This window comes from Streptomyces erythrochromogenes, from assembly GCF_036170895.1.
Classification (GTDB): domain Bacteria; phylum Actinomycetota; class Actinomycetes; order Streptomycetales; family Streptomycetaceae; genus Streptomyces; species Streptomyces erythrochromogenes.
In genome coordinates this window covers 3,639,025-3,694,284 of record NZ_CP108036.1, presented here as the reverse complement: position 1 = coordinate 3,694,284, position 55,260 = coordinate 3,639,025, and the positions used below count along the sequence as shown (strand labels likewise).

Sequence of the window (55,260 nt, the reverse complement as noted above, 5' to 3'; positions counted from 1 at the left end):
GGTCGAGCAGCCGCCGCGCCAGGTCGTCCAGGTCGAGGTCCCCGCCGCCGTGGGACGCGGCGTCGCGCGCGCCCTCCGGCCGGCGGGCCGCGGCGGCGGGGCCGGCCGGGCCGGGACCGGTCCGGCCGGTCCGACCCGTGTCGCGCTGTACGGGGGGTGGCGGGCCGGTGCCCGGCGGGGGTACGGGGACGGCCGGGCCCGGGACGGCGGCGGGGGCCGACGCCCTGGGCCGTACGACGGGTACGGATCCGGCGGCCGCGGCGGCGGGGGCCGGCTGGACCACGAGCGGTGGCGTGTACGGGCCGGTCACGGGCAGGGGAGCCGCCGCCGTGGCGGGGGCCGCGGCCGACGCGGGCGCCGGGCGCACGGCGCGTGCGGGGCGCGGGGCGGCGGTACGGGGGGCCGGGGCCACGGCACGCTGGATCGGCTGCGGGGCGGCGGCGGACGGGGCCGACGGGGCCGACGGCGCGGACCAGCGCGCCGGGACCACGGGCCGACCGGCCGGGCGGGGGGCGGCGGGCGCGCTGCCCATGCCCGCCACATCACGGGTGCCGAGGGCCAGGGGCCGTGCCGGCAGCAGCTGGAGGGACCGGGGCGCGTCCGGCGCGGCCGTCGCTCCGACCGCTCCGACGGCTCCGACGGCGCGGGCGGCGACGAGCGGGACCGGGCCCGACCGCGGCGGGGCGGTGGCGGTGGCGGTGGCCCGCTGGACCGGCGGGGCGCCGGTACGGCGGTGGGCGCCGCCCGCGCCGCCCAGCAGGGGTGCGTGGACGGAGGGCGCCTGCGGTCGCGCGGCGGCGGCCCGGGGCACGTCGGCGCTCGCCGGCAGCGAGGACAGGGGCGCCCCCAGCCCTGAGCGCACGCGCGGCACGGACCGCTCCGCGGGTCCTGCCCGGTACTGCCCGGCGGGGGAGGTCGCGGGGCCGCTCGCCGCGGGCTCTGCTTGTCGCTGCACGGTGGGCATGGCGGGGCCCGGGGCCGTCGGCGCGGGCCTGGACGGCGTCGCGGTGGCCGGGAGTTCGGTGAGCGGGGCGCCGAGCGGGGCGCGAGTGCGCATGGGCTTCTCGGCCGTCGGGCCGTTCGCCGCAGGTTCTGCCTGTCGCTGCACGGTGGGCATCGCCGGGCCCGGGGCCGCCGGTGCCGGTCCGCTCGCCGCATGTTCCGTGCGCCGTTGCACGGTGGGCAGGGCCGGGGTGGATTCCGGCGCTGCGGGGCTCGACGGCGTTGCCGTGGCCGGGAGTTCGGTGAGCGGGGCGCCGAGCGGGGCGCGGGTGCGCATGGGCTTCTCGGCCGTCGGGCCGTTCGCTGCGGGTTCTGTCTGTCGCTGCACGGTGGGCATGGCGGGGCCCGAGGTGGTCGGCGTGGGGTTCGGCGGCGCCGGGGTGGGCGGGAGTCCGGTGAGCGGGACGCCGAGGGGCGCGCGGGTGCGTACCGGCTTCTCCGGATCGGGTGCCGGGCCGTTCGCCGCGGGCTCGGCCTGTCGCTGCACGGTCGGCATGGCGGCCGCCGGTGCCGGGCCGCTCGCCGCGGGCTCCGCCTGGCGCTGCACCGAGGCCGTGGGCGGGAGCTCGGGAAGGGGTGCGCCGAGCGGGGCGCGGGTGCGCATGGGCTTCTCGGCCGTCGGGCCGTTCGCTGCGGGTTCTGTCTGTCGCTGCACGGTGGGCATGGCGGGGCCCGAGGTGGCCGGTGCGGGGTTCGGCGGCGCCGGGGTGGGCGGGAGTTCGGTGAGCGGGGCGCCGAGCGGTGCGCGGGTGCGTACCGGCTCCTCGGCCGCCGGACCGGTGGCAGTCGGTTCTGCCTGGCGCTGCACCATCGGCATGGCAGGTGCGGCAGGGGGGACGGGGGCTGTCGAGGGCGTGGCCGCGGGCGGCAGCTCGGTGGGCGGGGTGCCGAGCGGGGCGCGGGTCTGCGCACGCTGCACCGGTGTGTCCGGGCCGGACGCGGGCGCGACGGGGGGTCGGACAGCGGCCACGCGGCGTCGGGGTGTGGCAGGGACCCGGGCGGCGGTGAGCGGGCGCCCGACCGGGCGCGGCCGGACCACGGCGGTGTGGGCGGTGTCGGGAGCCCCCTCGGCCGTACGAGCGGGCCGGGCGTCCGCGGCGCGCTGGACGGGCGCGCCGGACACGCCTTCGGCGGCGGATGGTCCGGGGACCACCGCGATCCGGCGGACCACCGGGAACTGCGCGGGCGTCGCCGAACGGCCGGGCTCGGCGGCCCGCTGCACGGCAGGCGCGGACGCCCCGAGCACGGCTGCGGAGTGCGTGGACGTCAGGCCCCGCGTACCGGCCGCAGCCGAGGACCCGCCCGACGTCGCGGCGCCGGAGGCCGTGGTCCGGGGCTGTGCGCGATCGGTGCCGCGGGACGGTGCCGCGGTGCCCGCCGCGGATGCGGACGCGGACGTGGGTTCCGGAGCCGTCGCGGGCGGCGGGGACGTGCCCGCGTTGCCGCGGGTCACGGCGCGCGAGACGACCGGGCCCGGGGTGCCGGTGGGCGCGCCGCGGTTCTCGGCCGACGTGGACCCGGACCCGGACCCGGACCCGGACGCGGGCCGGCTCGGCGCGGTGGTGCCGGGGCGGGTGCGGCGCTGGATCTGGGGGGTTTCGCGTGCGGGCGGTCCCGCCTGACCGGGCTGCCGGTCCGCACCGGGCTCGGTGGGCTCGGCGGGTAGTGCCCGCAGCAGCAGCGGGCCGCCGCCGCTGTGGGTGGGGTGGGCGGTGGCGGGGCGGGCGACCCCGCGGACGAGTCCCGCGGGGGCGGACGGCAGCAGGCCGTGGGCGAGCCCCGTGTCGAACGACGGGTTGCGCCACGCGGCCAGGCCTGCACGGAAGGCGAGACCGTCGCTGACGCCCGTGACCGACCGCGAGACGGTCAGCAGGGGCGGCGCGGTCATGCGCCAGCCGCCGTCCCAGTCGCCCGGCACGGCGGATCCGGAGGTCCCGGAGGGCCCGGCAGACCCGGCGTCCCGCGCGGCGGCGCCGTCCTGGGCCGCGGCCGCCCCAGCGGCAGCGGCGTCCGGCACGGCGGTGCGCCGGCGCAGCCTGTCCCGCCATGCCATCTGCTCAACCGCCTTCGTTCACACGGGTGTTGATACGAGCTATCTCGGTGACCCAGTCCTGGCGCTCGCCGTGGGTCAGGTCGAGGATCTCGTCGCGCCGCCAGTGGAAGTGGTAGGCGATGTACGCGATCTCCTCCCGGAGCCGGGGGAGCGCGTACGTCACGATTCCCCCAGGCGCCCACCGGAGAGGTCGACCTCGAAGCCGCCGTCGCAGTGCGGGCAGGTGACCGCCGCGCGGGTGTGGCCCTCGCTGTTGACGCGCCGGTAGAAGTCCTGGAGGAACGCGACGTCGGTCGCGTACATCCGCTCGACGACCCCGGCGTGCACGTCGGTGATGGTGCCGAGCCGGGTGATCACCTGGCTCAGCAGCACCACGCTCAGGTACGCCGGGTTCTCCTTGACCCGCAGGTCGATCTGCGGGCGGAGCTCGTCGCGCGCGGTGGCCAGGCGCATCGAGCCGTGCCGGTGCACCGTGCCCGCCTCGTCCACGTAGCCGCGCGGGAGCTCGAACTCGAACTCCGTGCGCAGCCCGTGGTCCTCACGGGGGGCCGGAGCGGCGGCGGCCGGGGGTGCCGCCGCCTGCTCCGGGGCCTGGGCGGGCGCCGTGACCTGGAGGATCTCCTCCAGGCTGCCCGCGGTCACCGTGCGACGCCTCATTCGACGATGATCTCCTCGAACACGATGGTCACGGACTCGGTGGCCGCGGCGGACTCGCCGGCCTTGAGGGAGGGGCCCTCCCACTTGGAGGCCCAGCCCTGCATCAGCTGGATGCGGCGGATGGTCGCGCCCGTGGAGTCCTTGATCTCGATCGTGAGGTTCTGCCGAGCGGTGTCGACGGCGCCGTTGTTCAGCGTCTCCTTGATCCACTTGGTGAACTCGCTGCTCTTGTCGAGTCCCCGGGTGATCGTGACCTCGCCCGCCTGGCGCGCGCCGGGCTGCTTGCGGATGATCTGCTTGCCCTCCGCGCTGACCTGGCGGACCTCGACGACCTCTTCCTCGACGGTCAGGCCGCTGATCTCCTGGATCGATTCGACCAGGTAGCCGCCGAGCTGCACGCCGAAGATATGGGTGGAAAGAGCATCGCCCTCTGCCATGACTGTCCTTCACCTTTCCTTGCTGCCGGTGATGCTGGTGCCGCCGACCGGCAGGGTCACTCGTCGACGAGGCTGGTGCTGTCGGAGAACTGGGCCAGCCGGAACACCACGAACTCGGCCGGCTTGACGGGCGACACGCCGATCTCACAGACCACGCGGCCCTGGTCGATCGACTCCTGCGGGTTGTTGTCCCGGTCGCACTTCACGTAGAACGCCTCCGCCGCCGTGCGGCCGAACAGCGCGCCGCGGCGCCACTCCTCGGTCAGGAACGCGGTGACGTTGCGCCGGATGCTGGACCAGAGCCTGTCGTCGTTCGGCTCGAAGACCACCCACTGGGTGCCCAGGAGGATGGACTCCTCCAGGTAGTTGAAGAGGCGGCGCACGTTCAGGTAGCGCCAGGCCGGGTCGGAGGAGAGGGTGCGCGCACCCCAGATCCGGATGCCGCGGCCGGGGAAGGCCCGTACGCAGTTCACGCCGATCGGGTTGAGCAGGTCCTGCTCGCCCTTGCTCAGGCGCAGTTCCAGGTCCACCGCGCCGCGGATGACCTCGTTGGCGGGGGCCTTGTGCACGCCGCGCTCGGCGTCGCTGCGCGCCCACACGCCGGCGATGTGGCCGCTCGGCGGGACGGTCGTGTTGCGGCCCGAGGCGGGGTCGAAGACCTTGACCCACGGGTAGTAGAGGGTGGCGTAGCGGGAGTCGTAGCCCGCCTCGTCGTTGCGCCAGGTGCGGACCTGCTGCGCGGACAGTGCGGGCGGGGTGTCCAGTACGGCCACCCGGTCGCCCATCTGCTCGCAGTGGGAGATCACCGCGAGCTGTACGGTGCGCACACCCTCGGCGTCGATGTCGCCGCGCTGGTAGGCGCTCATCAGGTCCGGCACCGCGACCATGGTGATCTCGTCGATGGTCTCCAGGCCGGCGAAGCCGGTGCGGGCGCCCGCGTCGCCGACGTACTCGGCCGGGTCGAGCCGGGACACGGTGCCCTGGCCGGTCGCGGCGGCCGTGGCGCCCGGGGCGTCGGGCAGGGCCACGGTCTGGCCGGCGGGCCGGGTCTGGGTGGCGGACCGCTGCTCGGTGACCTCGATCAGCTTCGAGGCGCGCGCCTGGGTGACGAGGTAGCCCTTGACGTTCTTGCGGGCGGAGACCTCGTACGTCTCGGCGATCTGCTCGCCCTGGCGGACCAGGAGCTTGAAGCGGTCCTCCGGCGGGTTGTCCCCGTCGGCGTCGGCGATCTCCACGGACACGCCGGTGATGCCGGGGCGGGCCGTGATCAGGAAGCCGCCGAGTTCGACGGGCTCCGCGGCGCGGGGCCGGGGGACCGCTCCCGCGGCGGCCGGCGCGGAGGCGTCAGGGGCCGGCCCGCCGATGCGGACGACGTACGCGGCGCCGCCGCCGTTGGCGAAGTAGCCGTAGACGGCATGGGGCAGGTAGGTGCCCTCGGTGAAGCCGCCGAAGTGCTGGGAGTACTGGTCCCAGTTGGTGACCAGCGTCGGTTCGTGGAAGGGCCCGCTCTGGGCGAACCCGACGAACGCGGCGACGGCGGTGCCGACCCCTTCGATCGGGCGAGCACCGGACTGCACCTCCTCCACGTACACGCCCGGGGTGAGGTACGTCGGCATGCTCGCTCCTTCGTCACGTCTTGCAATCAGGTCTGGGTCACAGCCTTCCGCGCGCAAGCCGTCGCAGGCAGGGGAATTCGATCCTGGTCAGGGGCAAGTCCGCTGCCCTCTCGGGCACCCCCGCCCGGCCGTCCAGGCAGCGGGACCGCCCGGCCCGCCCTCCTGGTCACACGTCCGTGACCTGTCCCAGGTACGGTCCGAACTCGCCCTCCAGGACCAGGCGTCCGAGCTTGCGGTACTCCTGGGCGACGGCGGTCATCACCTGGCGCATGGTCAGCGGCTCACCGGACGCGGCCGCGAAGTAGGCGGCCGTCACCGCGCAGGCCCGGATGGAGCCCCCGGCCAGTTCGAACCGGTCGGCGCAGAAGCCGAGATCGACGTCGTCGGCCCGGGGCAGCCGGTCGCCCAGGCAGCGTTCCCACAGGGCGAGGCGCTGGGCGGCGTCGGGCACCGGGAAGTCCGCGATCACGTCGAGGCGGCGGGTGAACGCCTCGTCGAGGTTGGCCCGCAGGTTGGTGGTCAGGATGGCGATGCCGTCGAAGGACTCCATGCGCTGGAGCAGGTAGGCCGACTCCATGTTGGCGTGCTTGTCGTGGGAGTCCTTCACGTCCGAGCGCTTCCCGAAGATCGCGTCGGCCTCGTCGAAGAGCAGCACGGCGTTGACGGCCGACGCCTCGGTGAAGATCCGTTCCAGGTTCTTCTCGGTCTCGCCGACGTACTTGTCGACGACCGTGGACAGGTCCACCACGTACAGGTCCATGCCCAGGTCGGCGGCGACCACCTCGGCGGACATGGTCTTGCCGGTGCCGGAGGAGCCCGCGAACAGTGCGATCACCCCGCGTCCGCGTCCGCCGCCGGGCCGCATGCCCCACTGCCCGAGCACCTGGTCGCGGTGGCGCGCGCGCACCGCGAGGTCGCGCAGCCGGCGGTGGGTGGGGGCGGGCAGCACCAGGTCGTCCCAGCCCACGGCCGGCTCCACGCGGCGGGCGAGGCGGGCCAGGCCCGCGCCGTTCTGTGCCCGTACGGCGGTCCGCAGGTCGTCGGGGGAGACGGGACGGCCGTCGAGGGCGGCGGTGCGCGACGCGGTGTCGGCGGCGCGCCGCAGCTGCCCGGCGTCGAGACGGTGCGCGGACACGGACCGGGCGAGCGCTTCCGCCCCGCCCGCCGCACCCTCGCCGCCTGCCTCGTCCGTACCGCCGTGCTCGGCGGCGGCCCGCTCCAGCGCGTGCCGCCAGCGCACGGCCTGCCGGTCGGGGGAGGGCGCCGCCACCGTCAGGGAGACGGGGGTGGCGGCCGCCCAGGCGGGCTCCCAGCCGCTGGTGCCGTGCGTGAACAGGGGGATGCCCCGCAGCACCGTGCACAGGGTGCGCAGTACGTGGGCCCGCTCGTCGGGCTTGTCGGGCAGTGCCTCCAGCGGCCCGAGCAGCACGCCGCCGCCCAGCAGCCGGGCTTCGCGGGCCGCGGCGCGGGCGAGCGCGGGCAGGGCGTGGGCGCGGTGGGTCAGCGCCGCCGGGTCCAGGACCAGGGGGCGCAGCCCGCGGGCGCGCAGTGCGGCCGCGGCCAGGCCCTCGGGGTCGCCGCCACGGGTGCGCAGGTGGACGTGGCCGGTGCCGCTCCCGGCCGCGGCGGCGGCCCGGTGCAGCTCGCCGGGGTCGACGGCCGGGTCGTCGGTGGCCTCGCCGAGCACCTCGGCCAGGAGCGGATCGGGCGCGGCGGCGCCGAGCAGGTGGGCGGTGACCCGGTCCGGGACGGCCAGTACCCGGGACAGGGGCGGCCGTTCGGGCTCGGTGACCTCCAGCAGGCCGCCCGCGACGAGCGGTGCGCCGGGGGAGAGCCGGAAGCGCGCGGCGGCGGACCGGCCGCGGCCGCACAGTTCGAGGGCGAGCCCCACCGTGGGCCGGCGGCGCGTCAGGTCGTCGTTGAGGTAGCCGTAGAGCCGCTCGAACCGGGCGTCCAGGTCCGGGGCCAGGGCGACCAGGAGCAGGTCCACGTCGAGGGGGTCCAGCCCGAAGCGCGTGGCGAGGACGCCGAGCGGCGAGCCGGGCGGCGGCGGGCCGGCCGGGGCGAGGGCGGGCAGGCCGGGGCCGTGCTCCTCGCCCTCGTCCAGGATCCGGGCGACCGCCTCGGGGGTGAGGTACTGGCCCCGGTAGGGGTCGTCCGGGTCGGGGTCGACGGCGCGGCGGAGCTCCACGGCCAGCCGGACCCGTTCCTCGACGAGCCGGAGCCGTGCCCACAGGTACGGGACCTCGTCCCCGCGGGCAGGGTCCAGGTCCAGGTCCCGGTCCCGGTCCAGGTCCCGGTCCGGGTCCTGCTCCCGGGCCTGCTCCCGGTCCGGTGCCGGGGGCCGGAGGGTGTGCGTCACGGCTGGCGTTCTCCTCGTCGGCGGCGGGCGGGAGCCTTGGGCCGTTCCCGGGAGCCGCCGAAGCCTTCCGGCCCCGGCGCGCCCAGTTCGACGTAGCGCAGCCGGCGCGGGCTCCCGTCGCCGTCCGGTCCGGCCTGCGGTACGGAGTTCACGACGAGGCCCTGCGTGACCGGCGGCGCCGTGACCTTGCTGATGCCGGCCAGCGGGGCCTTCACGCGCAGCCCGAGGGACGGCTTCAGTTCGCCGCCGAGCGCCGACCACACGTCGGAGGCGGCCGGCGCGTCCATGCCGGTGCCGCCCCCGTCCACGTCCACGAGCAGGCCGAGGTCGGCGAGCGTCCCGGTGAGCAGGCGCGGGGGCAGCGTGTCGGTGGCCACGAGGCAGGAGAGCACCTGGGACAGCAGCCGGTGCTCGTCCTGCGGCCGGCTCGCCCAGGCCGTGACCAGGTACGTCAGCTCGAACCAGCGCGGCGGGGTGCGGCGCGCGACGACGAACCCGTCCGCGTCGTACACCTCGCCCGCGCCGCTGCCGCGCCGGGTCGGGTCCTCCCGGATGTCGTACAGGAACACGCAGACGGTGGGAGCGCTGCGTCGGGCGGCCCAGTCGCGGGTCGGCGCGTCGAAGACGACCTCGACGCCCGACGCCTCCAGACCGGATTCCGCGAGCAGCCGCCGCAGCCCCTCGTCGACCTCGTGGATCACCGGCGGCTCACCTCGTCGGGCGGCTGCACCGTGCCGTTGACCACGAGGAAGTCGGTCTGTACGGGGGAGAAGCCGGGACCGCTCGCGGTGATGACGCGCGGGCCGGTCTGGTCCTTGGCGAGGATCAGCAGCTGGCCGATGAACGTGCCGTCGGCCTGGGGGACGGTCGGTGCCGCCGCGGCCGTGATCCCCGGCTTCCAGGCGAACCGCACCGGCACGCCGGGCGGGAAGTCCTCGCCGCGTACCGAGGTGACGAAGCCGGGCCTGCCGATCGGCGGGACGGCGACGATGCGCGGCTGGAGGATGCGCAGCTGCTGCTGGGCGGTGTTGTCGCCGGGGTCGGCGTCCGTGCCGGTCGTGGTGAGGTTCGCGGTGACCTGGCCGGTGAGCGCCTTGTCGGGGCTGAGGACGACCCGCAGGACGCTGCGGGCGCCCGGTGCCAGGTCGGGCAGCGTGCACGTCCCGTTCCGGTCGCAGCCCGGCGGCGGCCCGTCGTGGGGTACGCCCTCGGGCAGCGCGATGCGCAGCCGCAGGCCGGTGGCCAGGGCACTGCGGCCGTTGGCGACGGTGAAGGTGACGACGACGCGTCCGCCGACGTAGCCGGGGTTCGGCTGCGCGGTGATGCTCACCCCGGGGCCGGCCTTGGGCGCGGGCGGCTGCGGTGCGGGAGTGGGCGTCGTGGGCGGGTTCGTCGGCGGGGTCGTGGGCGGGGCCGGCGTCGGGGTGGGCGGAGTCGGCGTCGGCTTCGGGGGTACGGGGGCCTCGCGCACCGGCACCACGGTCCGGCCGGCGTTGTCGCTGGGGCGGGGGTCGAGGACGGTGCCGGTGACCGACCACTCCACGGGCTGGTCGCCGGGGGTGACACCGGTGAGGGTGACGGTCACCGGGACGGTGGTGCCGGGCGGCACGATGCCCAGGGTGCAGGTCAGCGCGGCGGCGTCGCAGGTGGCGCCGGGCGTGCCGGGTGCGGTGAGCGCGGTGACGCTCACGCCGAGCGGGGGCGCGACGGTCAGCCGGGTGCCGGGGGAGGCCGCCGGACCCTGGTTGACGACGTCCACCCGGACGGTGGCCGATCCGCCGACGGTGAGCGGCGCGCTCTTGTCGGGCGCCCGCACCGCGAGGTCCACCGACTGCTGCACGCCGGGTTCCTTCTGACGGCCCGGCAGGCCGGTGACGAGCAGGTTGTGGGCGCCGGTCGCGACGTCGACCAGCTTCAGCTTCTCCGGGCTGTTGGCGGCCCGGGAGCCGCGGCCGGTGAGCACCAGGGACTTGCCGTCGGCGGTCCAGGCGGCGTCGCGGGGCTGGTAGGGGCCGTTGCCGGTGGTCTCGGGCAGTTCGCGGCCGCAGGCCCCCGGCCTGTCGCGGGCGGCGTCGGGCAGCAGGACCCGGCAGGTGCCGCCCGCCGCAGAGGCGAGCAGGATGCCGCTGCGCTCGTCGACGCGGCCGCCGCCGTTCTTGCGGTTGAAGGCGACGGTGGTGCCGTCCGGGGAGAACGCCGGGCTGTCGTCGATGACTTCGCAGGCACCGAAGCAGATCGTGGCGCTCAGGTCGCGCTGCCGGTCGAGGTGGTCCACGGGCACGGTCCAGATGTGCTTGTTGCCGCCGTTGCCGTTGATCACCAGGTTGCGGGTGAAGGCGAGCGTCGTGCCGTCGGAGGACCACGTGGGCTGGGCGTCGCCGCCCTTGGGCTGGTCCGCGGGCGGGACGATCTCGCCGCGGATCGCGCCGGTCGCGGCGTCCGCGATCAGGATGCGCCCGGGGCCGGCGGCCTGGCCGACGCCGCCGGGCGACGTACGGGTGAAGGCGAGGTACCTGCCGTCGGGGGAGAACGTCGGGTCGGTGTCCCAGTCCTTGGGGCCGCGGCCGGCGAGCGGCAGGGCCGCGGCATTGGTGCCGTCGGCGTCCGCCATCCAGATCCGCTGGATCCGGCTGCCGGGCTTGCCCTCGAAGCGGGTCACCACGATCCTGCGCCCGTCGGGCGTGTAGTTCTGCCGCTCCGTCCACGGGTCGAAGTCGGGGCCGGGCTGGAACAGCGGGTCCTTGGCCGGGTCGGTGTTGGTGTCGGCCGCCGGGTCCTCGTTCAGGATCGTCAGATTGAGGTCACGGGGGTCGGAGCCGTCCATCCGCGCGTCCTGCAGGGTCACGACGTGCGGGCCGCCCGCCGAGATCCGCTCGACGACGGCGCCGCCGCCGTTGAGGGGGCCGAGCCAGGTGGGCGAGCCGACCTCGCGGTCCTCGCTGTACACGAGCTTCGGGGTGCCCGCCGAGTGTGCGGGCACCTGGAAGACGTGGTCCCAGTCGCCCTTGCAGTCACAGGTGCGGTCGGGGCTGAGGAAGAGCAGGCCGTTCCCGTCGGGCAGCCACGCTGCCCCCCGGGTCCGCCAGCCGGCCTGGGCGCCGGCCAGCAGCTGCCCGTCCGTGCGCCCGTTCGTCCACCGCAGGCGGGGCCCGGAGGCCCCGGTGGCGGTGTAGGCGATCACGTCGCGGTTCGTCGCGTCGTCGACCGGGTTCCACACGGGCTCGGTGGCCGAGCCGCCTGCCGGGTCGGTGAGCCGGGTGGCGGCGCCGCCGCGCAGGGGGCGTACGTAGACCTGCGCTCCGGCGGCCCGGTCGCCGTCGGAGGAGTACGCCAGGCGTCCGCCCTCCGCGGAGACGGTCGGGTGCTCCTCGTTCGCGGGGGTGTCGGTCAGCCGGGTCAGGCCGGTGCCGTCGGTGCGCACGAGCCACAGGTCGCGCTGGACGCCGCCGGCCGCGGCGCGGTGCGCCGAGTCGAAGACGACCGACCGCCCGTCCGGGGTCAGCCGGGGGTTGCCCGCGTCCATGCCGCTGGTCAGCCGGCGTACCGAGCCGTCCGCGGACCGCAGGTAGACCTGCGGGGTCTTCTCGTCGCGGCGGCTCGCGAAGACGAGCTGGTCGCCGAGCGCCGACGGCTGGACGTCCAGGTGGGCCGGTCCGTCGCCGAACAGCGGGGTGCTGGCGTCGGTCTTGTCGCCCGCCACCCGCCCCAGGCTCCGGTGGCGCGTACCGGCGTACGCGACCCGGCTGCTCCCGGCGTCGGCCGCGAGGGGCTGCGCCCCGGCGTCGCCCGGTCCGGCGGCCGCCGTCACCGCGAGCAAGGGCGCCAGCAGCAGCATCGACGCGCCGGCCCTCCCCCAGCGGTGTCGGCGACGGCCGGACCCCTCCGTGCCCCTCACGGCCCACCTCACAGTCCGGTCCCGCATCCTGCCTGTCACCCCGCCACCCTGCCGGTCCGGCCGCGCGGACCGGGAGGGCCGCGGGGCCGCACCCGGGGGAAGCGTCTCTTGCGCTTTCGGGCAGTGGCGGGCGGTCGCACCGCCCGCGACCGCCCGCCGCCGGCCCGCGCGTGCGGTCAGATCAGCCCGTTGCGCAGGGCGTATCCGACCGCGTGCGTCCGATTGCGCAGCTGCAGGCGCGTGATGACCTCGTGCAGGACGTTCTTGACGGTCCGTTCGGAGTACGAGGTCTTGCGTGCGATCTCCGCGGTGTCCAGGCCCTCCGACACCAGGCGCAGCATGTCCGCCTCGCGCGAGGTCAGGGTGGACAGGGACACCGAGCGCGGGTCGAGCGCGGAGCGCTGCAGGCTGCCCATGTGGTCGAGGAGCTTCGCGAGGAGGTCGCCGGGCAGCACGCCCTCGCCGTTCGCTATCGCCAGGACCAGCCGCAGGAGGCGGTCCTGGTCGGCCTCGGCGCGCCGCAGCACCGCGCTGACCCCGCATTCGATGGCCCGCTGCAGTGCGTCCCCCGACTCGAAGGTGCCGACCACGAGCCCGGTGCGGGTGTCGGGGTTGTGCCGCAGCCGGTACAGCAGGGCGGCCGTCTCGTCGTCGACGCTGTCCACGGTCACCAGCGACACCTGCGCGGCGTCGGCGTCCGCGTCGGGGACGAGCTCGATCTCGGGGCGTTGGCGCAGCTGGTGGACGACCCCGACGCGCAGGATCGGGTCGGAGGCGTACACGGCCACGGTCACCCGGCGGCCGGTTCTGCGGGAAGGGGCCGGGGTGAGGGGCTGGGGTATGCCGGTGCCGGGCGTGAGGACGGGGCTGTTGTTGTCAGCGCAGCGCATGTGTCGTACCTGTTCCGTGATGCGTATGTGGGGTAGCGGAATTGGCCGGCCTGAACGGATCTCGACGCTGAGATCCAACCGACGCCCGTACATGAGGAGTTGAGAAAGTCTGTGGGGGCATCCGGACTGCCCGGGGCCTTGCCCCCGCGTCCGTGGTGGCGGCCGGGGCGTCGCCGTAGCGTCGTGGCGTGACATCCCCAGCTGCATCTCCCAGCCCTGGCGCGCCCGTCCTCGACATCGAGCCGGTGTCGGTGATGCCGGGCGGTATCGCCACCACGAGCCTGACCGTTCGCAACGACAGCGACATCGTCGAGGCGTACCGCCTGGAAGTCGTCGGCGACTGCGCTGCCTGGACCACGGTGGAACCCGAGCGGGTCTCGCTGTATCCGGGAACCTCGGAAACGGTGACGATCCGTCTGGCGCCGCCCCGCTCGCCCCAGGTGCGGGCCGGGGACGTACCGCTCGCCGTGCGCGTGCTGCCCACCGAGCAGCCCGAGGCGGTGCGGGTCCCCGAGACCACCGTGCACGTGGAGCAGTTCCGGGAACTGCGCGCAGAGAGCGCTCCCAAACGCCGCCGCGGATGGCTTCGGGGTCGCTACCGCATCGCCGTGCGCAACGAGGGCAACGCCCCGGTGAAGGTGGGCTTCACGCCCGCGCAGCCGGGCGAGGAGCTGAAGTTCGACTTCGCCCCGCCCACGCTGAAGCTGGAGCCGGGCGAGTCCGCCGAGGTGGTGCTGAAGGTCCGCACCGGCAGCCCGGTGTGGTTCGGATCCCCCGTGACCTGGCCGTTCACCGTGGAGGTGGCCGAGACCGCGGAAGGCGGGGACGGCGAAGAAGCCGCGGCGCGTCCCGAGCAGGAGGCCGTACGGGCGCCGCTGGAAGTGGAGTTCGTCCAGATCCCGATCTTCCCGACGTGGCTGCTCGCGGTGCTGGCCGCACTGCTCGCGCTGCTGCTCGCCTGGTTCATGCTGGTGCGCCCGGCCGTGCGCAGCACCGCCAAGGAGGCCGCTGCCGAGGCCGCCAAGAACCCGGCGCCCGCCGCGGACGCGGCGGGGCAGACCCCGGTGACCGGCGGCGGCAAGCAGCCGGGCGGCGCGGGTGCGGGCCCGGGCGCGGCCAAGGGAAACCAGCCCGGGGCGGGCGGCGGCGGTTCGGGTACCGGAGCCGGCGGCGGTGGCGGGGGCGGGCTGCAGAGCTCGGCCACCATCGACCTGCAGACCGGCGGCGGCCAGAGCAAGACCGGCTCCTACACGGTGCCCGCGGGCAAGGTGTTCGGGATCACGGACCTCGTGGTCGCCAACTTCCAGGGCGACGAGGGCGTGGTGACGATCAGCTTCGGCGATCGGAAGATCACGACGATCGCGCTGGAGACGTTCCGAAACCAGGACTACCACTGGGTCACCCCCATCAGCATCACCGAGAGCCAGACTGTGACTGTCCAGGTGACCTGTGCAAAGCCGGGCACGCCGGCCACCGGCCGTCAGGCGCAGGAGTGCCACGAAGTCCTCAACGTGAGTGGTGTGCTGAGCGACTTCAGGTGACCCGAGCGGCACGGACATCGTCCGTCAGGCTCGCCCCCGAACAAAGCGGACCCGCATCGGTCCGTCCGGAAAGTGCTTACCGGACGGACTGGTGACGGGTCGTCGGCATTCCCGCCTTCCGGTGCGGTTACGCCGTTCCACGGCTATTGCGTGCCTACTGGGCGGTAGCAAGACAGCTGAAAAAATATGGCTGTATTTCGACTCTCGCTTCCCTTTCCCCACCCCGACGGAACCCTGCGCGCCCCGTGTGAACCACGGTCCATGGCACGGGACCGAACCGGATCAAATTCTGCCGACCGTGGCAACCTGTCGGCCAGCGCAAGGTTCGGGCTGTGACGCGTCGTGGGCAGCCCCGAGGTACAGGCCCGGACGTTGCGTCCGGGCCGCACGCGGCGTTTCCTCGAGGAAGTCGTCAAGTCGGAGGCCGCGAGTGAGTTCCTGCCGGACGGCCGCACACCGTCCCTGTCGAACGTGTGACCTTTTTCCCGACATCGATCACCACGGGCACCGCTGAGCTCCCGGACGGATGTCCGGGAGCTCAGTTGCAACGATGGACCGAAGGGACGGTCATGCCTGCGACGGGCTAGTCCTGCCGGGTTGCCGTACCGCGCCGGGTCCTCTTCATGGCGAAGAAGGCCGAGCCTGCGACGAATGCGAGCGCGGCCGCAGTGGCGGCCATGATGCCGGTCCCGCTGCTTGAGCCGGTCGCGGCGAGGTTTGCCGACGCTTCCTTCGGCTGCGCGCCGGTGGCGGCGCTCACGTGGGCGAAGTTGACGCTCTTGGCGGTGTGACCGGGACCGAACTGGCCGAGAGCATCATCGAGGCCGCCGGGCAGGAAGCCGGCCCACGGGGGCTTGCCCTGGTCGTCGTGACCGTGGCCGGGCCTTCCGTGATCGTGGTCGTCGTGACCCTGGCCGGGCGGCCTTCCGTGGTCGTGGTCGTCGTGCGCGTGCTCACCCTCGTCGTCGTGACCGTGGTGGTGATCACCCGAGTCGCCCTTTTCACCCTTGTCGCCGCGCGGCCCCTTGGGTCCGGCGGGTCCGGCGGGTCCGGCAGGTCCGGCAGGTCCGGCGGGTCCGGCGGGTCCGGCGGGTCCGGCAGGTCCGGCAGGTCCCACGGGGCCTACAGGTCCGGCGGAACCGACGGGGCCGGGTGCGCCGGTGGGGCCGGGTGCACCTGTGGGGCCGGGGGCGCCGGGGCTGCCGTCGGGGCCGGGTGCGCCGGTGGGGCCGGGTGCACCTGTGGGGCCGGGGGCGCCGGGGCTGCCGTCGGGGCCGGGTGCGCCGGTGGGGCCGGGTGCACCTGTGGGGCCGGGGGCGCCGGGGCTGCCGTCGGGGCCGGGTGCACCTGTGGGGCCGGGTGCGCCCGTCGGGCCGGGGGCACCGGTCGGGCCGGGAGAGCCGGTCGGTCCGGGCTCACCCGTCGGGCCAGGGGCACCGGTCGGGCCGGGAGAGCCGGTCGGTCCGGGCTCACCCGTCGGGCCGGGGGCACCGGTCGGGCCGGGAGAGCCGGTCGGTCCGGGAGGCCCGGTCGGTCCGGGAGGCCCAGGCGGGCCGACGGCACAGGCCGCCCTTGTGATGGTGTTGGTGTCCAGCGTGACCGCGCCATTGCGCGCCAGGGCGCGGCCTTCGAGCACGGCGCCGGTGTTCAGCGTGATGGACGTCAGGGCAAGGATGTTGCCCTTGAACTGGGTGTTCGTGTCGAGCGTGGCGGAGCTGCCCACCTGCCAGAACACGTTGCAGGCATTTGCTCCGTTGATCAGGGCCACGACGCTCGCCGGAGCCGTGATCAGGGTCGAGGGGATCTGGAAGATGAAGACGGCCTCGGGGTTGTTCTGGCCGTCGAGCGTGACCGTTCCGGTGAGGTTCAGTGTCGACGAGGCCGTGTAGACGCCGGGCGCCAGCGTTTGTCCACCGATGTCGGCCGGAGTGGCGGTGCCGGGTCCCCGGCTCGCCGCGTCGTTGTACGCGATGACGAGGTCGGACTTCGCCTGAGCGGCGGCGGCGTCGGTGATGTGCTGCGTTCCGTTGACGGTGCCGGGCGGGAAGCCGGTCACCGATGTGCCCGGGTGGAGCCCCAAATCGCCGTTGATGACGGTGGGGCCAGTATTGGTGACCGTCGAACCGGCCAGGACCGCGTAATTGGTGGCGGTCCCCAGGTTCACGGGGGCTTCCAGAGCGTGAGCGAGGTTCGGGACCAGGGTTGCGGCCGCCAGGAGCGCTGCCGGGAGCAGGACGAGGACTCCCCGTTTGAACAGATTGCGTCTAGGTCTTTTGTCGGGTGGACCCGACCGGATGACATCCAATGCCACAGCAGGACCTTTCTTGTTGCTTCGGGTCTCAGTCCTCCCGGAGGAGGTGCCCGAGCGCCCGCGACGATGGCTACTCAGGGCCGCAAGCCCCTACCTGCGCAGGCGCGCAGGCTCCCCTGAGCGGGGAACTGCAAAGCGGCTACCTGCCCGAGGTAGTGATACGCCGTCACGCGCGAGTAGTCACGCATATTTCACAGCAATAGGGCGGAAACAATGAAAAAAGGCCTATGTGAGTGACGTACCGTCAGGAAGCGTGATCACATGTCCGTGCGAATCAGCGGTGCCGTCACGGCGGAGACCCGCCGCCCGAACCTCAGGTCGCGTGGGGCGGGACATGGCAGAGCCCGGCCGGAGTGAGTGGCCCCGCTGCGGCTCCTGTTCGCGGGTGCCTTGTCCGGCTGGGAGCGTGCGGGGTCTCCGGGGCGATGACGCGCCTGTGCCTCGAGCCCCTTGCCCGGCTCCTGCCGTTTGTCCTGCTTGCCGGCCACCGCGACGACGCCTCTGCGTGGTGCGGATTCCTCTCCGACCACACTGATACGCACCGTGACGTTCTGTAGCAACGGTGGCGTCGAGGTGAGGCGTACGGGTGACGCCCGTCCCCCGATGCGGCGGTGCCTGAAGCGCCAGACCGCAGAGGACCGCCCAGGTCGACGAAAGGCCGGCTCAGGGCCAGACCAGGCAGTACGGCTGGTGGCCGGCCTCGTGAAGGCGGTGGCTGAAATCCTGCCACTCGTGGAGCAGCTGGTAGACGTTGAAGGCGTCGCTCGGGCCGCCGCGGTCCGGGACCGTGGACCAGATGAAGGCGGCGGCGCCCACGGACTCCTCGCCGATCCCGCGGAGCGGGTCGACCACCGTCATCGGGAGCTTGACCACCGCGTAGTCGGGGTGGAGGACGACCAGCTCCAGCGGGGGCACCTTGTGCAGGGGTATGCCCTCGATGCCGGTCAGGACCATCGCGGCCACCGTCTCCGGCTTGATCTTGGTGAAGAGGCCGCCCATGCCGAGCTCGTCGCCGCCGAGCTCCTCCGGCCGCATCGTCACCGGGACCCGGGCCGCCGTCGCGCCGTCCGGCGCGCCGAAGTACTTGTACGTCACTCCCATGCCGCGACCCCTGGGCACGTCCTCCGGTGTCGTCGCGGGCTCCGGTACGGCGTCGGCTGCCTCGGTGGCGCGCCGGCGGTGCTTGCCCCGGCGGCGGGCCTCGCGGGCTTCGCGGGCGCGCTGGGGATCGAGGCCGTCCGTACCCTCGCCCGGTCCACCACCGCGTTGCATATCTCCACCCGACTGGTCTTGCTTGCCACGGCCCCGCGGCCACCGCCACGCAGCCTGATCATCATGGCAGTGACCTCCCCCGCGGCGACGCGGTGAAACGCCCGCCCGCAAGTCTGTCGCAGCCTCTGAGACCATGGCTGGTGTGAGCTACCCGTACCCGTATGAAGCCCCAGTTTCGCAGACGCTCTTCGAGCGCGCCTCCCTCGTGACCCCCGGCGGCGTGAACTCTCCCGTGCGCGCCTTCCGCGCCGTGGGCGGTACGCCCCGGTTCATGGTGTCCGGCACCGGTCCGTACCTCACCGATGCCGACGGTCGCGAGTACGTGGACCTCGTCTGCTCGTGGGGGCCGATGATCCTCGGCCACTCCCACCCCGAGGTGATCGAGGCCGTCCAGGCGGCCGTCGCACGCGGCACCTCCTTCGGTACGCCCGGTGAGGGCGAGGTGGCGCTCGCGGAGGAGATCGTGGCGCGCATCGCACCCGTGGAGCAGGTGCGCCTGGTGTCCTCCGGGACGGAGGCGACCATGTCGGCGATCCGGCTGGCGCGCGGCTTCACCGGTCGCGCCAAGATCGTGAAGTTCGCCGGCTGCTACCACGGTCACGTGGACGCGCTGCTGGCCGCCGCCGGTTCCGGGCTCGCCACCTTCGCGCTGCCGGACACCCCGGGCGTCACGGGTGCGCAGGCCGGCGACACGATCGTGCTGCCCTACAACGACCTCGAAGCGGTCCGGGCGGCCTTCGCCGCGCACCCCGGCGAGATCGCCTGCGTGATCACCGAGGCGGCGCCCGGCAACATGGGCGTGGTCACCCCCGCCGAGGGCTTCAACCAGGGCCTCGCGGACCTCTGCCGCGAGAACGGCGCGCTCTACATCTCCGACGAGGTCATGACGGGCTTCCGCACCTCCCGCGCCGGCTGGTACGGCGTCGACGGGGTCAAGCCCGACCTGATGACCTTCGGCAAGGTCATGGGCGGCGGCTTCCCCGCCGCGGCGTTCGGCGGCCGCGCCGACGTCATGGGCCACCTCGCCCCCGCGGGTCCCGTCTACCAGGCCGGCACGCTCTCCGGCAACCCGATCGCCACCGCCGCCGGCCTCGCGCAGCTGCGCCTGCTCGACGCGGCCGCGTACGAGAAGGTCGACGCGGTCTCGGCGGAGATCCAGGGCCTGGTCACCGGGGCGCTCGCCAAGGAGGGCGTGGCGCACCGCCTGCAGACCGCGTCCAACATGTTCTCCGTCTTCTTCACCGAGGACGCGGTGCGCAACTACGACGACGCGAAGAAGCAGGAGAGCTTCCGCTTCAACGCGTTCTTCCACTCGATGCTGGCGCAGGGCGTCTACCTGCCGCCGTCCGCCTTCGAGTCCTGGTTCGTGTCCACCTCCCACGACGAGAAGGCGATCGAGCGCGTCGCGGCAGCCCTGCCGGCCGCCGCCCGGGCCGCCGCGGAGGCCACCGCATGAGCGCCGACGGCCGCGACGTGAAGTCCGACCTCACCGTCGTGCACCTGGTGCGCCACGGTGAGGTGCACAACCCGGACGGGGTCCTGTACGGGCGCCGCGAGGGCTACCACCTCTCGGAGCTGGGCCGCCAGATGGCGGACCGGGTCGCCGAGCACCTGAAGGGCCGGGACATCGCCTACGTGGTGTCCTCCCCGCTGGAGCGGGCGCAGGAGACGGCCGAGCCGATCGCCAAGGCCCACGGCCTGGACCTGGCGACGGACTCGCGGCTGCTGGAGGCCGAGAACGTCTTCGAGGGCAAGACCTTCGGCGTCGGCGACGGCGCGCTGCGCAAGCCCGGCAACTGGAAGCACCTGACGAACCCGTTCAAGCCCTCCTGGGGCGAGCCGTACGTCGAGCAGGTGGTCCGGATGATGAGCGCGCTGGAGGCGGCGCGCGACGCGGCCCGCGGCCACGAGGCGGTGGCGGTCAGCCACCAGCTGCCGATCTGGATCGTGCGCAGCTTCGCGGAGAAGCGCCGGCTGTGGCACGACCCGCGCCGCCGCCAGTGCACCCTCGCGTCGCTGACGTCCTTCACGTTCCAGGGCGACAAGTTGGTGTCGGTGGGCTACAGCGAGCCGGCCCGGGACCTGGTCCCGGCGCACCTGCTGGCCGGGGCTAAGCCGGTGAAGGGCGCCTCCAAGGCGTTCGGCGCCTGATCCGACGGTCTGTTACGGACCGTTACAGGTCTGTCTAATTAAATACAAGATGCGCGGGAATCACCGTGTCAGCACACATGTCCGGTCAACTTGTCCGTTTATATGGACTTTGGGTCGGGTGTGGTGACGACGATGGGGACGGTGACATGCGCGACATCAGGGGAGTCAGTCGGAGGGGGTTGCTGGGACTGGGACTTGGCGCCGCGGCCGCGATGGGAGTCGCCGGCTGCGGATTGCCCGATGTGTCCGGTCCCGGCGCTCCCGGACCCGTGAAGAACCCGAAGCCCGGCGAGAAGACGCCGGCCAGGCCCATCGGTGACGGCTCCACCGCCGACACCGGCCCGCAGCCCAACCAGCCCGACCGGCCCGTGCCCCTCCAGCCGGGCGAGGCGCCGCCGCAGTTCGTCGTCTTCAGCTGGGACGGCGCGGGCGAGATCGGCAACGGTCTCTTCCCGCGCTTCCTCAAGCTCGCCAAGGACCACGGCGCGGCCATGACCTTCTTCCTCTCCGGCATCTACCTGCTGCCCGAGTCGAAGCGGAACCTCTATCAGCCGCCGAACAATCCCGTCGGCGCATCCGACATCGGCTACCTCAAGGACGAGAACGTCCGCGCCACCCTCCGCCACGTCCGCGAGGCGTGGCTCGACGGGCACGAGATAGGCACGCACTTCAACGGCCACTTCTGCGGGGGATCCGGCTCCGTCGCCCGCTGGACCCCGGCCGACTGGCAGAGCGAGATCGACCAGGCCGTGTCCTTCGTCACAGGCTGGCGCACGAACACCGGATTCACCGATGTGGAGCCGCTGCCCTTCGACTACCGCAAGGAACTGACCGGCGCCCGCACCCCCTGCCTCCTGGGCCGGGACAACCTCCTGCCGACCGCCCAGAAGCTGGGCTGGCGCTACGACTCCAGCTCGCCCGGCGGCCTCCAGGTCTGGCCCGTGCGAAGGTCGGGCGTCTGGGACCTGCCGCTGCAGTCCCTGCCCTTCCCGGGGCACTCCTTCGAGGTGCTGTCGATGGACTACAACATCCTCGCCAACCAGTCGAAGAACACCACGAAGGGCGTGCCCGCCCACTACCCGGCCTGGCGCACCCAGGCCACGGCCACCTACCTCGGCGGCTTCCGCCGGGCCTACGAGACCAACCGCGCGCCGCTCTTCATCGGCAACCACTTCGAGGAGTGGAACGGCGGCATCTACATGGATGCCGTCGAGGAAGCCCTCAAGGGCATGGCGGACAAAAGGGATGTAAGGCTCGTGTCCTTCCGGCAGTTCACCGACTGGCTGGAGGTCCAGGACCCCAAGGTGCTAGCCCGGCTGCGCACCCTCGGCCCCGGCCAGTCGCCCTCCGGTGGCTGGAACGCGTACCTCACCGCCGCCTGACCATCGCCTGACCAGGGCATTGACTCCCGGCCGGGGGGTGCGGAAAATCCGCGAATTGCTCATGCGAAACTTTTCACATGAGCCTTAGCCGCGCCCCCCGACGCCGCTCACCCAGCGGCCGCGCCCTCCTGCTGACCGCGGTGACCGTCACCGGCGCCCTCACGCTCACGGCGTGCAGCGGTTCGGACAGCGGCAAGCCGACCGGCAGCGGCGGCAACTACGTCACGGGCGCGAGCGGCATCTCCACCTCCGCCAAGGGCGAGCGCACCGAGGCCCCCAAGCTCGACGGCGAGACCGTCGACGGCAAGAGCCTCGACACCACCGCCCTCAAGGGCAAGGTCGTCGTCCTCAACGTGTGGGGCTCCTGGTGCCCGCCGTGCCGCGCCGAGGCCCCGTCCTTCGCGAAGGTGTCCAAGGAGCTCGCCGACGCCGGCAAGGACGTCGTCTTCGTGGGCGTCAACGTCCGCGACAACAGCAAGCAGAACGCCGCCGCCTTCGAGGAGACCTTCGGGATCACCTACCCGAGCCTCTACGACCCGGACGGCAAGCTGCTGCTCCGCTTCCCCAAGGGCAGCCTCAACCCGAACGCCATCCCCTCCACGCTCGTCCTGGACCGGGAGGGCAGGATCGCCGCACGCACCCTGGCCCCCCTCAGTGAGGAGCAGCTGCGCTCGATGATCGACCCCGTCCTCGCGGAGCAGTGACCTCGTGGTCGAGTACGTCCTCGCCGCCGAGGCCACGGGTGTCAACGAGACGGTCCTGAACGGCGCACTGCTGCTGGCGCTGCCGATCGCGCTCCTCGCGGGACTCGTCTCCTTCTTCTCCCCCTGCGTGCTGCCGCTGGTCCCCGGCTACCTCTCCTACGTCACCGGCGTCAGCGGCGCCGACCTCGCCGAGGCCCGCCGCGGGCGGATGCTGGCGGGCGCCGGCCTGTTCGTCGCCGGGTTCACCGCCGTCTTCGTCTCCACCGGAGCGCTCTTCGGGTACTTCGGCTCCGAGCTCCAGGAGAACAAGGCGATCATCTCCCGGGTGCTGGGCGGCGTGGTGATCCTCATGGGCCTCTTCTTCATGGGAGCGATCCCGGGCCTGACCATGCGGGAGTTCCGCTTCCACAAGAAGCCGACGGCGGGCCTGCTCGGCGCGCCGCTGCTCGGCGTGCTCTTCGGCGTCGGCTGGACCCCCTGCATGGGCCCGACCCTCGCGGCAGTCAACACCCTCTCCATCGACCAGGCGAGCGCCGGCCGCGGCGCCCTGCTCACCGTCGTCTACTGCCTGGGCCTCGGCGTGCCCTTCATCCTCGCCGCGATCGCCTTCCGCAAGGCGCTCGGTGCATTCGGCTGGGTGAAGCAGCACTATGCATGGGTGATGCGCATCGGCGGCGGCATGCTGATCCTCACCGGCCTGCTGCTCGTCACAGGTTTGTGGGACAGCATCGTCACCGACATGCAGAGCTGGACCCAAAGCTTCACGGTGGGGATCTGAGGAACCGACGGACATGAGTACGACAGACAAAGCGTCCACCGAGACGTCGCCCGAGCCCTCCCCGGCGGACCCCGCCGAGGCCGCGGCCGGCTCCCAGCTCTCCACCGCGCCCGTCGAGGACAGCGGTCCCGTCGGCATCGGCGTGATCGGCTGGGCCCGCTGGTTCTGGCGGCAGCTCACCTCCATGCGGGTGGCGCTGATCCTGCTCTTCCTGCTGTCCCTGGGCGCCATCCCCGGCTCCCTCGTCCCGCAGACCAACGTCGACGCCCTGAAGGTCGTCGAGTGGAAGCGGGAGCACTCGTCCTACGTCGGCGTCGCCGAGGCGCTCCAGCTCTTCGACGTCTACAGCTCGGTGTGGTTCTCCGCGATCTACCTGCTGCTGTTCGTCTCGCTGATCGGCTGCATCGTCCCGCGCTCCTGGCAGTTCGTCGGCCAGCTCCGCGGCCGCCCGCCGGGCGCCCCCAAGCGGCTCGACCGGCTGCCCGCCCACACCACGTGGCGTACCGACAAGACCCCCGACGAGGTCCTCTCGTACGCGAGGACGCTGCTCGCGGGGAAGCGCTTCCGCACCGAGGCGGGCAGCGGCACCGTCGCGGCGGAGAAGGGCTACCTCCGCGAGGCCGGGAACCTGATCTTCCACGTCGCGCTGATCGTGATGCTCGTGGCCTTCGCCTGGGGCCAGTACTTCAAGTCCGAGGGCGGCAAGCTGGTCCTGCGCGGCAGCGGCTTCTCGAACACCCTCACCCAGTACGACGACTTCAAGCCCGGCACCCTCTTCCACCCGGACGACCTGCCGCCGTTCAGCTTCACGCTGGACCGCTTCGACGCCACCTACGAGATGTCCGGCCCGCAGCGGGGCACCCCGCGCGACTTCAAGGCGTACGTCACCCTCAGCGAGGGCGCCCACGGAACGCCGCAGAAGCGCGAGATCCAGGTCAACAAGCCCCTGGAGATCGACGGCTCCAAGGTCTACCTGCTCGGCCACGGCTACGCGCCGATCATCTCGGTGACCGACTCCACCGGGAAGGTCGTCTACAAGGACGCCGTCCCGGTGCTCCCGCAGGACGGCAACCTCACGTCCACCGGAGCCGTCAAGGTCACCGACGGCTACAAGGACAAGGACGGCAAGCCGGAGCAGCTCGGCTTCACCGCCGTCTTCGTGCCGACCTTCGCCGGCGAGGGGCACGGGACGATGTTCTCCCAGTTCCCCGCCCTCCTGAACCCGCAGCTCATGCTCAACGCCTGGCACGGCAGCCTCGGCGTGGACTCGGGCCTGCCGCAGAACGTCTACCGGCTCGAAACCTCCAAGATGGAGATGTTCAAGGACGAGTCGGGCCAGCAGCTCATCAAGAAGCTCGCGCCCGGCGAAACGATGGACCTGCCCAACGGCGCGGGCACCGTGAAGTTCGAGGGCATCGAGCGCTGGGCCACCTTCTCCGTCACCCAGCAGCCCGGCAGCGGCCTCGCCCTCGCGGGCGCGATCGCCGCCATCGCGGGCCTGGCCGGATCGCTGTTCATCCAGCGCCGCCGGATCTGGGTGCGCGCGGTGGCGGGCAAGGACGGCGTGACCGTCGTCGAGATGGCGGGCCTCGGCCGCAGCGAGTCCGCCAAGCTCCCGGAGGAACTGGCGGACCTCGCCGCCACGCTGCACCAGCAGGCGCCCAGCGTGTCTGATCCTGTTGAAGAAACCCCTGAAGGAGAGCGCGGATGACGCCGCTCGCAGCCGCAGCCAACGAGAACCTGGCTGAGATCAGCAACTACCTGGTCTATTCGTCGATGGCGGTCTACACGCTCGCCTTCTTCGCGCACATCGCCGAGTGGACCTTCGGCAGCCGCAGCAAGGTGGCCCGCACGGCCGCCGCGCTGACCGGTACCGCCGAGGCCGCGGCCCCGGCCGTGCAGGTGCGCGGCAAGGGCGGCGCCACCGCCGTACTGGACCGGCCCAAGGTCACCACCCGCTCCGGCGCCGGCACCCGTGACGTCCCGGACGGCCCCGGCGCCGCCGGCGGCACCGTCCAGGGCGACCTGTACGGGCGGATCGCGGTCTCGCTGACCGCGCTCGCCTTCCTCGTCGAGGCGGCCGGCGTGGTCACCCGGGCGATGTCGGTCGAGCGGGCCCCCTGGGGCAACATGTACGAGTTCTCGATCACCTTCTCCACGGTGGCCGTCGGCACGTACCTGGTGCTCCTCGCCCTGAAGAAGAACGTCCGCTGGCTCGGCCTGATCCTGGTCACCACCGTCCTGCTCGACCTCGGCATCGCGGTCACCTGGCTCTACACCGACAGCGACCAGCTGGTCCCGGCCCTGCACTCGTACTGGCTGTGGATCCACGTCTCCACCGCCATCTTCTGCGGCGCCGTCTTCTACCTCGGCGCGGCCGGTGCGGTCCTCTACCTCTTCCGCGACTCCTACGAGGCCAAGCTCGCCGGCGGCGGCGAGCCCGGCAGGATCGCCTCCTCCGTTCTGGAGCGCCTGCCCTCGGCGGCCTCGCTCGACAAGTTCTCGTACCGCATCAACGCGGCCGTCTTCCCGCTGTGGACCTTCACGATCATCGCGGGCGCGATCTGGGCGGGCGACGCCTGGGGCCGCTACTGGGGCTGGGACCCCAAGGAGGTCTGGTCCTTCGTGACCTGGGTGGCGTACGCCTGCTACCTGCACGCCCGCGCCACCGCCGGCTGGAAGGGCCGCAAGGCCGCCTACCTGGCGCTCTTCGCCTTCGCCTGCTGGATCTGGAACTACTACGGCGTGAACATCCTGCTCAGCGGCAAGCACTCGTACGCAGGCGTCTGACCGGCGGGAGTGGGACGCTGGTGGCATGTCCCTCGTGAGCCATGCCACCAGCGAACGGCGCGGCGAGAACCACTGGCTGCTCCGCTTCGAGCTCCACCTGCCGTACGCCTACGAGGCCCTCTGGCACGCCCTGACCACGCCCGACGGGCTGCGCGGCTGGCTGGCCGCCGCCGACGTCCTGGAGCGGCGGCTCGGCGGGGCCGTCACGCTGCGCTGGCTGAACACCGGAACCGTGGTGACCGGCCACGTCACGGCCTGGGACGTGGAGCGCGTCGCCGAGTACACGGTGAGCGAGCACGGGCGGATCCGCTTCCACCTGGAGGCGGTCGGCACCGATTCGACGGTCATCCGGTTCGTGAACGAGCGCGGCGGCTCCGACGAGGACCGCCTCGACTGCCTGGCCGGCTGGCACGAGCACTTCGAACTGCTGGACGCCGCACTGGCCGGACGCCCGACGGACTGGTCCGCCTGGACGGACACCCGCTGGGCGCGGCTGCGCGAGTCCTACGGCTCCTTCACCAGCGTCCGCAAGGCGTCCTGAGGCCTTGCGGCCGCACGCCGCCCCCCTTCACCACACCGGGCGCAGGGGCGGCAGCCCGTCCTCCCCGTGGAGCGTGCGCACGACGCGGGCCAGTTCCCGGCGCAGGGCGCCGACGTCCGCGCTGCCGGCGAGCTCGGCCTCCAACTCGTGCAGGACCCGGCCCGCGACGGCGAGGTGGTCCCGGGCCGCCCCGGTCAGGACCACCAGCTTGCGGCGGCCGCCCTCAGGGTGCGGCTCGCGGCGGACGTAGCCGCGTCGCTCCAGGTCGTCGACGATCTGCCCGGCGGCCTGTTTGGTCACCCCGAGCCGCTCGGCCAGCTCGGTGGCCGTCGCGCCACGGCCCTTCAGGGCCTGGAAGGCCATGCCGTGCACGGGCCGCAGGTCCCCGTACCCGACCTCGGCGAGGCGCCGGGTGAACTCGCCCAGCACCAGCTGGAAGCCCAGGCCGAGCAGGAAGGTCAGCTCGACGCCCTCGCCGGCCCCGCTGCCCCCGCCGCTCTTCGTCGCGTCTTCTCTCGTCACGTAAATATGGTGACACGTTCGGGTCAAGCTGCTTTACTCGTTGAGTAAAGCAGCTTGACTCACTCGACGGAAGGACCCGCCTTGTACGTGATCACCGCTTCCCCCGAGCACGTCACCGCCACCCCGAACGCCACCATGACCGGCTTCGCCGCCCCCAGCCGCGGCAGCTCCGAGCTGAGCACCTGGCACGTCGACATGCCCGCCGGGGCCACCGGCCCCGAGCACTCCGTCAGCCGCGAGCAGGTCTGGACCCTCACCGCCGGCTCCCTGGAGGTCACCTTCGAAGGCCGCACCGAGAAGGTCACCGCTGGCCAGACCCTGGTCCTCCCGGCGGACGCGGCACGCAGGATCCACGCCACCGAAACCTTCCAGGCCTACGTGGCGATGCGCGCGGACGGCGTGGTGTCGGTGCCGGGCGAGGATGAGCCCCGCATCCTCCCGTGGGCCCGCTAGGCCCGGCCGCCTAGTCGGCGTCCTTGCCCTGGTCCTTGCCCTGGTCCTTGCCGTTGTCCTTGTCCCGGTCCTTGTTCTCCTGCTCCTCGCGCAGGGACTTCAGGAACTCCGGGTTGTCGTCGGGGGCCACCCACTGACCGCGGCCCCTGGACCCGCGCCCGCCACCGCCGGAGGCCACCCGCTTCTTGCCCGCGAACAGCCACACCACCGGCCCCACGATGGAGAAGAGCAGGATGATGATCACCCACATCGCCTTGGGCAGGTGCTTGACCTCTTCCTCCGGCGTGTTCAGGCAGTCGATGAAGGCGTAGATGGTCAGCGCGATGATCAGCAGGAACGGCAGATAGCGCAGCACGGTGTGGGACCGACTCCCGGGCAGTGGCGGCGGACCCGCAAGGGGCCCCGGTGACGTTCCCAGCGTAGTTGGTGACGGATACTGGCCCCTATGGCTTACGACGATCTCCGCTCGCTGCTCCGGGCTCTGGAGCGAGAGGGCGACCTCAAGCGCATCAAGGCCGAAGTCGACCCGTACCTGGAGGTCGGGGAGATCGTCGACAGAGTGAACAAAGCGGGCGGTCCCGCGCTGCTCTTCGAGAACGTCAAGGGCTCGGCGATGCCGCTGGCCATGAACGTCTTCGGCACCGACCGCCGCCTCCTCAAGGCCCTCGGCCTCAAGTCGTACGCCGAGATCAGCGAGAAGATCGGCGGTCTGCTGAAGCCGGAGCTGCCGCAGGGCTTCATCGGGGTCCGCGAGGCCTTCGGCAAGCTCGGCTCGATGGTCCACGTCCCGCCGAAGAAGGTGAAGGGCGACTCCGCACCCGTCCAGGAGGTCGTCCTCACCGGCGACGACGTCGACCTGGACCTGCTGCCGGCCCTCTTCACCTGGCCCAAGGACGGCGGCTCCTTCTTCAACCTCGGCCTCACCCACACCAAGCACCCCGAGACGGGCGTGCGCAACCTCGGCCTCTACCGGCTCCAGCGCCACGACAAGCGCACCATCGGCATGCACTGGCAGATCCACAAGGACAGTCGCAACCACTACGCCGTCGCCGCCGCCAAGGGCGAGCGGCTGCCGGTCGCGATCGCCTTCGGCTGCCCGCCCGCCGTCACGTACGCGTCCACCGCGCCGCTGCCGGGCGACATCGACGAGTACCTCTTCGCCGGCTTCGTCGCGGGCAAGCGGATCGAGATGGTCGACTGCAAGACCGTCCCGCTCCAGGTCCCGGCCAACGCGGAGGTCGTCGTGGAGGGCTGGCTGGAGCCCGGGGAGATGCTCCCGGAAGGCCCCTTCGGCGACCACACCGGCTTCTACACCCCGCAGGAGCCCTTCCCGGCCCTGAAGATCGACTGCATCACGATGCGCAAGCGGCCGCTGCTGCAGTCGATCGTGGTGGGCCGCCCGCCGACCGAGGACGGTCCGCTGGGCCGCGCGACGGAGCGGTTCTTCCTGCCCCTGCTGAAGATCATCGTCCCGGACATCGTGGACTACCACCTGCCCGAGTCGGGCGGCTTCCACAACTGCGCGATCGTCTCGATCGACAAGAAGTACCCCAAGCACGCGCAGAAGGTCATGCACGCCATCTGGGGCGCCCACATGATGTCGCTGACCAAGCTGATCATCGTGGTGGACAAGGACTGTGACGTCCACGACCTGCACGAGGTGTCCTGGCGGGCCCTCGGCAACACGGACTACTCCCGCGACCTGACCGTCGTCGAGGGACCGGTGGACCACCTCGACCACGCCTCGTACCAGCAGTTCTGGGGCGGCAAGGCGGGCATCGACGCCACGAAGAAGCTGCCCGAGGAGGGTTACACCCGCGACGGCGGCTGGCCCGACATGGTGGAGTCCGACCCCGCGACGGCGGCCCTCGTGGACCGCCGCTGGAAGGAGTACGGCCTGTGAGCCCGATCGCCGTCGACGGCCCGGAACTGAACCTCGGCACCGCGGAGGCGTACGTGGTCCTGGCGCGTCCGAAGATCGACCCGACCCAGCCCGGCGTGATCGTCGCGGCCCGGGACGCCGGCGTGAGCCCGGAGGAGTTCGCCGGCCCCGGCGATGTCTGGACGCTGATGTACGACGCGGACGGCGACGGCGACGGCTTCGAACTGCCCGGCGCGCGCGACACCGAGGCCGACGCCTTCGCGGAGCAGTTGCAGCAGGCCCTGGCCGCGGCCGAGCCGTTCACCGTCGAGGCCGGCAACTTCCTGCGCCTCGACGCCCGGCCCGTCGGCGCCGACTGGACGGTCACCGCGCACGTCACCCCGCCCGAGGGCGAGGAGGACGGCCCCGCCGCCCGGACGCTGGAACTCGGCGCGCTGCCGGCGTCGGAACTGCTGGCCGAACTCGAACGGTTCCGGAGGGAACTCGCATGATGACCACCGCCGACGGAGTGGTCGGACAGGGCCCCGCGCCGGAGGCGGCCAACAAGGTCAAGGCCTTCCTGCGGCTGGTGATGATCGAGCACTCGGTCTTCGCGCTGCCGTTCGCCTACATCGCGGCGCTGACCGCGATGTTCCAGCTCGATCGGACCGTGCACTGGGGCAAGCTGCTGCTCGTCACCGTCTGCATGGTGGGGCTGCGGACCTTCGCCATGGCCGCGAACCGGATCATCGACCGCGAGATCGACGCCCGCAACCCGCGGACCGCGGGGCGCGAGCTGGTCACCGGCGCGGTGTCGGTCCGCTCGGCCTGGACCGGCGCGGCGATCGCGCTCGTGGTCTTCCTCGGCTCGGCGGCCCTGCTGAACCCGCTCTGCCTGGCGCTGGCGCCGGTCGCCGTCGTCCCGATGGTGGTCTATCCGTACGGCAAGCGGTTCACGAACTTCCCGCACGCCATCCTCGGGCTGGCCCAGGCGATGGGCCCCGTCGGGGCCTGGCTGGCGATCACCGGCGAGTGGTCCTGGGACGCGGTTGTCCTGGGCCTTGCGGTCGGCGTGTGGATCGGCGGCTTCGACCTGATCTTCGCCTGCCAGGACGTGGCCGCCGACCGCGCGGAGGGCGTCAAGTCCGTCCCGGCCCGCTTCGGTGTCCCCGCCGCCCTCTGGGGCGCGCGCGGCTCGCACGTCGTGACCACGGCCCTGCTGGCCTGGTACGCGCTCGCCACGGACGCGGGCCCGCTGTTCTGGACCGGCCTGGCGATCGTCGTCGCCGCCTTCGTCTACGAGCACACCATCGTGACGCCGCACGACCTGTCCCGCCTGAACCGGGCCTTCTTCACGGTCAACGGCTTCATCGGCATCGCCCTCTTCGTGTGCGCCCTGGCCGATCTGGTGGTCCGCGGACTGACGGTGTGAGTACCGCCGCGGCCCGTGGACCCCGCCGGCGTCAGCCCGTGAGGGCGGAGGGTTGGCGGGGGGCCGGGCGGCGGAAGTAGAGGGCCGTCACGATGCCCGCCACCAGGCCGCACAGGTGGCCCTGCCAGCTGACGCCCGAGTCCGTCGGGAGGATGCCGGAGACGATCGTCGTGCCCCAGACGGCGGCGACGCCCACCGCCACCGCGATGCCCAGCGCCCTGCGCTCGACGAAGCCCCGTACGAGCAGGTAGCCGAAGAGGCCGAAGACGATGCCCGAGGCACCCAGCGTCATCGTGCCGGACGGGGATATCAGCCAGGTGCCGAAGCCGTCGGCCAGCAGGATCAGGCCGCACACCGCGAGGAACCGGCGGATCCCGGACAGGGCGGCTATGAAGCCGAGGACCAGCAGCGGGACGCTGTTGGAGGCGACGTGGTCGAAGCCGAAGTGGAGGAAGGCCGCGGAGACGATGCCGGTGAGGCTGTCGGGGTCGCGGGCGAGGATCCCGTACTGGTCGAGGGCGTGGCCGGTGGCGTAGTCGACGGCCTCCAGCACCCACAGCAGGGCCACCCAGCCCAGCATCAGCTTGGCCGCCGTCTTGGCCCGGTCGGTCTGCGTCCGACCGGTATCCACCGTCGTGCTCATCTTCGCCCCCTTCGTGGCTCCCCTCACGGGAACGTGCGGTCACCTTACTGAGTGCCCGCCGGGCGTGGCCGGATAGTCTCGGAGGTATGACAGAGCGCAATCGCACCCCGTGGGTGGTCGGGGTTTCCGGAGCGTCCGGGACGCCGTACGCGGCGGCGGTGCTCCGCGGCCTGCTCTCCGCGGGGGAGAGCGTCGACCTGGTCGTGAGCCGGGCCTCGCGCCTCACCCTGCTGGACGAGACCGGCATCGCCTTCCGTGACGCGCACTGGCGCGAGGACCTCGCGGAGTGGCTGGCACGGGGAGCCGACGGCAAGCCGGGGACCTTCGAGGGCCTGACGGCCGACGCGGACGTGCGGTACTGGGGTGCCGGGGACCTGGCCGCCGGCCCGAGTTCGGGCTCGTACCCGGTCAAGGGGATGCTCATCGTCCCGGCGTCCACGGCCTGCGTGGCGGGGGTGGCGCTCGGGCTGTCGAAGGACCTGCTCCAGCGCGTGGCGAGCGTGACGCTCAAGGAGCGGCGCCGGCTGGTGGTCGCGGTGCGGGAGACCCCGCTGAACGGGCAGACGCTGAAGCATCTGGTGGCGCTGGACGAGGCGGGCGCCGTCGTGCTGCCCGCCTCTCCGGCGTTCTACGCGGGTGCGACGCACATCCAGGATCTGGTGGATTTCGTCGCGGGGCGGGTGCTGGACGCGGCAGGGGTGCCGCACCGGCTGTACCGCCGTTGGGAGGGGGAGCTGGGAGGCTCCCGCTCTCCCCAGGGGTCGAGCGGTGGTGAGCAGGCCGGTGACTAGGCCTTCTTGCGGCCCAGCGGCTTGCGGGCCTTGTCGACGCGGGCGGCCGCGGCGGGCTGGTGGGCTCGGGATCGGTTGGCCAGCTCCTGGAGCTGTCGCATGTGTGCGTGCGCCATCTCGATCGTGAACACGGTGTACCACTCCTGAAGATCGTTATTGATCTGCTGAAAGAAATCGCAGGGTGTTGACCCTGTGTGCCTTAGATTCTATACCTAGACTTGCAGGATCGCCGAATAATGGAAGGCTCCACGTAATGGACACGGTGGACAGGCAGCTCATCCAGGCACTCCGGGAGAACGGTCGCGCCTCATACGCCGAGCTGGGCCGTCTCGTGGGCCTCTCCGGCCCCAGCGTCACCGACCGCATCAACCGTCTGGAAACGGCCGGCGTCATCACCGGCTACCGCGCGACGGTCGACTCCGCCTCGCTCGGCCTCGGCGTCACCGCGCTGATCGGCATCTCCCTCTCCGACGCCGCCGACCACGAGGACGTGGCCCGCCGGCTGCGCGACCTTGCGGAGATCGAGGACTGCTGGTTCATCGCCGGCGACGACTCCTACATGCTCAAGGTGCGCGCCAGCGACGTGGACGGCCTGGAGAAAATCATCCGCAAGCTCTCCGGCACCAAGGGCGTCTCGCGCACCCGTACCACCATCGTGCTCTCCACGAAGTGGGAGAACCGGGTCGGGGAGCTGCCCGAGGAAGCCTGAGAGTACGGTTGGTCAGGGTTCGCAGGACAGACAAGAGGCATCTAGAGGAGGCGACCGGTACATGGACGCTGGGCTCAAGCGTGAGCTGGAGGAGAAGGTCCGCTCCGGCGAGCGGCTGACCCGTGAGGACGGCATCGCCCTCTACGAGTCGGACGACCTGGCCTGGCTCGGTGGCCTCGCCCACGAGGTGCGCACGCGCAAGAACGGTGACGTCGTCCACTTCAACGTCAACCGCCACCTCAACATGACGAACGTGTGCACCGCGTCGTGCGCGTACTGCTCGTTCCAGCGCAAGCCGGGCGAGAAGGACGCGTACACGATGCGCATCGAGGAGGCCGTGCGCCTGGCCAAGGCCATGGAGAACGACAACCTCACCGAGCTGCACATCGTCAACGGCCTGCACCCGAACCTGCCGTGGCGCTATTACCCGCGCTCCCTCTCCGAGCTGAAGAAGGCGCTGCCGAACGTCTCGCTGAAGGCGTTCACGGCGACCGAGATCCACCACTTCGAGACGATCTCCGGCATGTCGGCCTCCGACATCCTGGACGAGCTGATCGAGGCCGGCCTGGAGTCGCTCACCGGTGGCGGCGCGGAGATCTTCGACTGGGAGGTCCGCCAGCACATCGTCGACCACCGCACCCACTGGGAGGACTGGTCGCGCATCCACCGGCTCGCGCACGAGAAGGGTCTCAAGACCCCCTCGACCATGCTGTACGGGCACATCGAGGAGCCGCGCCACCGCGTGGACCACGTGCTGCGGCTGCGCGAGCTCCAGGACGAGACCGGCGGTTTCCAGGTCTTCATCCCGCTGCGCTACCAGCACGACTTCGTGGACATGCAGGACGGCAAGGTGCGCAACAAGCTCCAGGCGCGCACGACCATGGCCACCGGCGCCGAGGCGCTGAAGACCTTCGCCGTCTCGCGACTGCTCTTCGACAACGTGCCGCACGTCAAGGTCTTCTGGGTGATGCACGGCGTGCAGACCGCCCAGCTCGCCCTCCAGCACGGTGCGGACGACATGGACGGCTCGGTCGTCGAGTACAAGATCACCCACGACGCGGACAACTACGGCACCCCGAACAAGCTGGGCCGTGAGGATCTGCTGGAGCTGATCCGGGAAGCCGGCTTCCGCCCGGTCGAGCGCAACACGCGCTACGAGATCATCCGCGAGTACCCCGGCCCGGACGCGGGCCTGCGCGAGACCCCGCAGGCGATGCGCGTCTGACCCGCGTCCGCCCCGCACCCCAGCCGCTCCCGGCGAGTTAACCCCGGCCCATGGGCCGGGGTTTAGCTTTTCCTGGACGGGCCGATGAGGTAATGGTTAAACTTGCTAAATGACCCTTACTTTCACCCTGGATCCGGTCGTCGGACCCTCCCTGCGTGATGGAATCCTCAAGCTCTGGACGGACGTCTCCAACGCGGGCGGCGCCGTGGGCTTCGTACCGCCGGTCACCCACGACGACGTCCGCCCCTCGCTCGACAAGCACCTCGCCGGCGTCGCCGACGGGAGCTGCAGGCTGCTCGTCGGGCACGACGGCGACGGCGCGGTCGCAGCGACCGCCTTCCTCACCCACAACACGCACCGACTCCAGCGGCACTGGCTGTGGGCCTACACGGTGATGGTCCATCCGCGCCACCAGGGCAAGGGCCTCGGGCGGGACCTCATGGCCGCGACCGAAGCCGCGGCCCGCTCGATCGAGGGCATCGACGCCGTCCGCCTCACCTGCCGCGGCGGCCTCGGCCTGGAGCACTTCTACTCCTCCTGCGGCTACAAGGAGGTCGGCCGCGTCCCCGGCGCCGTCCGCGTGGCCCCGGGCGATGACCGCGACGACATCACGATGCTGCTGCCGCTCTACTGATCCACCGGCGGCGGCCGTACGGGCGTACGCACCCCGGCGGGCCGCGGCCGGGCCCCGACGTGCTTCACTGGACGGGCACCGTGCGACGCACGACCTGACGACCACGACGAGAGAGAAGGGGTCACCGTGTCCCTCAAGCCGAGCGCAACGATCCGATACACCGCGATGCGCCTGGGCATCTTCGTCGGCTGCCTCGCCGTCGTCGCGCTCCTCGTCCGGTTCGGCCTGGTCCCCTCCGGTCTCGGCGACGCCAACGGCGCCTGGGTCGTGCTGCTCGCCCTCGTGCTCTCCGCCCCGCTCTCCTTCGTCCTCCTGCGCAAGCAGCGCGACGAGATGTCCGCGCAGATCTCCGGGCGCGTCGCGGGTGCGAAGCAGAAGCTCGCCGACAACCGCAGCCAGGAGGACCAGGCGGACGACGCGGCGCGCGTCGGGTCGTAACGACCCAGTTGGCTTCATCACACACCGAACCGCCCCAGCACCGGGTATACCGCCCGTAACGCTGGGGCGGTGGTGTTTTCCGGGCCTGCGCAAGAGGGGCTCGTGCGCCGCTGTCTCAAAGGGCCCCTTTGAGATTCCCAAAGGAGAAGTGTTAGCGTGTTGAACATGTTGACCACAGCTGCGCACCCGATGATCACGAGCGTCCCGCTCGTGACGCGCCTGCACGTCGACCTCTGCCGCCGCGCGTCCGCGGCCTGTTGCTGTTGAGCTGAATCGATACAGCAGCGGTCCCGGCCGGCCCTTCCTGGCTGCTGCCGCACCGCAACACCACGCAGAACCACCCCCCTCACTTCGTGCGCCACCTCCGGAGAGTGTCCGTGTCCGCGACCCCACAGGCCCCTGCCAAGGCCTCGTTCAAGTTTCCCTTCTGGGCCCAGATCGTCGCCGGTCTGGTCCTCGGCGTCCTCTTCGGCTGGATAGCCCGCAGCCAGGACATCAGCTGGCTCGGCACCACCCTGGAGAAGACCGGCGACATCTTCGTCCAGCTGCTCAAGCTGGCCATCGCCCCGCTCGTCTTCTTCGCGATCCTGGTGTCGATCACCAACCTGCGGAAGGTGAACAACGCGGCGCGCCTCGCCTCCCGCACCCTCCTCTGGTTCATGATCACCTCGCTGATCGCGGTCGGCATCGGCATCGCGATCGGCCTGCTGACCGACCCCGGTTCGGGCACCGGCCTCACCGCCGCCGACGGCAAGGAGCCGAAGAAGACGGGCTCCTGGATCGACTTCCTGACCGGCATCGTCCCGACGGACATCGTCACGCCGTTCACCGAGCTGAAGGTCCTTCAGATCGTCTTCCTGGCCGTCGTCGCCGGCATCGCCGCGCTCCAGCTCGGCGCCAAGGCCAAGCCGGTCCTCGACCTCGCCGAGTCCGCCCTGGAGCTCCTCCAGAAGGCCCTGTGGTGGGTCATCCGCCTCGCCCCGATCGGCACCATCGGCCTGATCGGCACCGCGATCGCCACCTACGGCTGGGACCTGATCGGCAAGTACGCCACCTTCACCGCCGACATCTACATCGGCTGCGCCCTGGTGATGTTCGGCGTCTACCCGCTGCTGCTCGCGACGGTCGCCAAGGTCAGCCCCATCCAGTTCTTCAAGGGCGCCTGGCCCGCCATCCAGCTGGCCTTCGTCTCCCGCTCCTCCGTCGGCACCATGCCGGTCACCCAGAAGGTCACCGAACGCCTCGGCGTCCCGAAGGAGTACGCCTCCTTCGCCGTCCCGTTCGGCGCCACCACCAAGATGGACGGCTGCGCCGCGATCTACCCGGCGCTCGCCGCGATCTTCATCGCGCAGATCTTCGACGTGCAGCTGGGCATCAAGGAGTACCTGCTCATCGTCTTCGTCTCGGTCATCGGCTCCGCCGCGACGGCCGGCCTGACGGGCGCCACCGTCATGCTGACGCTGACCCTCTCCACCCTGGGCCTCCCGCTCGCCGGCGTCGGCCTGCTGCTGGCGATCGACCCGATCCTGGACATGATCCGCACGGCCACGAACGTCGCCGGCCAGGCCCTCGTCCCGGTCATCGTCTCGGCCCGCGAGGGGATCCTGGACAAGGAGGCCTACGCCAACGCCTCGGCCTCCCCGCTGGACGAGCCCGCCGCCCCGGCCGTCGCCCCGGCCACGCCGCAGCCGGCCGCCGCGACCGCCTGAGCCGCCCGCCCTTCGCACGCGCCGCAGCCCCCGCCCCGTCCGGGCGGGGGCTGCGGCGTTCCCGTCCCGGGGCGTCAGACCGTGCGGGCGCGGAAGTAGGCGGTCGTCGCGATCAGGACCGGGGCGGCGAACCACCAGCGGCCCATCGTGCGGCGGTAGAGCGGGGTGATGGTGATCAGCAGGCCCAGCAGGCACAGGAAGACCGAGAAGCCGCCCATGAACCGGGCGTCGTCGCGCAGCCGGTCGTACGGCGACGCCGGGCGCATGGCCAGGGCGAGGTAGCAGGAAAACACCGCGGGGACGTAGAGCACGACGAGCGGGATGGCGAGCACCCAGCGCAGGCAGCCGCGGTCCTCGGGCAGGTCGATGTCCTCGCGGGGCAGCCTCAGCCGAGCGTCTCGATACGAACCCACGCGATCACCCCCAGAACGAGCGGCGGCGCGAACCACCACGGGCCCAGCGCCCTGCGGACCGGCGGGACGAGCGTGATCAGGACCCCGAGCAGGCTCAGGCAGAGGGCGATGAAGACGGCCGCGGCCGTGCCCTCGTACCCCTGGTGGTCCCATGCGGCCTGCGGGCCGCGGAACACGGCGGCATAGACGAACACGGCGTTCAGGGCGTGCACGAGGGCGAGGGGGAGCCCGAACGCCCAGCGCACCCATCGACGGTCCCCGGGCGGGATGGTGGCCCCGCGGCCGTCTGTCATCGCATCGCGTCCTTCACCTTGCCGAGAGCGTCGCCGAAATCATCGCCGTAGTCCCGGGCCTTGCCCGACTGCCAGTACGGGCCGCCGTTGTAGCGGGCGGCGATCTCCCGCATCTGGGCATCGGTCAGCTGCTCGGCGGGCACGTCGGCGTACCCCGCCTCGGCCTTGAGCTGGGCCAGGTGGCCCGCGGCGATGAACGCATTCTGCCGGGGGTCCTGCAGCGACTCCTCCACCAGGTCCCGTTGGGCGTCCGTGAGGTGCGCCGGATCGTAGCCGAGCACCTCGGCGCCCCGGCGCAACTGGATCGCGATCGGCCCGAAGGAGGTCTCGTCGGGCGTCCCGCCCAGCCGCCATGGAAGGTTCCGCGGCGCGACCGGGCTCAGCGGCGAGTCGGCCGCACCGCGCACGGCGTCGGTGAGGTCGTCGGTGACCCCGTACTGGCCGCCGATCTCCTTCCAGGCGATGCCCGCGACGAGTTCCTCGGGCAATCCGGAGTGCCGGGCGGCGGCCCGCAGGACTTCCTTGTTGTGGGATATCCAGCGGGCCCGCTCCTCGTCGTCGCTCGGCGGGTCCCAGTAGCTGTCGTCCGCCTGGGGCAGCGAGGAGATCCGCATCCGGATGTCCCGCAGCGCGGGTGACATCCCGCCGTCGCCGGGCGGCGGCGCCGTCTCCCGCTTGGGCCCGCTGCCGGGCAGGTGGGTCAGCGGGGAGGAGGCGGCCTCCGCCGCCTCCCGGCGGATGTCCGCCATCGCCGCGTACAGGTCGGGCCGTGCGCCGCCGCCCGGCACCCTGAACTCGGGAAGCAGCTCGTACGCCTGCTTCAGCGCGTGGACGCAGGTGGCGCGGGCCTCCTCCTCGACCGTTTTCGCGAGGTGGAAGCTGCCGCCGGCCGCGTCGTGGAGCCGGTCCGCCTCCTCCCGGATGTCGTCGACGTCCAGGGTGGCCTCGGCCAGGAGGTCGAGGAAACCGGTCGTGGCGCGCATGTCCTCCCACTGGCGCATGGGCTCCGCCTCCCGTGCGGCCTTGGTGACCGCCACTCCCTTGGTGGCGATGAGCGCGGCGAGCGCCCGCTCGGTGTGCTTGCCGTTGCGGTAGTGGGACTTGGCGGTGGTGACGGCGGCGGCGTAGGCGTTCAGGGCGCTGGCGGCCTTGTCGTACCCCTCGGCCATCTGGGCCACGAGCAGCCGGGCCTCGGTGAGGCGCGCGGTGTACGTGTGACTTCCTTCGCTCTCCCACTCGGTACGGGTCTCCGCGCGCCGGGCCGGCTCCCCGACCTGCACGAGGAGGTCGCGCAGACGGCGGAACTCGGCGGCGTTCCGCTCGATGAGCGGCGGATTGCACTCTTCCAGGAACGCGACGTCCTCGCGGTGGCTGAGCCCGCTGCTCACTTGCACTCCGGCGGTACGTACCGCCCCGAGGCGAGGAGGCCGGAGAGGAAGGACCGGGCGGTGTCGTCGTCCACCCCGGCGAAGCTCGTGCCGGCGGTCTTGAGGCGGGTGGCGAGACCGGCGAAGAGGGCGACGGTGTCCTTGAACTGGTCGTCGGCGAACGCGGCGAAGCGGAGGGTCTGTGCGGCCACGTCTGCGTGGGCGCGCGGGGCGCGGGCCATGGTGCTCGCGTCCCCGTCGGGACGGCCCTCGTGGAGGAGCGCGGCGATCTCGATCAGGAGGTTCGCGTTGCCGTTGATGGAGGAGGCCGTGGCCACCAGCGTCCCGGCCGCCTCGGGCGCGAGTGCCGGTGCCTGCGCAGGTGCCGGTGCCGATCGGGCGAGGGCTTTGTGCTCCGCCCATTCCGCATCGAACGACATCCATCCCCCGCATAGTTGGCGACCGTTAATCGGGAGACGCGCAACGGGAAGGCGCGGTTCCGTCAGGCGTCGGACGTGTGTGCGACGAACCCGGCCCATGCGGGGCGGCCGAAGGCCAGGTGGGTGCGCGCGGTGTCCTTGGAGTCGCGGACCAGGACCGCGCCGGGGGTGTTGGCCACTTCGACGCAGTCGTTGATGTCGCTGCTGTCGCTGTAGCTGCTCTTGAACCAAACGAGCTCAGCCATGTGGATCACGTTTCTCCCAGCAGTGTCTCGATGAAGGCCAGCGACTCCCTGGGCGAGAGGGCCTGTGCCCGGATCGTGCCATAGCGCAGGTCGAGGATCTGTAGATGCTTGGGGTCGGTGACCGGCCGCCCGTAGAAGATGCCTTCCGAGCGCCCCACTGCCGTTCCGTCCCCGAACTTCAGCACCTGGATCCGGCCCCCCATTCCGGCGTGATCGGCGCAGGCGGTCGGCATCACCTGGACTGCGACGTTGCGAAACTTGCCCAACTCCAACAGTCGTTCGAGCTGGCCGCGCAGCACCATTGTGCCTCCGATGGTGCGCCGGAGGGTCACCTCTTCCTGGACGAAACTGAGGGCTGGTCCCGGAGTCCGTTCGAAGATCGACTGTCGGGCCAGACGCGCTGCGACTCCTCGTTCCACCTGCTCCGATGACTGCGGGGGCTGCGCCATCTCGAACAGGGCGCGGGCGTAGTCCTCGGTCTGCAACAAGCCGTGGATGTTGTGGTTGCCGTACGAGCCGATCTCGACGGCCCTCGCCTCCAGCTTTGCTAGGTCCCGCACCTTCTTCGGGTAGCGGACCTGTTCCAGGTCGGCCTTCATCGCGGAGATTCGCCCCCCGGCGTTCAGGACCTCGTCCGCCCTGTCCAGGTACTCGGGGCGGGGGATCCGCTTGCCCGACTCGACCTTGCGGACCTGGTCCTCCCCGTACTGGATGGCCGCCCCGAAATCGGCGGCCCGCATGCCGGCCGACTCCCGCCACGCTCTGAGCTGGCGGCCCAGCGCGGCCACCACCGCCGCGCCCTGTTCGTCCTCCGGATCGACGTCCCAGCCGGGCTCTTCCGTACCGTCACTGCTGTCCACGCCCATTGCGCTCCCACCTCCGACGAGCCGATGTCCTCAGCGCCCCGTACCCGCCACCTCGGTCCGGACAGCCGTGACAGCACTGGACAAGCGCCGGACAAACGCGGGACGTGCACGCGATGTTGCTTCCGACGGTACGCACGCACGGACACGCTGAGTGACGTGATTCCTCAACTCGTCGATTTCCAGGTCCAGCTGTCCGCGACCCCGCGCGCCGCCCGTCTCGCCCGCCTCCTGACGGTCGAGCAACTACGGGGGTGGGGGCTTCCCCTGGTCGAGCCCGCGCACGTCGTGGCCGAGCTCGCCGCCAACGCCGTGACCCACGGGCGCGTGCCCGGCAGGGACTTCCGGCTCGCCCTCACCGCGACCCCCGAGACGCTGCTGATCGAGGTGGCGGACGCGCGCGGCGACCGGATCCCGCGGATCCGCGACGCGGGGCGAGGACTGGTCATCGTCGAAGCGCTGGCGGACCGTTGGGGCGTCAGGGAAGGGCCGGTCCCCGGCAAGGTGGTGTGGGCTGAGGTGTCCCTGACCTGCCCGGCCGCCGGGTCCCGGGGGTCCGCGATCCGGCGCGCTTAGACGCATAAAGACCCAAAGAACCGGGGGAAAGAACCAACCCACCAACCAAACCCGGCCCCCGTCGCTCGGTCGGGTGAAAGGTGTCAACTGGGCTGGATTTCTGGTGGGTTGGCGGGCATATGCTCGCCGCGACAACTCCAGACATGAGACGGCCCCCGGTGGGACTGGCATCCCGGCCGAGGGCCTGACCAACAAGGAAGTAGCACCGCTTCCCAATGGCTCCACAGCACCCTAGCGCGCCGTCGCGCGCCACGTCCCGAGTTCCCTCCGGCACCGCCCGATCCGGTGTCATCCACGTCAACACGTGGCACGCGAGTCACTACACCGTGGTCGGCAACCACCTCCTCCAGCACCGCGACCTGTCCGCGACGGCGATCGGCGTCGCGGCCTACATCCAGTCGCTGCCGGACGGCGCGCCCGTCGGCATCAAGGCCCTCGCCGGCCGCTTCCCGGAGGGGGAGGTGCGGATCGCATCCGCCCTGCGGGAGCTGGAGAGGCACGGCTACCTGGAGCGGCGGCGCGAGCGGCTGGAGGGCGGGCGGGTGGTGACCCGCACGTACTCGTACAACAAGCCGGGCTCCGCCTCGGGCGAACCGCCTCCGCCCCCGCCCCCGCCGCCGGGCGAGGAACCCGTACCGGAGCCGGGGCCGGACCCGGACCCTGGCTCTGACCCGGCTCCGGAGGCGGAGGCCGCGGCGGCTCCCGAAGCGCAGCCGACGCACCCCGGGGCGGCCGACCTGCTCGCCGGGCTGCGGCGGCGGGACCCGCGGCTGCTGCTGGCCGAACGCGACGTACGGCGGCTCGCGCCCGCCGTGTCGGCCTGGCTGGAGCGCGGCGTGGACCCCGAGGCCGTCGCGCGGGTCCTGTCGGCGGGCCTGCCCGAGGACATGCGGCGCCCCGCATCCGTCCTCGCGTACCGGCTCACCGCCCTGCTCCCGCCGCACCTGCCGCCCGCTCCGGCCGCCCCGGAGGCCCGGCCGCCCGCACGGCCGGACCCTCTCCAGAACTGCGACGGCTGCGACCGCGCCTTCCGCGCCCCGACCCCGGGCCGCTGCAGAACCTGCCCACCGGTCGCCGCGTAAGGGCCGGCAGAACTGGTCGTCGCGCTATTCGACGTCGGACAGCCGGCGTCGGGCTTCCGAAATCCACAGCCCGTCGCCGCCGTGCGCCATGGACTCCTCGGATTCCTCGGCCACTTCATCGAGGTAGTCCAGCCGGGCCTGCGCCAGGCTCAGGCTGCCGTTGGGTCCGCCCCGTACGAGGTGCGCGTCCGCGTCGTCCTGCCCGTCGTCCTCCCAGCCGCACTCCGGGCAGATCTCGAAGTCGGCGCGCTTCGCCAGCGTCCGCCGGAAGCAGCAGGGGCATGGGAGGGGGCCTGCGGTGTCGGACGGGCCGGCGGGCGGTTCTTCGATGGCCATGGCCGACATCCTCGGTGACCCGCACGCAACGACCTAGGCTGCGACGATGGAACGCTTATCCGATCCGCCCGAGCCCGAGAACACCGCGAACGACTACGACGGCTTCGCCGAGGCGTACGCGGCGGAGAACGAGAACAGCCTCGTCAACGCCCACTACGAGCGACCCGCGATGCTGGCCCTCGCCGGGGACGTGACCGGCCGCCGGATCCTGGACGCCGGCTGCGGCTCGGGCCCCCTGTCCGCGGCGCTGCGCGACCGCGGTGCCGTCGTCACCGGCGTCGACGTCAGCGCCGCGATGCTGGCCCTGGCCGGGCAGCGGCTCGGCGGGGGCGTGGCCTTGCACCGTGTCGACCTGCGGGACCGACTGCCCTTCGCGGACGGTGAGTTCGACGACGTGGTCGCATCGCTCGTCCTGCACTACCTGGAGGACTGGGGGCCGACGCTGGCCGAGCTGCGCCGCGTGCTCAGGCCCGGCGGGCGGCTGCTCGCCTCGGTGGACCACCCGTTCGTCGCCTACACCTTCCGGGATCCCCGGCCCGACTACTTCGCGACGAGCGACTACGCCTTCGAGTGGGTGATCGGCGGGCAGTCCGCCCCCATGAGGTTCTGGCGCAAGCCGCTGCACGCGATGACCGACGCCTTCACCGCCGCCGGCTTCCGCCTCTCCGTCATTGCCGAGCCCCAGCCGGACCCGGCCGCCCGCGAGCTGTTCCCCGACGGCTTCCGGGACCTCTCGCGCAGGCCGACGTTCCTCTTCTTCGTGGTCGAGGCCCTGTCGGCTCCCACGAGCCCTTAGTCCGCCCGGTCCTGCGATCCCCTTGACCGGAACCTGCACGAATTCCTCGAAGGCCGCCCATGCCGCCTCCATCGTGCAGGGGTCAGGGGTGACGCCGTGCCGGGTCGAGATCTGCTCGAACACTTCGGCGCTGCAACGCCACGGTATGGACATTCCGCCAGGGAATGGGCGCACCGGCACCGGTCAGTCCTCCAGGAGGTCCAGCTCGGCGTCGGTGAAGCGGTTCGCGCACGCGTCCTCGGTGGCCGTCATCGTGGCCATGTCCAGCAGTCCCGATTCGAAGTGCCGGGCGTGGAGGGTCCATTCCTGCTTCTTGTACTGGGCCATGACCATCGAGCCCTTGCGGAGCGCCACCTCCTCGGTGGGGCGGAACTCCTTCCAGCCGCGTTCCACGAGGCCGGCGAGGGCGGCGTGGAACCGCTTGCGGGCCTCGGCCCGGTCCTGTGCGGAGCCCGGGCCGTTCGGTGACGACCAGCCGACCCCGCACGCCGCCATCCGCGCCTCTACTTCGTCCCGGGCCCGCTCCCTGTCGGTGGCCGGCGGGTCGGCAGGATCGGTCGGGGCCGGGGGAGTCGGGGACAGGGCCGCCGTCTCTCCGGGAAGGCCGGCGGCCGCGGTGGCCGCAGCCAGGTCGGCGAGCGCGGCCTCCTTGCCGAAGGCCGTCGGGGCGGGGGCGGGGGGTGCGGCCGGCGTCGCCGCGCCCGGCTGCACGGCGCCACCGCATCCGGCGACGAGTATCGCGCCGGCGACGGCTGCTGCGGCCCGGGCCCGGCCGGGTCCGGTCATGGTGGTGCGCATGTGGTGTCTGTTCCTCCGAGGTCGGTCGCAGGAGTCTCGCACGGCATCGCCGCAGCTCGCGGAGCAATATCGCCCTCTGCCCAACCGGGCCCGAGGTGCGGGCCGTTGAGTCGATGAGAGTGATGGTGCTAGCTTCAGTGGCACCATGTTGCTGAGGCTGAACATCGCGGACCACCGCCCCCTGCATGAGCAGGTCGCCGGAGCCGTGCGGCGGGCCATCGCCGAGGGCGAGTGCGCGCCCGGCGACCGGCTGCCGCCCGCTCGGGACCTCTCGCAGGCGCTGGGCGTCAACACCAACACCGTCCTGCGCGGCCTGCGGGCCCTGCGCGACGAGGGGTTGCTGGAGTTCCGGCGCGGGCGCGGGGTGACCGTGGCCGGTGGCGCGGACCGCCGCTCCGAGCTGCTGGAGCGCGTACGCGAACTGGTGGCGGACGGGGCGCGCCTGGGCTACGGGAGGGCGGATCTCGTCGAGATGATCAGGGAGGTGCCGTGAACGGTGGCAGGGGTTGGGGATTAGCGGGTTGGGCGGCCGGGATACCGGTGGTGCTGGTCGCGCTGCCGCTGGCGGCGCGCGGGCGGTTGCCCGGCCGGATGGCCACGCACTGGGGCGGTCCGTCCGGCGCGCCCGACGGAGCCTCGTCGTTCGGGGGTGCGGTGGCCTTCCCGGTGGCGGTGTGGGCCGTACTGGTCCTGGGGGTCGCGGCGTTCGCCGCGGCGCGCGCCTGGGCCGCGACCGCGCTGCTGCCCGGCGGTGTGGCCCTGGTGGGTGCGCAGGCGGTGGTCGTACGGGCCAATCTGGACCAGGAGGACTGGCGCCGGGCCGACCTGCCGGGCGTTTGGGCGGTGGTGGCCGTGTGCGCCGCGGCCGCCCTGGCCGCTCTGGCCGGAGGGCTGGCCGACCGTAGGGGGCGGGCGCCGGACGGCCGCCCGCCGGCCCGCGGCCCCGTCATGGACGTTCCCGACGGTGAGCGGCTCGTATGGCTCGCGCGCACGTCGAACCCGTGGCTCCACCTGATCGCCGCCGTGCTGGGGGCCGCCGCTGCCGTCGGCGCGGTCGCCGGGGCGGGCGGGCTGGTGGCCGGGCCGGTGTGGTTCGTGGTGCCGCTCGCCTTCGCCGCCCTCGCGGTCCTCGCGTGTTCTTCCGTGCGGGCGCGCGTCACGGGGGAGGGCCTGGAGGTCGCCTTCGGCCCGCTCGGATGGCCCGTACGACGCTGGCCGGCGGCCGTGGTGGAGTCGGCCCGGGTCGAGGAGCGCCGGCCCGCGCAGGTCGGCGGCTGGGGCTACCGGCTGAGCGGACTCGGTACGACGGTGATGCTGCGCGCGGGCGAGTGCCTGGTCGTCCGCGCGGGCGGCAAGGACTTCGCGGTGAGCGTCGACGACGCGGCGCGCGGCGCGGCCCTCCTCAATTCCCTCGCGCGGTGCGGTGGCGGCGGTGGCGGAGTGGAGCGTCGGTGAAGAAGGGCTCCTGGGGCTGGTCGGACAGGGTTTCCCCTCCGTAAATTACCGGCGGTAACACTCGTGTGAGCCGAGGAGGGTGCGCCGTGGAAGCGGAGCCGAAGCTGGTGGAGCCCGTCCGGACGGTCGTCGACGGAGTGGTGCGCGAGGTGCGGGTACCCGCGCTCGCCGCGGCCCCCGCGCACGGATCCCTCGGGGACATCCCCTTCGACAATGCCGCGCAGGCCCCGAACGAGACCGTACTCGCCCGCAAGGAGGCCGACGGGTCCTGGCGCGACGTCACGGCGGCCGAGTTCGCGGCCGAGGTGCTCGCCGTCGCCAAGGGCCTGATCGCCGAGGGGCTGCGCGAGGGCGACCGGCTCGCCATCATGGCCCGCACGACCTACGAGTGGACCCTGCTCGACTTCGCCGGCTGGGCCGCGGGGCTGGTCACCGTTCCGATCTACCCCACCTCCTCCGCCCTCCAGGCCCGCTGGATCATCCAGGACTCCGGCGCCGTGGCCTGCGCCGTCGAGGACACCGCGCAGGCCCGCATCCTCAGCGCCGAGCGGATCAACCTGCCCTGGCTGGCCCACCTCTGGGAGTTCGACACGGGCGCGATCGGCCGGCTGGTGAAGGCGGGGGAGCGCATCCCCGACGCCCTCGTGCACGCCCGGCGGGGCAACCGGACCCCGGACTCCGTAGCCACCCTCATCTACACCTCCGGCACCACCGGCCGGCCCAAGGGCTGCGTCATCACCCACGCCAACTTCTTCGCCGAGGTGGACAACTCCATCGAGCTGCTGCACCCCGTCTTCAAGTCGGCCAGCAAGGACCCCGCCTCGACCCTGCTGTTCCTGCCGCTCAGCCACGTCTTCGGCCGCATGGTCGCGGTCGGCTGCCTGCGGGCCCGCGTCAAGCTCGGGCACGCGCCCAGCATCCGTACCGAGGACCTCCTCGCCGACCTCGCCGGCTTCCGACCGACCTTCCTCCTCGCCATCCCCTACGTCCTGGAGAAGGTCTACAACACCGCCCGCGCCACCGCCGAGAAGATGGGCCGCGCCTCCTCCTTCGACCGGGCCGCCCGCATAGCCCGCCGCTTCGGCGAGAGCATCGAGGGCAAGGCGCCCGGGCCGGTGCTGCGCGCCGCGCGGGCGCTGTACGACCCGCTCGTCTACCGGCGGATCCGGACCGCGCTCGGCGGTCGCGTCCGCTACATCCTGAGCGGCGGGTCACCGCTGGGGCGCAGGCTCGCCGCCTTCTACACCGGCGCGGGCATCGAGGTCTTCGAGGGCTACGGGCTCACCGAGACGACCGGCGCCAGCACCGTGACCCCGCCGCAGCGGCCGCGGCTCGGCACCGTGGGCTGGCCGCTGCCCGGGACGGCCGTGCGGATCGCGCCCGACGGCGAGGTACTGCTGGGCGGCCGGCACGTCTTCGCGGGCTACTGGAACAGCGGACAGGCGCTCCCGTACGGCAGCTGGCTGGCCACCGGGGACATCGGAGAGCTCGACGCGGACGGGTACCTCACCATCACCGGCCGCAAGAAGGACCTGATCATCACCTCCGGCGGAAAGAACGTGGCCCCGGCGCCGCTGGAGGACTGGCTGCGGGCCCACCCGCTGGTCGGGCAGTGCATGGTGGTCGGCGACAACCGGCCGTACATCGCCGCGCTGATCACCCTGGAGCCGGACGGGCTGTGGCACTGGCGCCAGATGCGGAAGAAGCAGAACGTGCCGATGCGGGAGCTGGTGCGGGACGAGGAGCTGCTCGCCGACCTCCAGCGGGCCGTCGACGACGCGAACCAGCTGGTGTCGCGGGCCGAGTCGATCCGCCGGTTCGCCGTCCTGCCGGGCGACTTCACCGAGGCGCGCGGCCATCTGACCCCGTCGCTGAAGCTCAAGCGGGGTGCGATCGCGCGCGACTACGCCGACCGCATCGACGAGCTGTACCGGGGGCCGCGGGAGGCGTGAGCCGCCATGGACCGGTCGTGCCGCAGGTCGTCCGTCTGCCGATAATCCGCGACGGATCGACTTTCGTTACGCTGGCTGACATGACAGCCATGGCACCCACCCGCACCGAACCGGATCTGTCCTTCCTCCTGGACCACACCAGTCACGTGCTGCGCACGCGGATGAGCGCGCAGCTCGCCGAGATCGGGCTCACCCCGCGGATGCACTGCGTGCTCGTGCACGCCCTGGAGGAGGAGCGCACCCAAGCGCAGCTCGCCGAGATCGGGGACATGGACAAGACCACGATGGTGGTGACGGTCGACGCGCTGGAGAAGGCCGGCCTGGCCGAGCGCCGGCCGTCCAGCACCGACCGGCGGGCGCGGATCATCGCGGTGACCGAGGCGGGGGCGAAGGTCGCGAAGGAGAGCCAGAAGATCGTCGACGGCGTCCACGCGGGCGCCCTCGACTCCCTGCCCGCCGATGAGCGCGAAGTGCTGCTCCGTGCGCTGAACCGGCTGGTCACCGGGCATCTGGAGGCCCCGGTCGAAGGGCCGCGACCGGCTCGGAGGGCGCGTCAGAAAGGGTGATGGCGGGGCGTGCGAACGCTGCGACGAACTCCCACTTAGGTACGTAGAAGATAGTCTGCAACAAAACTATCTGCTACGGTCTCTTCTGTTGGCTCCCGACGACAGGAGAGACCGCCGTGTCCGCCACCTCCGCACCAGCAGCCGCACCGCCCGCGATCGCACCGCAGGCGATCGCACCGAACGCGCACAGCTCCCGCCGGCTCCGGCTCGCGCTCGGCGTCCTGGCGACCGGAATGCTCATGACCGTCCTCGACGGCAGCATCGTCACCGTCGCCATGCCGGCCATCCAGAGTGACCTCGGCTTCACCCCGGCCGGGCTCAGCTGGGTCGTCAACGCCTACCTCATCGCCTTCGGCTCGCTGCTCCTGCTCGCCGGCCGGCTCGGCGATCTGATCGGCCGCAAGCGGATGTTCCTCGCGGGCACCGGACTCTTCACCGCCGCGTCCCTCCTGGCCGGCGCCGCCGCCTCCCCCGGGGTCCTGATCGCCGCACGCTTCCTCCAGGGCGTCGGCAGTGCGATGGCCTCCGCCGTCAGCCTCGGCATCCTCGTCACGCTCTTCACCGGGCCCCGCGAACGGGCCAAGGCCATCGCGGTGTTCAGCTTCACCGGCGCGGCCGGCGCCTCGATCGGCCAGGTCCTCGGCGGCGTCCTCACCGACGCTCTCGCCTGGAACTGGATCTTCCTCATCAACCTGCCCATCGGCATCGCGGCGCTCCTCGTCGCCCTTCCCGCCCTCCCCGCCGACCGCGGCCTCGGCCTGAAGGCCGGCGCCGACACCCTCGGCGCGCTGCTCGTCACCTCCGGGCTGATGCTCGGGATCTACACCGTCGTCAAGATCGACCAGTACGGAGCGGCCTCCACCCACACGCTCGGCCTCGGCGGCCTCTCCCTCGCCCTGCTCGCCGGCTTCCTCGTCCGCCAGGCCACCGCCCGCACCCCGCTCATGCCCCTGCGGATCTTCCGCTCGCGCAGCGTCACCGGCGCCAACCTGGTGCAGATGCTGATGGTCGCCGCCCTCTTCTCCTTCCAGGTCCTCGTCGCGCTCTACATGCAGAACGTGCTCGGATACGGAGCCGCGGGGACCGGCCTCGCCATGCTCCCGGCCGCCGCCGTCATCGGCGTGGTCTCCCTGACCGTCTCGGCCCGCCTCAATGCCCGCTTCGGCGAACGCAGGGTCCTCCTGACCGGACTGGTCCTCCTGATCGGCGTACTCGGCCTGCTCACCCGGGTCCCCGGCGACGCCGACCAGTCCCACTACCTCACCGACCTGCTCCCCGTGATGCTCCTCGCCGCCGGCTTCGGCCTCGCCCTCCCCGCTCTGACCTCCCTGGGCATGTCCGGCGCGAAGGAGGAGGACGCGGGCCTGGCCTCCGGGCTCTTCAACACCACCCAGCAGATCGGCATGGCCCTCGGCGTCGCGGTCCTCTCCACCCTCGCCGCCTCCCGCACCGAGTCCCTCGCCGCGGCCGGCCGCCCCGCCTCCGAGGCCCTGACCGGCGGCTACCACCTGGCCTTCGCGGTCGGCGCGGCCCTCCTCGCCACCGCCCTGGCCGTCGCCGCCACCGTCCTGCGCCGCCCGCCCCGCACCCCCGCACCCTGACACGCCGGCGGGGCTGCCCGGGGAGCACCGGCAACGGTGCTCCCCGGGCAGCCCCGCCGCCACCTCAGGCGACGTCGGACCAGCGGCTGCGCAGCGCCGCCCGCCCGGGGCGCCCGGGCCCGCCCCGGGAATCGGGCCGCATGGGGGTGAGCGTGCCGGTGGCGGCGCGCTCCACGGAGTCTCCGATCGCGCCGGGCGCCACACGCAGGGCTCCCACGGCGATGGCGGCCTTGAGCAGGGCGAGACGGTGGATGCTGGTCATGACGTACTCCTTGGCGCTGCGGGGGAGCGGTGGCGGCCGGCCTGCGGAGCCGAACCTCGTACGACCATTGCGCCCCGCCGCCCCCGCCCCGTCACGCCACTGCAATTCGGGGCTTGACACCGCGGGCAACGCGGGTGCCGCGGCGGGGTCGGGGCGCGACGGGGTGCGGCGGCGCGGTGGAGTCGGGGCGGGGTCGGGGCGCGGCGGAAGCCGGTGGGGGTGGGGTGGGAGGCGCGCGGGGTGGGGGTGGGGCGGCGGTGTTTCGGCGGGGCGGGATCAGGGATGTGCTGGGGGTTTCCCGTCAGTCCCATCGTCTCTCCGGTTCGTGCCGGCCCCTCAAGGGCGCTCCCTTCGGTCGCGTCGCTTCGCGATGTCGCTGCGCTCCACCCTTGACCGCCCGTCCCGCCCCGGAAATCCGAAAGACTGCCGGGAAGCCCCCAAAGGAACGGGCCGGGCCTTCCTTTTCAGGGACGGGCACATCAGTGATGGGCGGGGCGGTTGGGGGAGCGCCCCAAATCGCTACGCGCTCCTGTCGGATGGCGTCCGCAGGCCTCTTGGGCTGGACATAGGCCGCCTCAGATCGCTACGCGCTCCTGTCGGAAGGCGTCTGCGAGCCGTCAAGGGCCGGACATAGGCCGCCCTCGATCGCTACGCGCTTCTCCGAGACCGCGTCCGGCCCTTGTTCGGGGCTGGGCGAGGCGGTTTCGGGGGCGGGCGGGCGATCCATCGGCTGAGCCGATGCCAACCCCCATCAAGGGCGAGGTGGCATCCCAGCCGCCCGCCCAAACAGGGGCAATTGGGGCAAGATGATGGCTCTCCGAGGCCTCCACCCACCTACACCTGGATTGGCATCGCCTCAGCCGTCATCTGACGCTTTTCCTCCCCCAACCGCCTTCGGGCGCCCTCCATGAGGAGCGAATCGGGCCTCTGCGGCCTATTACCAGCCCCAGACGGTCTGCAGTCGCGTGATCGAGGAGCGCGTAGCGATCGATGGCGGCTTATGTCCAGCCCCTGACGGCTCGCAGACGCTTCACGACAGGAGCGCGTAGCGATTTGGGGCGCTCCGGGCCCCCGCCCGGGCCTCTCCGACGCCCCGTCCCTGAAATCTGAGACCGGCCCGTTCCTTTGGGGGGTTCCCGGCTGTCCTCGTATTTCCGGGGCGGGACGGGCGGTCAAGGGTGGAGCGCAGCGACATCGCGAAGCGACGCGACGAAGGAGCGCCCTTGAGGGGCCGGCACGAACCGGAGAGACGATGGGACTGACGGGAAACCCCCAAGACAGCTCTGATGCCGCCCCGCCGAAACTCCGCCCCGCCGAAACTCCGCCCCGCCGAAACTCCGCCCCGCCGAAACTCCGCCCCGCCGAAACTCCGCCCCCCACACCCCGCCCCAACCCACACCCCCACACGCCACCCCACCCCCCTCGCGTTATGCCCCGCTCCTCGTGGGTATCGGCCTGCACGGGAGAGGGGGCGTCGTGCGTGCTGCTGTGCGGGGGTTGGGGCGGGGGCTGGCCGGGGTCGGGGTGGTCGTGGCGCTCGGGGTGGCCGGGTGGTTGATGTGGGTGCTGCCCGGGCCGCAGATGGGGGCGGTGCTCGGCTTCGGGCCCGTCGACGGGGTCGTCTCGGTCCACCGCTGCTACGAGGCCGCCGACGCCGAGGGCTACACGACCGGTACCGACTGCACGGGCTGGTACACCCCCCGGCGGCCGGGAGAGGCGGCGCGCGAGATCGTGCTGGACACGGCCGCCGACGAGTACCGGCGGGGCACCGAGGTGGAGGTGCGGACGGCGAGGGGCCGGGCCTATGAGCTGTCGGGGACGGCCGTGTTCAACTTCGGCACGGCGGCCGGCCTGCTGCTCGTGCCGTTCCTGGCGCTCGCGGCCTGGCTGTTCGCCTGCGCGCGCAGCGGCACGGTGGAGAGCGGCGACGGCTATTTCCTCGTGTCCCTGGTCGGGCTGTTCGCCGCCGTCGTACTGGCGGCGGTGGCCGGGATCCTGGTCGGGATCGGCACCGCCGTGTTCTGACGGCGGCCCCGCCGGATGGTCGTCCGCCTTGTGGTGAGCGGCAGGCCCGCGGGGAACGGTGGGAGCGACCCGACAGGACCGCATCACGGAGGTACGCGCCGATGGCGTCCTACGAGGGGATCCTCAACTGGACCCATTGCCAGTCACCGCGCTCGAACCACAACGACCCCACGAGGCCGGAGCTGGACGTGGTCACCCTCCGGTGGGACGGCGAGCAGGTCGCGCGGCGGGACATGGGGACCGGCGAGACCTGGACCCTCGATGTGGCCCGGCCGCTGCCGGGCCCCGCGACGGTGGAGGTGGTGGTCAGACCCAATGTGGACGGCAGCGTGGAGGACGTCATCGGCACGGTGGTGCTGAGCGAGGACCTCGTGGGCACGGGTTTCCCCGCCACGGACTTCCACGTCGCGGCCTTCGACGAGGCGGGAGCCCAGTACGAGTTGACGTACAGGGTGCGGACGGTCCCCGGCCCCGTCGACGCTCCTCCTCCGGTGGCGTGAACGCTCCCCGGGGCCGGCCCCGGGGAGCTCCGGTCAGGCCTTGGCGGTCGGGCGGTAGGTGCACACGTGCACGCCCGCGGGGCTGATGGCCGTGGAGACCAGTTCGAGGGTGTGCAGGCCGCCGTCCTGCGGGAAGATCGACTTCCCGCCCCCCAGCAGTACCGGCATGATCATGAGCCGGAGTTCGTCGACGAGGCCCTCGCTCAGCAGCGTGCGCGCGAGGGTGGGGCTGCCCATGACGACCAGGTCGCCGCCGTCGCCGTCGCGCAGCTCGCGGATGCGGGCGACGGCCTTGCCGCCGTCGATGCGCGTGGTGTTGTTCCAGGTCAGTTCGTCGTCGCCGAGGGTGTCGGACACGACGTACTTCGGGAGGGCGTTCATCCGGTCGGCGAAGGGGTCGCCGGCCCGCTCGGGCCACGCGGCGGCCATGTTCTGCCAGGTGCGGCGCCCGTACAGCAGCGCGTCGGCCTTCTCCAGGGCCTCGGTGAAGGAGCCGCCGACGACCTCCGGGTCGAAGAAGGGCTGGGTCCAGCCGCCGTGGGCGAAGCCGCCGTCGTTGTCCTCGCCCTGGCCGCCCGGGGCCTGCACGACGCCGTCGAGGCTGATGAATTCCGTGATGACGATGCGCATGGGGTCGTTCCTCTTCTGTCCGGGGTGGTGGGTACGGAAGGAGGACCGCCGGGCGCCGCGGAATGTATCGGTCCCCGGGATTCTTTCTGAGTGATCCGGGTCACATCGCCGTGTGCGGGGTGTGTGGAGTCCGTGGAGCACGCGGGGTCCTGTGGGCGGTGGCGGCCGGATGGGTCGGCAGCGACGCGGGCGTAGATCTGTTCGGTGGCTTCGAACAGGCGGGATCCGGCTGGAAACAGGTTGTCATCGGGCCATTTCGGGCGGAGAGTTGAGATCGTTGTCCGTTCTGTCGCCAGACCCGGTGAAGGCGAGACGAATGGTGCGTCACATCTGCCGGGCGGACGGCGAGTCGGGTCGGAATACCTGATAGACAGTGGATATTCACGGCCAGACCGGCCGCATACCCTTGAACGGCTCCTTGGGGGGATTGCCGCACTGTGAAGCCGCTTCACCGCCACATCGTCAACACCTCGCGCAAGGTCCTGTGCACGGCCGCGCTCGCGGCCAGCCTGACCACTGCCGCGGTCGTGTCCACTCCGTCGACCGCGGACGCGGGAGAGTCCGAACCGACCCCGGACAGTCCGCAGGCCACCGATCGCGGTGACGCCCGGCTGGACCTGCCGGACATCGTCGCCGATCCGCCGCCCGCCGCGGGGACGGGCGCGCAGGAGGGCACCAGCGGCATACCCGCGACCGCCCTCGACGCCTACCACCGCGCCGAGGTCGCCGTCGCGGCGGCGCTCCCCAACTGCAAGCTGCCCTGGCAGCTGCTCGCGGGCATCGGCCGGGTCGAGTCCGTCCACGCCTCCGGCTACGGCCTCAAGGCCGACGGCTACACCGAGAAGCCGATCCGCGGCCCGCGCCTCGACGGCAACGGCTTCGCCGAGATCCGCGACACCGACCGGGGCGAGTTCGACGCGGACGTGGTCTACGACCGCGCCGTCGGCCCGATGCAGTTCATCCCCTCGACCTGGGCCACCTGGGGCGCCGACGGCAACGGCGACGCCAAGCGGGACCCGAACAACATCTACGACGCCGCTCTGGGCGCCGGCCTCTACCTGTGCGCGGGCGACCGGAACCTGTCCGTGGCCGCCGAGCTCGACAAGGCCATCCTCAGCTACAACAACTCCCGCGAGTACGTGAACACCGTGCTCGGCTACATGAAGCAGTACCAGCAGGGTGCGACCGAGGTGGCCAACCCGCCCGTCGGGAACTACCCGCCGGCGCAGCCGGGCACCCTGCCCACGCCCCGCCCGGAGAGCTCGGTCACGCCGACGCCGGCCCCCAAGCCGACGCCGACGCCCACCCCCAAGCCGACCCCCACCCCGACCCCGACTCCGACCCCGGAGAAGCCGGCCCCGCACCTGCAGGACCTGACGGTGCTCGACGGTCCGGGCCTCACCGCCGAGGCGGGCGCGGCCTTCACCGTGGTTCCGCGGGTCAAGCTGCTCCTCAGCGACGGCAAGCCCGCCGCGAACAAGGAAGTGATCTTCGCGGTCGAGGAGGATGCCACCGGTACCCCGGGCACCCTCTTCGGGACGGCGAAGTCCCTGGTGGTCAAGACGGGCTCCGACGGCATCGCCGCCGCGCCCGGCCTGAAGGCCGGGGCCGCGGCGGGCACCTTCACCCTGCGGGCCTCGGCCTACGACACCACGAGCCGCCTCAGCGTGAACTTCGCGGGCAAGGTCACGGCGCCCGCCGCCGACCTGCTCGCCCGCCCGGACGGCTCGAAGCCGATCGTGGCGGTCGCCGGTACGGGCATCAAGGGCGTGGAGGTCCGGGCCACGGCCAAGGGCAAGGCGGTCGCCGTGTCCGGTGTCGTCGCCGGCCTGGGCCAGGAGAAGGACGGGAAGTGGGTGCCGGCCGACCCGGCGACCGCGAAGGGCCCGTACTTCAAGGACGAGACCGGCAAGAAGGTCTTCAGCCTCACGCTGGCGGCGACCGCGGCCGACGGCCGGATCGTCCTGCCGGAGCTCTTCACGGACGCGGACCTCGCTCCGGGCACCTACCAGCTCCGCCTGGTGACCCCGGACGACGTGACCCTGATCCTCGACATCGAGATCACCGCGCCGCCCGCGGCCACCGCGAAGTGACCCCGGCCCGGGCCCGTAAGGCCCGGGCCCGGTCGCTCCGGCCGTAGCAACGGCCAACGACCAACGCCCTGGGGCCCGCACCGTGCACACGGTGCGGGCCCCAGGGCGTATCCGTCCCCCCTCCACCCGGGAGGGGAAAGGCAGGAGCCCTGCCGCTCTGCTCGCGCA

55 protein-coding genes (1 of these 55 only partly in view) are annotated in these 55,260 nt (G+C 72.3%); 30 read left to right on the top strand and 25 right to left on the bottom strand.

From position 1 onward, the window contains the following. The 9 genes from OHA91_RS16640 to OHA91_RS16600 all read right to left on the bottom strand — a co-directional run. On the bottom strand, positions 1-3,055 hold the 5' portion of the coding sequence (locus OHA91_RS16640; RefSeq protein WP_328739541.1) for a hypothetical protein. It extends 77 nt beyond the left edge of the window; only the first 3,055 of its 3,132 coding nucleotides appear in the window; the start codon lies at positions 3,053-3,055; its stop codon lies beyond the left edge, outside the window. A gap of 4 nt (positions 3,056-3,059) precedes the next feature. Next, entirely contained in the window at positions 3,060-3,218 is a 159-nt protein-coding gene (locus tag OHA91_RS16635; protein ID WP_167344733.1) for a DUF6760 family protein, read from the bottom strand. Next, on the bottom strand, positions 3,215-3,712 hold the full coding sequence (locus tag OHA91_RS16630; protein ID WP_031153515.1) for a zinc-ribbon domain-containing protein: 498 nt from the start codon (positions 3,710-3,712) through the stop codon (positions 3,215-3,217). The genes OHA91_RS16635 and OHA91_RS16630 overlap by 4 nt, the downstream gene beginning before the upstream one ends. Further along, positions 3,709-4,149, bottom strand: coding sequence for a phage tail protein (locus tag OHA91_RS16625; protein WP_030031999.1), 441 nt, complete (start codon positions 4,147-4,149; stop codon positions 3,709-3,711). The genes OHA91_RS16630 and OHA91_RS16625 overlap by 4 nt, the downstream gene beginning before the upstream one ends. A gap of 56 nt (positions 4,150-4,205) precedes the next feature. After that, a complete protein-coding gene (locus OHA91_RS16620; protein ID WP_031153513.1) occupies positions 4,206-5,765 on the bottom strand; it encodes a phage tail sheath family protein in 1,560 nt (519 codons plus the stop codon). Positions 5,766-5,931: 166 nt separating this feature from the next. Further along, positions 5,932-8,040 (bottom strand): ATP-binding protein, encoded by a 2,109-nt coding sequence (locus OHA91_RS16615; protein ID WP_266499891.1) that lies wholly within the window; start codon positions 8,038-8,040, stop codon positions 5,932-5,934. 83 nt (positions 8,041-8,123) lie between these two features. Next, positions 8,124-8,828 (bottom strand): DUF4255 domain-containing protein, encoded by a 705-nt coding sequence (locus OHA91_RS16610; protein ID WP_031153509.1) that lies wholly within the window; start codon positions 8,826-8,828, stop codon positions 8,124-8,126. Continuing rightward, positions 8,825-11,962 (bottom strand): DUF11 domain-containing protein, encoded by a 3,138-nt coding sequence (locus OHA91_RS16605; protein ID WP_031153507.1) that lies wholly within the window; start codon positions 11,960-11,962, stop codon positions 8,825-8,827. The genes OHA91_RS16610 and OHA91_RS16605 overlap by 4 nt, the downstream gene beginning before the upstream one ends. 236 nt (positions 11,963-12,198) lie before the next feature. Beyond that, positions 12,199-12,912, bottom strand: coding sequence for a helix-turn-helix transcriptional regulator (locus OHA91_RS16600; RefSeq protein ID WP_328739540.1), 714 nt, complete (start codon positions 12,910-12,912; stop codon positions 12,199-12,201). A 188-nt stretch (positions 12,913-13,100) separates the two neighbouring features. Between OHA91_RS16600 and OHA91_RS16595 the strand changes: the two genes are divergently transcribed. Beyond that, complete coding sequence (locus OHA91_RS16595) at positions 13,101-14,453, top strand: COG1470 family protein (RefSeq protein WP_381733104.1); 1,353 nt, start codon at positions 13,101-13,103, stop codon at positions 14,451-14,453. 583 nt (positions 14,454-15,036) lie between these two features. On the opposite strand, the gene OHA91_RS16590 is transcribed toward OHA91_RS16595, so the two are convergent. Both OHA91_RS16590 and OHA91_RS16585 read right to left on the bottom strand, forming a co-directional pair. Further along, a complete protein-coding gene (locus OHA91_RS16590) occupies positions 15,037-16,617 on the bottom strand; it encodes an ice-binding family protein (RefSeq protein ID WP_328739539.1) in 1,581 nt (526 codons plus the stop codon). 810 nt (positions 16,618-17,427) lie between these two features. Further along, positions 17,428-18,036, bottom strand: a complete 609-nt coding sequence (locus OHA91_RS16585) for a hypothetical protein (protein ID WP_078959422.1) — start codon at positions 18,034-18,036, stop codon at positions 17,428-17,430. Between the two features lie 133 nt (positions 18,037-18,169). On the opposite strand from OHA91_RS16585, the gene hemL reads away from it, so the two are divergent. From hemL to OHA91_RS16545, 8 genes are all read left to right on the top strand, one after another. Beyond that, positions 18,170-19,492 (top strand): glutamate-1-semialdehyde 2,1-aminomutase, encoded by a 1,323-nt coding sequence (gene hemL / locus OHA91_RS16580; protein ID WP_051893330.1) that lies wholly within the window; start codon positions 18,170-18,172, stop codon positions 19,490-19,492. Next, a complete protein-coding gene (locus OHA91_RS16575; RefSeq protein ID WP_031153496.1) occupies positions 19,489-20,187 on the top strand; it encodes a histidine phosphatase family protein in 699 nt (232 codons plus the stop codon). Before hemL ends, OHA91_RS16575 begins: the two co-directional genes overlap by 4 nt. A gap of 146 nt (positions 20,188-20,333) precedes the next feature. Then, complete coding sequence (locus OHA91_RS16570) at positions 20,334-21,569, top strand: polysaccharide deacetylase family protein (protein ID WP_276566117.1); 1,236 nt, start codon at positions 20,334-20,336, stop codon at positions 21,567-21,569. 77 nt (positions 21,570-21,646) lie between these two features. After that, on the top strand, positions 21,647-22,273 hold the full coding sequence (locus OHA91_RS16565) for a TlpA family protein disulfide reductase (protein ID WP_031153489.1): 627 nt from the start codon (positions 21,647-21,649) through the stop codon (positions 22,271-22,273). Positions 22,274-22,277: 4 nt separating this feature from the next. Then, complete coding sequence (locus OHA91_RS16560; RefSeq protein WP_031153486.1) at positions 22,278-23,051, top strand: cytochrome c biogenesis CcdA family protein; 774 nt, start codon at positions 22,278-22,280, stop codon at positions 23,049-23,051. A 13-nt stretch (positions 23,052-23,064) separates the two neighbouring features. After that, a complete protein-coding gene (resB, locus tag OHA91_RS16555) occupies positions 23,065-24,762 on the top strand; it encodes a cytochrome c biogenesis protein ResB (RefSeq protein WP_037632986.1) in 1,698 nt (565 codons plus the stop codon). After that, entirely contained in the window at positions 24,759-25,841 is a 1,083-nt protein-coding gene (ccsB, locus tag OHA91_RS16550) for a c-type cytochrome biogenesis protein CcsB (protein WP_031153481.1), read from the top strand. Before resB ends, ccsB begins: the two co-directional genes overlap by 4 nt. Positions 25,842-25,866: 25 nt before the next feature. Continuing rightward, positions 25,867-26,382, top strand: a complete 516-nt coding sequence (locus OHA91_RS16545) for an SRPBCC domain-containing protein (protein ID WP_266498658.1) — start codon at positions 25,867-25,869, stop codon at positions 26,380-26,382. Between the two features lie 27 nt (positions 26,383-26,409). Here OHA91_RS16545 and OHA91_RS16540 read toward each other — a convergent pair whose 3' ends face one another. Beyond that, positions 26,410-26,904: a MarR family winged helix-turn-helix transcriptional regulator gene (locus tag OHA91_RS16540; protein ID WP_266498655.1), complete on the bottom strand. Its 495-nt coding sequence runs from the start codon at positions 26,902-26,904 to the stop codon at positions 26,410-26,412. Between the two features lie 87 nt (positions 26,905-26,991). Between OHA91_RS16540 and OHA91_RS16535 the strand changes: the two genes are divergently transcribed. Continuing rightward, positions 26,992-27,357 carry a cupin domain-containing protein gene (locus OHA91_RS16535; RefSeq protein WP_328739538.1) on the top strand — a complete coding sequence of 122 codons (366 nt, stop codon included), beginning with the start codon at positions 26,992-26,994 and terminating at the stop codon, positions 27,355-27,357. A 10-nt stretch (positions 27,358-27,367) separates the two neighbouring features. Here the strand turns inward: OHA91_RS16535 and OHA91_RS16530 are convergent, their stop codons facing one another. Next, positions 27,368-27,712: a PLD nuclease N-terminal domain-containing protein gene (locus tag OHA91_RS16530; protein ID WP_037632985.1), complete on the bottom strand. Its 345-nt coding sequence runs from the start codon at positions 27,710-27,712 to the stop codon at positions 27,368-27,370. 90 nt (positions 27,713-27,802) lie between these two features. Between OHA91_RS16530 and OHA91_RS16525 the strand changes: the two genes are divergently transcribed. From OHA91_RS16525 to mqnP, 3 genes are read left to right on the top strand one after another with little or no spacing between them, the layout of a single operon-like run. Beyond that, positions 27,803-29,260 carry a menaquinone biosynthesis decarboxylase gene (locus OHA91_RS16525; RefSeq protein ID WP_030026270.1) on the top strand — a complete coding sequence of 486 codons (1,458 nt, stop codon included), beginning with the start codon at positions 27,803-27,805 and terminating at the stop codon, positions 29,258-29,260. Beyond that, the gene (locus OHA91_RS16520) at positions 29,257-29,730 is read left to right on the top strand and encodes a hypothetical protein (RefSeq protein WP_031153461.1); all 474 of its coding nucleotides are present in this window, start codon (positions 29,257-29,259) and stop codon (positions 29,728-29,730) included. The genes OHA91_RS16525 and OHA91_RS16520 overlap by 4 nt, the downstream gene beginning before the upstream one ends. Further along, the gene (gene mqnP, locus OHA91_RS16515) at positions 29,727-30,650 is read left to right on the top strand and encodes a menaquinone biosynthesis prenyltransferase MqnP (protein WP_031153457.1); all 924 of its coding nucleotides are present in this window, start codon (positions 29,727-29,729) and stop codon (positions 30,648-30,650) included. Before OHA91_RS16520 ends, mqnP begins: the two co-directional genes overlap by 4 nt. Positions 30,651-30,681: 31 nt before the next feature. Here the strand turns inward: mqnP and OHA91_RS16510 are convergent, their stop codons facing one another. After that, the gene (locus tag OHA91_RS16510) at positions 30,682-31,293 is read right to left on the bottom strand and encodes a rhomboid family intramembrane serine protease (RefSeq protein ID WP_031153456.1); all 612 of its coding nucleotides are present in this window, start codon (positions 31,291-31,293) and stop codon (positions 30,682-30,684) included. An 86-nt stretch (positions 31,294-31,379) separates the two neighbouring features. Here OHA91_RS16510 and OHA91_RS16505 point away from each other — a divergent pair, with 86 nt between their 5' ends. Further along, entirely contained in the window at positions 31,380-32,084 is a 705-nt protein-coding gene (locus OHA91_RS16505) for a UbiX family flavin prenyltransferase (RefSeq protein ID WP_031153455.1), read from the top strand. Here the strand turns inward: OHA91_RS16505 and OHA91_RS16500 are convergent. Next, entirely contained in the window at positions 32,081-32,215 is a 135-nt protein-coding gene (locus tag OHA91_RS16500) for a hypothetical protein (protein ID WP_258054175.1), read from the bottom strand. The two genes, OHA91_RS16505 and OHA91_RS16500, sit on opposite strands and share 4 nt — an antisense overlap. 122 nt (positions 32,216-32,337) lie before the next feature. Here OHA91_RS16500 and OHA91_RS16495 point away from each other — a divergent pair, with 122 nt between their 5' ends. The 5 genes from OHA91_RS16495 to OHA91_RS16475 all read left to right on the top strand — a co-directional run bounded on the left by OHA91_RS16495 (position 32,338) and on the right by OHA91_RS16475 (position 36,799). After that, positions 32,338-32,793: an Lrp/AsnC family transcriptional regulator gene (locus OHA91_RS16495; RefSeq protein WP_030026281.1), complete on the top strand. Its 456-nt coding sequence runs from the start codon at positions 32,338-32,340 to the stop codon at positions 32,791-32,793. Between the two features lie 61 nt (positions 32,794-32,854). Further along, complete coding sequence (gene mqnE / locus OHA91_RS16490; protein ID WP_266498636.1) at positions 32,855-34,018, top strand: aminofutalosine synthase MqnE; 1,164 nt, start codon at positions 32,855-32,857, stop codon at positions 34,016-34,018. Between the two features lie 109 nt (positions 34,019-34,127). Then, positions 34,128-34,652, top strand: coding sequence for a GNAT family N-acetyltransferase (locus tag OHA91_RS16485; RefSeq protein ID WP_031153452.1), 525 nt, complete (start codon positions 34,128-34,130; stop codon positions 34,650-34,652). A 165-nt stretch (positions 34,653-34,817) separates the two neighbouring features. Beyond that, on the top strand, positions 34,818-35,090 hold the full coding sequence (locus tag OHA91_RS16480; protein ID WP_051893328.1) for a DUF4229 domain-containing protein: 273 nt from the start codon (positions 34,818-34,820) through the stop codon (positions 35,088-35,090). A 371-nt stretch (positions 35,091-35,461) separates the two neighbouring features. Then, a complete protein-coding gene (locus tag OHA91_RS16475; protein ID WP_031153447.1) occupies positions 35,462-36,799 on the top strand; it encodes a dicarboxylate/amino acid:cation symporter in 1,338 nt (445 codons plus the stop codon). Between the two features lie 74 nt (positions 36,800-36,873). Here the strand turns inward: OHA91_RS16475 and OHA91_RS16470 are convergent, their stop codons facing one another. From OHA91_RS16470 to OHA91_RS16445, 6 genes are all read right to left on the bottom strand, one after another. Continuing rightward, complete coding sequence (locus tag OHA91_RS16470; RefSeq protein ID WP_158714824.1) at positions 36,874-37,212, bottom strand: hypothetical protein; 339 nt, start codon at positions 37,210-37,212, stop codon at positions 36,874-36,876. Then, on the bottom strand, positions 37,185-37,505 hold the full coding sequence (locus OHA91_RS16465; protein ID WP_328739537.1) for a hypothetical protein: 321 nt from the start codon (positions 37,503-37,505) through the stop codon (positions 37,185-37,187). Before OHA91_RS16465 ends, OHA91_RS16470 begins: the two co-directional genes overlap by 28 nt. Further along, positions 37,502-38,893, bottom strand: a complete 1,392-nt coding sequence (locus tag OHA91_RS16460) for a hypothetical protein (RefSeq protein ID WP_328739536.1) — start codon at positions 38,891-38,893, stop codon at positions 37,502-37,504. The genes OHA91_RS16465 and OHA91_RS16460 overlap by 4 nt, the downstream gene beginning before the upstream one ends. Then, a complete protein-coding gene (locus OHA91_RS16455; RefSeq protein ID WP_266498626.1) occupies positions 38,890-39,312 on the bottom strand; it encodes a hypothetical protein in 423 nt (140 codons plus the stop codon). The genes OHA91_RS16460 and OHA91_RS16455 overlap by 4 nt, the downstream gene beginning before the upstream one ends. 62 nt (positions 39,313-39,374) lie before the next feature. Next, positions 39,375-39,557, bottom strand: a complete 183-nt coding sequence (locus OHA91_RS16450; protein ID WP_266498623.1) for a DUF397 domain-containing protein — start codon at positions 39,555-39,557, stop codon at positions 39,375-39,377. 5 nt (positions 39,558-39,562) lie between these two features. Further along, on the bottom strand, positions 39,563-40,423 hold the full coding sequence (locus OHA91_RS16445; protein ID WP_031153431.1) for a helix-turn-helix domain-containing protein: 861 nt from the start codon (positions 40,421-40,423) through the stop codon (positions 39,563-39,565). Between the two features lie 156 nt (positions 40,424-40,579). Here OHA91_RS16445 and OHA91_RS16440 point away from each other — a divergent pair, with 156 nt between their 5' ends. After that, a complete protein-coding gene (locus OHA91_RS16440) occupies positions 40,580-40,996 on the top strand; it encodes an ATP-binding protein (RefSeq protein WP_266498619.1) in 417 nt (138 codons plus the stop codon). Between the two features lie 326 nt (positions 40,997-41,322). Then, positions 41,323-42,078: a helix-turn-helix domain-containing protein gene (locus OHA91_RS16435; protein ID WP_266498617.1), complete on the top strand. Its 756-nt coding sequence runs from the start codon at positions 41,323-41,325 to the stop codon at positions 42,076-42,078. 24 nt (positions 42,079-42,102) lie between these two features. On the opposite strand, the gene OHA91_RS16430 is transcribed toward OHA91_RS16435, so the two are convergent. Next, complete coding sequence (locus OHA91_RS16430; protein WP_266498614.1) at positions 42,103-42,414, bottom strand: CPCC family cysteine-rich protein; 312 nt, start codon at positions 42,412-42,414, stop codon at positions 42,103-42,105. A 46-nt stretch (positions 42,415-42,460) separates the two neighbouring features. Between OHA91_RS16430 and OHA91_RS16425 the strand changes: the two genes are divergently transcribed. Further along, positions 42,461-43,210: a class I SAM-dependent methyltransferase gene (locus OHA91_RS16425; RefSeq protein WP_266498612.1), complete on the top strand. Its 750-nt coding sequence runs from the start codon at positions 42,461-42,463 to the stop codon at positions 43,208-43,210. Between the two features lie 183 nt (positions 43,211-43,393). Here the strand turns inward: OHA91_RS16425 and OHA91_RS16420 are convergent, their stop codons facing one another. Then, entirely contained in the window at positions 43,394-44,008 is a 615-nt protein-coding gene (locus OHA91_RS16420) for a hypothetical protein (RefSeq protein ID WP_266498609.1), read from the bottom strand. 145 nt (positions 44,009-44,153) lie between these two features. On the opposite strand from OHA91_RS16420, the gene OHA91_RS16415 reads away from it, so the two are divergent. The 5 genes from OHA91_RS16415 to OHA91_RS16395 all read left to right on the top strand — a co-directional run bounded on the left by OHA91_RS16415 (position 44,154) and on the right by OHA91_RS16395 (position 49,582). Further along, complete coding sequence (locus OHA91_RS16415) at positions 44,154-44,501, top strand: GntR family transcriptional regulator (RefSeq protein ID WP_266498607.1); 348 nt, start codon at positions 44,154-44,156, stop codon at positions 44,499-44,501. Between the two features lie 50 nt (positions 44,502-44,551). Further along, complete coding sequence (locus tag OHA91_RS16410; protein ID WP_308289009.1) at positions 44,552-45,463, top strand: SdpI family protein; 912 nt, start codon at positions 44,552-44,554, stop codon at positions 45,461-45,463. An 86-nt stretch (positions 45,464-45,549) separates the two neighbouring features. Next, positions 45,550-47,415, top strand: coding sequence for an AMP-dependent synthetase/ligase (locus OHA91_RS16405; RefSeq protein ID WP_328739535.1), 1,866 nt, complete (start codon positions 45,550-45,552; stop codon positions 47,413-47,415). A gap of 80 nt (positions 47,416-47,495) precedes the next feature. After that, positions 47,496-47,981: a MarR family winged helix-turn-helix transcriptional regulator gene (locus OHA91_RS16400; protein ID WP_266498603.1), complete on the top strand. Its 486-nt coding sequence runs from the start codon at positions 47,496-47,498 to the stop codon at positions 47,979-47,981. A gap of 233 nt (positions 47,982-48,214) precedes the next feature. Further along, on the top strand, positions 48,215-49,582 hold the full coding sequence (locus OHA91_RS16395) for an MFS transporter (protein WP_408059239.1): 1,368 nt from the start codon (positions 48,215-48,217) through the stop codon (positions 49,580-49,582). A 64-nt stretch (positions 49,583-49,646) separates the two neighbouring features. Here the strand turns inward: OHA91_RS16395 and OHA91_RS16390 are convergent, their stop codons facing one another. Then, positions 49,647-49,844 carry a hypothetical protein gene (locus OHA91_RS16390; protein ID WP_266498601.1) on the bottom strand — a complete coding sequence of 66 codons (198 nt, stop codon included), beginning with the start codon at positions 49,842-49,844 and terminating at the stop codon, positions 49,647-49,649. Between the two features lie 1,476 nt (positions 49,845-51,320). Here OHA91_RS16390 and OHA91_RS16385 point away from each other — a divergent pair. After that, positions 51,321-51,869, top strand: a complete 549-nt coding sequence (locus tag OHA91_RS16385) for a hypothetical protein (RefSeq protein ID WP_136233147.1) — start codon at positions 51,321-51,323, stop codon at positions 51,867-51,869. 101 nt (positions 51,870-51,970) lie between these two features. Beyond that, positions 51,971-52,369, top strand: a complete 399-nt coding sequence (locus tag OHA91_RS16380) for a hypothetical protein (protein WP_031152521.1) — start codon at positions 51,971-51,973, stop codon at positions 52,367-52,369. A 33-nt stretch (positions 52,370-52,402) separates the two neighbouring features. Here OHA91_RS16380 and OHA91_RS16375 read toward each other — a convergent pair whose 3' ends face one another. Beyond that, on the bottom strand, positions 52,403-52,999 hold the full coding sequence (locus tag OHA91_RS16375; RefSeq protein WP_031152522.1) for a dihydrofolate reductase family protein: 597 nt from the start codon (positions 52,997-52,999) through the stop codon (positions 52,403-52,405). 437 nt (positions 53,000-53,436) lie between these two features. Between OHA91_RS16375 and OHA91_RS16370 the strand changes: the two genes are divergently transcribed. Then, the gene (locus tag OHA91_RS16370; RefSeq protein WP_328739534.1) at positions 53,437-55,092 is read left to right on the top strand and encodes a lytic transglycosylase domain-containing protein; all 1,656 of its coding nucleotides are present in this window, start codon (positions 53,437-53,439) and stop codon (positions 55,090-55,092) included. The last annotated feature ends 168 nt before the right edge of the window (positions 55,093-55,260 follow it).

Coding starts and splice junctions, on each gene's coding strand:
- OHA91_RS16630 (WP_031153515.1), bottom strand. CDS start 3,712: ATGAGGCGTCGCACGGTGACCGCGGGCAGCCTGGAGGAGATCCTCCAG.
- OHA91_RS16625 (WP_030031999.1), bottom strand. CDS start 4,149: ATGGCAGAGGGCGATGCTCTTTCCACCCATATCTTCGGCGTGCAGCTC.
- OHA91_RS16620 (WP_031153513.1), bottom strand. CDS start 5,765: ATGCCGACGTACCTCACCCCGGGCGTGTACGTGGAGGAGGTGCAGTCC.
- OHA91_RS16605 (WP_031153507.1), bottom strand. CDS start 11,962: ATGCTGCTGCTGGCGCCCTTGCTCGCGGTGACGGCGGCCGCCGGACCG.
- OHA91_RS16600 (WP_328739540.1), bottom strand. CDS start 12,912: ATGCGCTGCGCTGACAACAACAGCCCCGTCCTCACGCCCGGCACCGGC.
- OHA91_RS16585 (WP_078959422.1), bottom strand. CDS start 18,036: ATGCAACGCGGTGGTGGACCGGGCGAGGGTACGGACGGCCTCGATCCC.
- hemL (WP_051893330.1), top strand. CDS start 18,170: ATGGCTGGTGTGAGCTACCCGTACCCGTATGAAGCCCCAGTTTCGCAG.
- OHA91_RS16575 (WP_031153496.1), top strand. CDS start 19,489: ATGAGCGCCGACGGCCGCGACGTGAAGTCCGACCTCACCGTCGTGCAC.
- OHA91_RS16570 (WP_276566117.1), top strand. CDS start 20,334: ATGCGCGACATCAGGGGAGTCAGTCGGAGGGGGTTGCTGGGACTGGGA.
- OHA91_RS16565 (WP_031153489.1), top strand. CDS start 21,647: ATGAGCCTTAGCCGCGCCCCCCGACGCCGCTCACCCAGCGGCCGCGCC.
- resB (WP_037632986.1), top strand. CDS start 23,065: ATGAGTACGACAGACAAAGCGTCCACCGAGACGTCGCCCGAGCCCTCC.
- ccsB (WP_031153481.1), top strand. CDS start 24,759: ATGACGCCGCTCGCAGCCGCAGCCAACGAGAACCTGGCTGAGATCAGC.
- OHA91_RS16545 (WP_266498658.1), top strand. CDS start 25,867: ATGTCCCTCGTGAGCCATGCCACCAGCGAACGGCGCGGCGAGAACCAC.
- OHA91_RS16525 (WP_030026270.1), top strand. CDS start 27,803: ATGGCTTACGACGATCTCCGCTCGCTGCTCCGGGCTCTGGAGCGAGAG.
- mqnP (WP_031153457.1), top strand. CDS start 29,727: ATGATGACCACCGCCGACGGAGTGGTCGGACAGGGCCCCGCGCCGGAG.
- OHA91_RS16510 (WP_031153456.1), bottom strand. CDS start 31,293: ATGAGCACGACGGTGGATACCGGTCGGACGCAGACCGACCGGGCCAAG.
- OHA91_RS16505 (WP_031153455.1), top strand. CDS start 31,380: ATGACAGAGCGCAATCGCACCCCGTGGGTGGTCGGGGTTTCCGGAGCG.
- OHA91_RS16495 (WP_030026281.1), top strand. CDS start 32,338: ATGGACACGGTGGACAGGCAGCTCATCCAGGCACTCCGGGAGAACGGT.
- mqnE (WP_266498636.1), top strand. CDS start 32,855: ATGGACGCTGGGCTCAAGCGTGAGCTGGAGGAGAAGGTCCGCTCCGGC.
- OHA91_RS16485 (WP_031153452.1), top strand. CDS start 34,128: ATGACCCTTACTTTCACCCTGGATCCGGTCGTCGGACCCTCCCTGCGT.
- OHA91_RS16480 (WP_051893328.1), top strand. CDS start 34,818: ATGCGCCTGGGCATCTTCGTCGGCTGCCTCGCCGTCGTCGCGCTCCTC.
- OHA91_RS16465 (WP_328739537.1), bottom strand. CDS start 37,505: ATGACAGACGGCCGCGGGGCCACCATCCCGCCCGGGGACCGTCGATGG.
- OHA91_RS16455 (WP_266498626.1), bottom strand. CDS start 39,312: ATGTCGTTCGATGCGGAATGGGCGGAGCACAAAGCCCTCGCCCGATCG.
- OHA91_RS16450 (WP_266498623.1), bottom strand. CDS start 39,557: ATGGCTGAGCTCGTTTGGTTCAAGAGCAGCTACAGCGACAGCAGCGAC.
- OHA91_RS16445 (WP_031153431.1), bottom strand. CDS start 40,423: ATGGGCGTGGACAGCAGTGACGGTACGGAAGAGCCCGGCTGGGACGTC.
- OHA91_RS16430 (WP_266498614.1), bottom strand. CDS start 42,414: ATGGCCATCGAAGAACCGCCCGCCGGCCCGTCCGACACCGCAGGCCCC.
- OHA91_RS16425 (WP_266498612.1), top strand. CDS start 42,461: ATGGAACGCTTATCCGATCCGCCCGAGCCCGAGAACACCGCGAACGAC.
- OHA91_RS16420 (WP_266498609.1), bottom strand. CDS start 44,008: ATGCGCACCACCATGACCGGACCCGGCCGGGCCCGGGCCGCAGCAGCC.
- OHA91_RS16415 (WP_266498607.1), top strand. CDS start 44,154: ATGTTGCTGAGGCTGAACATCGCGGACCACCGCCCCCTGCATGAGCAG.
- OHA91_RS16400 (WP_266498603.1), top strand. CDS start 47,496: ATGACAGCCATGGCACCCACCCGCACCGAACCGGATCTGTCCTTCCTC.
- OHA91_RS16395 (WP_408059239.1), top strand. CDS start 48,215: ATGCTCATGACCGTCCTCGACGGCAGCATCGTCACCGTCGCCATGCCG.
- OHA91_RS16390 (WP_266498601.1), bottom strand. CDS start 49,844: ATGACCAGCATCCACCGTCTCGCCCTGCTCAAGGCCGCCATCGCCGTG.
- OHA91_RS16380 (WP_031152521.1), top strand. CDS start 51,971: ATGGCGTCCTACGAGGGGATCCTCAACTGGACCCATTGCCAGTCACCG.
- OHA91_RS16375 (WP_031152522.1), bottom strand. CDS start 52,999: ATGCGCATCGTCATCACGGAATTCATCAGCCTCGACGGCGTCGTGCAG.